Source organism: Massilia oculi (assembly GCF_017582745.1).
In the GTDB taxonomy this organism is placed as follows: domain Bacteria; phylum Pseudomonadota; class Gammaproteobacteria; order Burkholderiales; family Burkholderiaceae_D; genus Telluria; species Telluria oculi_A.
This window is the reverse complement of sequence record NZ_JAFVIM010000028.1, coordinates 1-56,474: the sequence shown is the minus strand read 5'-3', so window position 1 is coordinate 56,474 and position 56,474 is coordinate 1. Positions and strand designations below refer to the sequence as shown.

Here is a 56,474-nt window from a genome sequence, read left to right as displayed (position 1 = left end):
TGATTTGCTCATGGCGCAGGCCTCTCTGGGTTATGTCATAGGACAAAGTCTAGCACGATGACGAAGTCTCGGCGTGCGGTCGCCGGACCAGACCAATGGCAGGGGTGCGCCGCCCGCTCCGATCTGCTATCGTCGTCGGCAACAGAAGGAGTCCGGATGCATTCCAGCGCGACGAACAAGTTCCTTGCCCTTTCCCTTGCACTGGCCCTGGTCCTGCTTGGGTCGGCCACGGCGCGCGCGGCCCCGGCCGATGCGCAGCCGCTGCACATGATCGTGCCACTGGCGCCCGGGACCACCGCCGACCTCGCGGCGCGCCTCATCGGCCGCCATTTTTCGCGGGCGCTGGCGCGGCCGGTGCTGGTCGAGAACCAGCCCGCCGCCTCCGGCGTGCCGGCCACCGCGCAGATCGTGCGTGGGGCGCAGGATGGATCGGTGCTGGGCATGGTCGCCTCGAACCACGTCATCAATCGCGCCATGGGCAAGCCGATGCCGTACGATCCGCTCACCGGCGTGGCGCCGATCACCGTGATCGGCAGCTTCCCGCTGGTGCTGGTGGCGGTTCCGTCCTTGCCGGTGCAGGGCGCGCAAGACCTGATCGCGCTGGCCAGGGCGCAGCCGGACGTCCTCAACTACGGCTCCGGCGGCGCCGGCAGCCTGCTCCACCTGGCGGTCGAGCTGCTGCGCGCTCAGGCGGGCGGCTTCGACGTCCAGCACGTGCCCTATAACGGCACGGCGCAGATGACGGCCGACCTGCTGCGCAAGCAGATCCAGTTCGGCTTCCTGTCGGCGGCGGTGGCGGCGCCCCTGATCCGCAGCGGCAAGCTGCGCGCACTCGGCGTGTCAACCCGGGAGCGCTCGGCCTTCCTGCCGGGCGTGCCGACGCTGGCCGAGCAGGGCTTGCCGGGCTACAGCTTCGACGCCTGGCTGGCCCTGGTGGCGCCGGCCGGCCTGCCGCCACATCTGGTGGCGCGCTACCATGCGCTGGCGCAGGAGGCGCTGGCATCGCCCGAGGTCCGGGACGCCCTGGCGCGGCAGGGGATGACGTTCATCGGCAACAGCCCGGCGCAGGCGGCCGCCTTCCTGGCGTCCGAACTGGACAAGCATACGGCGCTGGTCAGGCAGTCCGGAGCGGTGCTGGAGTAGCAGGACTATCGTGCATCCGGCCGGGACGGCGCAGCGTAACTATCCGGGAACGCTGCACCTCTCCCACTTCCATGGAAAGCACGATGAACAAGCCATCCCGACACCTCGCTCCCGCCGCTCACCCGGTCCTGCTGTATTCCTGCCTGCGCGCCCTCACGACCCTGCTGGCGGCGGCGTTGCTGGCCGCCGCCAGCGCCAGCGCGAAGACCGACGTCACCGCTGATGCGAGCGCCCGCCCACCGCGCTACGAAACCCTGCCCGCGGTGCCGCCGCTGCCGGCGCTGGCCGAGCAGGGCCACGTCGAACACGAAGGCGCACGCATCTGGTACGGCATCGTGGGCCACGGCTCGCCGGTGATCCTGCTGCATGGCGGCCGCGCGAGCAGCCTGACCTGGGGCCACCAGGTGCGCGCGCTGGTGGCGCGCAAGCACCGCGTGATCCTGGTCGACAGCCGCGGCCACGGCCGCAGCACGCTGGGCGAGCAGCCGCTGTCGTATGCCTTGATGGCGCGCGACGTCGCGGCGGTGATGGACCGGCTCAAGCTGCGCCGCGCAGCGGTAGCCGGCTGGAGCGACGGCGCCATCGTGGGCCTGGAGCTGTCGATGCGCCAGCCGCAGCGCGTGAGCCGGCTGTTCGCCTTCGGTCCCAACGTCAACCGGCGCCACATCGAGGCGCCGCTGCCGTCGCCGGTGCTGCCGCTGATCGGCCCGCGCCTGCGCGCCGACTACGAGGCCATCGCCTCGGATCCGCAGGGCTTCATGCGCCTGGGCGACGCGGTGGCGGCGATGCAGGCGAAGGAACCCGACTACACCGACGCCCAGCTGGCGGCGCTGCGCGGCCCGGCGATCGCGATCGCGGCGGCCGACCACGACGAATTCATCACCATGCGTCACTTCAAGTACGCGGCCGCCGCCATCCCCGATGCGCGCCTGCTCGTGCTGCGCAAGGTCAGCCACTTCGCGCCCTGGCAGGACCCGGCGGGCTTCAACGAAGCCATGCTCGACTTCCTCAATCACTGAGCTGGCCGGAGGACCCGATATGGACAAGCCGCAGCTCGACCGCACGCTGGACCCCGCCTTGCGCAGCTGGGTGGCGTCGGCGAACGCCCCGGACACCGACTTCCCGATCCAGAACCTGCCGTTCGGGCGCTTCCGGCGCCAGGGCGAACTGGCCTGGCGCATCGGCGTCGCCATCGGCGACCAGGTGCTCGACCTCGAATGCGCCGGCCTGGTGGCGGACGCCGACATGAACCGCCTGATGGGGCAGGGAAGGACGGCGCGCGAAGCCCTGCGCCTCGCCATCTCGCGCGGCCTGGCCGAGGGCAGCGCCAGGCGCGAAGCCTGGCTGGCGCGCGGCGCCCTGGTGGCCCAGGCCGAGGTCGAGCTGGGGCTGCCGTGCACGATCGGCGACTATACCGATTTTCACACGGGCATCCACCATGCGACCACGGTCGGGCGCATGGTCTTTCCCGACAGTCCGCTGGGCGCCAATTACAAGTGGGTGCCGCTGGCCTACCACGGCCGCGCCTCGTCGATCGGCGTGAGCGGCCAGCGCTTTCACCGCCCGCACGGCCAGGCGCTGGTCCCGGGCGCGACCGCCATCGCGCCGGTGCTGGGCCCTTCGGCCTGCGTCGATTTCGAGCTCGAACTGGGCGCCTTCATCGGCAAGCCGAATGCGCCCGGGACGCCAATCGCGATCGGCGACGCCGAGGAACACCTGTTCGGCTTCACCCTGCTCAATGACTGGAGCGCGCGTGACATCCAGGCCTGGGAATACCATCCGCTCGGGCCCTTCCTGTCGAAAAGCTTCGCCACCACCATCTCGCCCTGGATCGTCACGCCGGAGGCGCTGGCGCCGTTTCGCGCGCCGTCGGCGCGGCCCGGGGGTGACCCCGCGCCGCTTCCCTACCTCGACTCCGCGCGCAACCGCGAGCACGGGGCGATCGACATCACGCTCGAAGCATGGATCCGGAGCGCCGCCATGGCGCGCGCCGGCCTGCCGCCCGAGCGCCTCATGCGGTCGAGCTACCGCGACGCCTACTGGACCGTGGCGCAGATGATCGCTCACCATGCGGTGGGCGGCTGCAATCTGCGCAGCGGCGACCTGCTCGGCAGCGGCACCCTGTCCGGACCGCAGCCGGAGCAGGGCGGTTCGCTGCTCGAGCTGGGCGCCGCCGGACGGCGCTCCCTGGCGCTGTCGAATGGCGAGACACGCCGCTGGCTCGCGGATGGCGACACCGTGATCCTGCGCGGCTTCTGCGAGCGGCCGGGCTACCGGCGCATCGGTTTCGGCGAATGCGCCGGGACGGTGTTGCCGGCCACGCCGATGGCGCGCGCCTGCGCCGTGCCTTGAGCCGTCTCAGCGGCCCGGCTGGCCGCGGGTGCCGGTCCAGACCCGCGCCACCAGATAGGGCGGCTGGCCCTGGTCGGCGGCGCCGGAAAAGATCGGATTGCGGTGCAGCTGGTTAACGGCGACGTACAGCCGGGAGTCGGGACCGAAGTGGGCATTGTCGGGCCACAGGAAGCGCGCATCGCGCACCAGGGGCCGTAGCGCGCCGTTCTTGTCGAGGACGTCGATGCCGTTGGCCGACAGGTTGGTGAAGAAGTGGTATCGGTGGCGGCGCCGTCCGAGATCGGTTTGCCGCCCACGCGCACGATGGCGGCGCCGACCTTGGCGTCCGGGGCGCCGTCGCGCAGCAGGCGCGCCGGCAGCGCATACCAGGCGGTGCCGTTCATCGCGCCGATAGACAGGGTTTCGCCATCGGCCGACAGCGTGATCGAATTGCTGCAATACCGCGACCGTACCCAGCCCCAGGGCAGCGGCAACAGCTTCGCGCCGCCGCAAGCCTTCACCAGCCCGGCCTTCCCGAAGTCGATGCATGTGTGCTTCTACGTGCGCGAGGACGTCGATTTCAACGAGTTCGTGCGCGACCTCGAGGCCGAGGCGGCGCGCCGCGGCATGCACAATGTGAAGGCGAACCGCATCGTCGCCTCGAACAGCGAGCAGGACCGGCGCCAGGCGCCGCTCGATATGCTCACCAACCGCATCACCAGCGGCAAGTCCGACGGCTGGTCGCTGATCTATGCGAAAGGCCCGGAAGGCGAACAGCTGGAATTCGTCCAGGTGCGCGGGCAGGCCAAGCGGGTCTTTGGCGAGGCGCTGCAAGCGCGCGGGCGCGCAGTGGCCGCGACGCGCTTCCAGGAGTAGCAGCGACCAGGCAGGGAATGCGTGGCTTGCTGGAATTATTGAGAATGGGATATCATTATCGAATTCCCGTGATACTCCGACCTCCTCGATAATGAAACTAAAGCTTCTGCCCCTGGCGCTGGGCCTGTCCGGCTTCGCGCCCGCTGTCCATGCCGCCGACCCCGCGATCGTCATGGGCGAGGTGCGCGTCAGCGCGCAGCGCGACGCTGGCGCGCTGCGTTCGTCCACGATCCTGACCTCGGTCGACGTGCTTGGCGCCGACAAGATCGAAGACCAGCAGGTCGCCAGCAGCTGGGAACTGGTCGGGCAGCTGCCCGGCACCCAGATGACCGAATTCCGCATGGGCGCCGAGTCGGGCAAGGCGACCTTCCGCGCCTTCAACGGCGAAGGGTATATCAACGCCATCAAGGTGCTGATCGACGGCATTCCGAGCAATGTCAACAGCGGTAACCAGCGCTTCATCGACATGATCTTTCCGCTCGAAGTCGACTATGTCGAAGTGGTGCGCGGCACCAACGACCCGCGTTACGGTCTGCACAACATCGGCGGCAACATCAACCTCGGGACGCGCCAGGGCGGCAACTACTTCGACGGTCGTTTCACCGTCGGCAGCTTCGACACGCGCGAAGCCCAACTGGTCTATGGGCGCGAGGCCGACGGCTTTTCCCAGAACTATGTCCTGGCAAAACAGGATTCCAGCAGCTACCGCCGCAGCCACGGCGACTCGGAGCGCTACACGGCAGCCGGCAAGTGGTTCCTGACGTCGAAGGACAAGTCGCTCACCGGCGGCATCGTGCTGCGCACCTATAAGCATGACGCCGACGAGCCAGGATTTCTGACCGCCACCGAACTGGCCGCCGACCGGCGCCAGTCGCCGGCCAAGAACGTCAACGACATCACCTACCGCGAGATGAACCACGCCAGTGCCCACCTGGACTGGCAAATCTCGAAAGACGCCTTCCTCAGCAACAAGCTGTACTACAACGATTACCGCGACGACCGCCGCGTCACCTTCACCAGCAACCCGGAAGGCAACGGGCCGCGCCAGCGCCGCGAGTGGGATGAGCACCAGTTCGGCTTCATGAGCACACTGACCTGGCGCGCCAGCGAGCGTGTCACGGTCGACGGCGGCGTGAACACAGAGCGCCAGAACAATTTCTACAAGCGTTCGCGCTACGCGTATGCGATGCCGACCGATTTCAGCAACCCGGCGCGGGTACAAAACGACGACCGCTATTACCTGAACAACGTCGGCGCCTATGCCCAGGCGGTGATCAAGGCCACCGACACGCTGCGCATCGTGCCGGGATACCGGGTCGACCGTTTTACCGGCAGCAATCCGCTGCCCGGCGGCGGATCGGCCGGCCTGCAGGACTACGGCTGGATCAAGCAGCCGAAACTGAGCATGGTGTACTCCCCGGCCGAAGACGTCAGCGTGTACGCCAACTGGGGCCGCACCTTCCAGATTCTGACCGGATCGGTCATGCCGGCCTACCTGCTGCCGGGGCAGGGTCCGTTCGACGCCTCGACCAATACCGGCAAGGAAATTGGCATCAAGCTCAAGCCGAGCGCGCGCTCCGACCTGCGCCTGGCGATCTGGCGCCAGGACGCCTCCGGCGAGGCGGCGAACATGCCGGCCACCGGCACCTCGGTGGCGCTCGGCGAGACCCGGCGCGAGGGCATCGACCTGCAATTGTCTGGCCGCCTGTCGGACCGGCTCCAGGTCTGGGCGTCGCATTCGCTCCAGAAGGCCGAGGCGGTGAGCGCCATGACCGACGCCGGCGTTTCGCTGGCCGGCAAGGAACTGTTTTCGACGCCGCGCTACATCAGCAACGTCGGACTCGACTACCATCCGTCCGAGCGCTGGCACCTCGGCTTGCAGGGCCGGGCACAGGGCGATTACTACATCGACCGTGCGAACCAGCTCGGCAAGTACGGCGGCTTTGTGTTGTTCGATGCTAATGTGTCGTATGCAATCACGTCCCGTGTGAGCATCGACCTGCAGGTCAAGAACCTGGCCGACCGTCGGTACGAATATGCGTGGTACGACGAATACTGGTGGCCGGCCAACCAGGCCCAACCGATGTATTCGTCGGGCAACGGGCGCGCCGCTTATTTGTCGCTGAATTTCAAGCTGTAACGCACGCCGCCCTTGCCAGCAGCATGTGAAAAGCCACCGCGAGGTGGCTTTTTGTCGTATTGCGCGTGCACGAAAACGGCACGCCACATGTCGGCGTGCCGCTCGCGAACGAACGGCGCGTTGGATCAGCCGGCCTGGCTGCTCAAGGCCTCATCGTAACGACGCTCGACTTCGGCCCAGTTGATGATGTTGAAGAAAGCCGCGATGTAGTCGGGACGCTTGTTCTGGTATTGCAGGTAATAGGCGTGCTCCCAGACGTCCAGGCCCAGGATCGGCGTGCCGCCCGACATGCCGGCGAACTCGCCCATCAGCGGGCTGTCCTGGTTGGCGCTGCTTTCGACCAGCAGCTTGCCGTCCTTGCCCAGGGTCAGCCAGGCCCAACCGCTACCGAAGCGGGTTTGCGCGGCTTTGGTGAAGGCATCCTTGAAGCGGTCGAAGCCGCCGAGGTCGTCCTCGATGGCCTTGGCCAGCTTGCCCGAAGGCTGGCCGCCATCCGGGCTCAGCACGGTCCAGAACAGCGCGTGGTTGGCGTGGCCGCCGCCGTTGTTGCGCACCACGTTCTGGATGTTCTGCGGCAGTGCGCCGATATTGCTGATCAGTTCTTCGACCGGCACCTCGGCCACGCTGGCTTCGGCCAGGGCGTTGTTGACGTTGGTGATATAGGTCTGGTGGTGCTTGGTGTGGTGGATTTCCATCGTGCGCGCATCGAAATGCGGCTCGAGGGCATCGTAGGCATAGGGCAGTGGCGGCAGTGCATAAGGCATGATCATTCTCCGTTCAGATGGTTGTAAACACTGTTTCGGCATGAAGCGTTGCACCGGGACCGGACAGGGTCCCGCGATTTGCATGCGTTGGTCGTATTACACAACCTCAAGCGCGCTTGAGGTCAAGTGGAGTGCGCGGCCTGTGCGGTTGCGCCGTTCCAACGACGTATTGCCATGCGGGCGAACCGGGCGAGAAGGCGGGACGCGCGAACGCATCCCGGGGACGACTCACCGGGCGCCTGGTCCTGTCCAGAATACCAGCATCCCGAGGATGCTGGCGCGCCAGGTGAGCGTGAAGGCGATCGTGAGCGTGGCGCCGGCCAGCGCCATGAACCATACCAGCACCGCGATCGACGGCGAATCCACCGTCAGGCAGAGGACCAGCGACAGCAGCAGGCTTGCTGCGCCGCCCAGGCGCAGGGTCCTGGCCAGAGCCGGAGTACGGGGGGCTGCCCCCCTTACCTGGGACCAGTGCACGTCCATCGACAGGGCGAACCAGCCCATGCCGGCCAGAGAGGCCAGCAGGGCCAGCAGCAGGAGCAGCGCGTCAGGCATGGCCGGCCTCCAGGGTCACGTTCTTGACCGCCAGCGGGCGCGCTTCGCGCTGGCGCAGCTTGCGCGCGGCCAGCACCGCCAGCGCGGCGCTGGCCAGCATGAACAGGTCGGCGCCGGCCACCGGCCAGTAGCCGGAGGCGATCGTGCGCAGCAGGTGGTCGCCGGTGGTGATCCAGTTGAGCACCGGCGCCGTCACCGCCAGCACGGCGATGGCCAGGCACTGCTCGCGCCATGCCGGAGCCAGGCGGCCCTCGGCGACCGCTGCGGTGCGCCAGAAGGCGTGCGCGCCGGCCACGACCCAGCTGCCCCAGAACAGGTATTTCTCCATGGCGCCGCGCAGCGGCCAGCCGGCCGGCATGACGTCGGGCAGCAGGCGGTTGGCGATCAGGATGGACAAGGTGGCCACCAGCATGCCGGTGACGACCGTGACGGCCAGCGCATCGACCACGCGCGCGCCGCTCACGCCCTGCTTGGCGTGCTGGCGCTTGCGCTTCTCGACGAAGAAGAACAGGCCGGTGGCGATGCAGGCCGCGCCCGACAGGCCGCCCAGCACGTACAGCCAGCGCAGCAACCAGTGCTTGAAGTGCTGCAGGTGCAGGCCGGTCAGGAATTCATTGATGCGCGCCACCACGGTGGGCGGCGGATCCTCGCGCAGCAGCTCGCCGGTGGAGGCCTTGAAGTGGATGCCTTCGCCGGCCAGCTGGACGCGGTCGGTGCCGGCGCGGTACACGCTGACATAGCCGTTGGCGTCGCCGACGTGGGTGACGTTCAGGAAGCCGACGTCGCCGGCCATGCCTTTCGCCGCCCAGCGGCGCTGGGCCTCGGCCACCATGGCGTCGACCGAGGCGATCGGGGCCGCCACGCCGGCGCGGTCGTGCGGCAGGCCGGTTTCCTTGGACTCGAGCACTTCATGGCGGTCGTGCAGCGGGGCCAGCTGGGTATGCGTGACCGGGAAATAGATGTAGGCGAAGATCACCAGGCCGGTGAAGGCGAAGAAGAAGTGGAAGGGCAGGGCCACGACGCCGGTCAGGTTGTGCAGGTCGAGCATGCTGCGCTGGGTGCTCTTGTTCGGGCGGAAGGTGAACAGTTCGCGGAAGATCTTGCGGTGCATGATGACGCCGGTAACGAGGGCCATCAGCATCATCAGGGCCGAGAAGCCGACGATCCAGTAGCCGACGTTCTTCCAGTCGAGGGTCAGGCTGTAGTGCAGCGGATAGAAGAACTCGCTGCCGATCTTGAGGCGGTCGACCGGCAGGAGATCTCCGGTGCGCGGATCGACCGTGCGCAAGGCCCAGATCGCCGTTTCATGGTCCTTGGCGTTCGGCACTTCATAGCTGGCGAACAGCGCCAGCACCGGATCGCGGTGGGTGGTATAGGCGCCCCAGCTGCGCGGCGTGTCGAAGGTGGCCGGCAGCGGGCCGTCGGCCAGCGGCGCCGTCATGGCGCGGGCGGCGGCGTCGGGCTGCATTTCCTTGAAGATCGGCGCCAGCATCTTGTCGAACGACGGCATCGGCTGCGGTTCGTAGCGGGTGTCGGGAATGGCCCAGCGGTCGATCTCGCGGTCGAACACGGACAGCGAGCCGAAGAAGAACACGACCATCAGCACCAGGCCCAGCGCCAGGCCGAACCAGGTGTGCAGCCAAGCCATCGTGTGGCGGAAGTTGGGGAACATATCAGACCCCCGACGCGATGATCAGGCTCTGCAGCCACCAGGCCACCGCGCTCATCAGCGCGCCGCCGCCCACCAGCACCAGCGCGACCTTGCGCAGCCCCTGGGTGGCGAAGGCCACCAGGAAGGCGGTCAGGAAGACCAGGAAGCCGATGATGTACGACAGGTGCTCGGCATCGTGGAATTCCATGCCGGCGCTGTACAGCAGGGCGATGCCCAGGGCAACGACGCCCCAGGTGAAGGCGTAGCCGCCGAGGATGGCCACCGCGGTGCGCGAGGCGATGTGGCGTGGCGTGAGGGTGAGTGAGGTCATGATCGCGCTGGTTGGGCGTGGCAGGAATGAAAAGCTGTAAATGCGACAGCAAATGATAATCATTCTCATGATAGATGCATCACGCCGCCTTGACAAGCAATCGCGCCGATTTTGAACACGGCCGTGGCCGACAAACATCGGGGCCTCGCCCGCCGGTCCGAGCGATCGGGAGAGGGCGGCCGCTTAGCGCTGTGTCCGGAGGTCGCGCTGGATCGCGAGCGGGCGGATTTCGGTGGTTTGCTGCATGGTGTTGCGCCACCCTTCCGGCCCCAGCACCCACATGCGTACATAACGTCCGCGCAGTTCGCGCGGGCCGTCGGCGCCCTGGGTCAAGGCCCGGAACCTGCCCGTGACCAGGGCCGCCTGGCCATTGTCGAGCATCCGGATTTCGGAATCGTCGATTTCGTAGGAGCGGAACTCGTATTCGCCGCGAGTCAGCAGTTGCAGGAATTCAGTCTTGGTGCGGGCGCGGCCGCGGGTCTCGACGTGGTAATAGTCGCGGCTGATCAGGTCGCGCAGGACGGTCACATCGCGGCTGGACACGGCCTTGGCGCGCCGCTGCTCGGCCGCGCGCAGGGCCGCGACCTCACGCCCGGCGCCGGCCGTACCCGCGGAGGTTCCTGGTCTGGACGTACCGGACAAGGTGACGTCTTCGGCCGTCGCCGCGGCGGATGGCTGAAACACGGCGAGGCAAAGCAGGACGCATGACAGGGAGGGCAGGATTCGCATGGTGGGCAAGTGAATGATCGCACGCGCAAGTATATAAAGTCTCGCGAACAGATATGTAACAAAGTTTTGCAATCTTGCGGTGTGGATAGTACAGGTTCTTGTGTGCGGAGAATCGGGAGCCTGCTCTGCTACAGTGACGTACGGCCATTCGGCGACCGACCGGAGATAATCTTTCTTGACGCCATGATTGCAGCCGCCCTGCCTCCCGATGAAAACGAGCGTCTCGCGCTGCTGCGCGAGCTCGACCTGCTGGACACGCCGGCCGAGCCGGTGTTCGACCGGGTCGTGCGCCTGGCCAGCCGCCTGCTGCAGGTGCCGATGGCGGCGTTCTCGCTGATCGACGCCGAGCGCCAGTGGTGCAAGTCGCGGGTGGGCATCGAGGCCGGCGAGACGCCGCGCGCGGATGCCTTCTGCGCTCACACGATCCTGCAGGACGAGCCGCTGGTGGTGCCGGATGCGCGCCGCGACCCGCGCTTCGCCCGCAATCCGCTGGTCACCGGCGCCCCCGACATCCGCTTCTACGCCGGCGTGCCGGTGCGCTCGAGCGGGGGACTGGCGCTGGGCACCCTGTGCGCGATCGACGTTGTGCCGCGCCAGCTCGACGCCGAGCAGAAGGCGGTGCTGGTCGACCTGGCCGCCATCATCATGCGCGAAGTGCAGTACCGCGAACGGCTGGCGGCGGCGCGCTCGCGGCTGCAGCACAGCGATGCGGTGCTGGACGCGAGCGAAGAGCGCTTTCGCGCGGTGTTCGAGATCGCCAGCGTCGGCATCGCGCTGACGACGCCGGACGGGCGCTGGATCAGCGTCAACCGGGCGCTGTGCGAGCTGCTCGGCCATACGGCCGGCGAGCTGCAGGGACGCGGGTTCGCCGACGTCACCCACGCGGACGACCGTGCCGGGGACGCGGCCCTGATGGACCGGCTGGCGCGGGGCGAGATCGACTTCCTGCGGCGCCAGAAGCGCTACCTGCGCCGTGACGGCTCGCCGGTCTGGGTCGAGGTCGACGTCAAGCGCAAGCTGGATGCCGCCGGGCGCCCCGAATACGACGTGGCGGTGATCAAGGACATCCATGCGCAAAAGCTGGCGGAAGAAGAACTGGCGCGCCTGCACGCCGATCTCGAGCGGCGGGTCGAGGCGCGCACACGCGAGCTGGGCGATCGCGAGGAAGAACTGCGCAGCGTGATCGACAACGCCAACGACGCCTACATCAGCCTGGACCGCAACGGCCGGGTCACCGCCTGGAACCGCCAGGCCGAGCAGACCTTCGGCTGGAGCGCAAAAGAGGCGCTGGGCCGGCCGCTCGAGGCGCTGATCATCCCGGCCGAGCTGGCCGGCGCCCACCGCGGCGGCATGCAGCTCTACCTGCGCACCGGCACCTCGCGCATCCTCGACCGCCGGGTCGAGCTGCCGGCGCTGCGACGCGACGGCAGCCGGCTGACGGTCGAGGTGCGCATCCGCCGCCACGAGGTGCGCGGCGAACCCGTGTTCAGCGCCTTCCTGCACGACGTCACCCTGCGCAAGCAGCGCGACGCCCAGCGCGAATACGAGACCCGGCACGACCTGCTGACCGGCCTGCAGAACCGGCGCGCACTGATGGAGGCGCTGCCGCTGGCGCAGGCGAGGGCAAGCCGCGCCCAGGGCCGGCTTGGCCTGCTGTTCATCGACCTGGATGGTTTCAAGGCGGTCAACGACCAGCTCGGCCATGACGGCGGCGACGCCTTGCTGCGGGCCATCGCGGCGCGCCTGCGCCAGGCGGTGCGGCGCACCGACAGCGTGTTCCGGCTGGCGGGCGACGAGTTCACGGTGCTGCTCGCGGACCTGGCCGATGGCCTGGACGATGCGCACCGGGTCGGCCGCAAGCTGGTCGAGACGGTCTCCATGCCCGTCGAGCTGTGCGGCGCGACGGTGCGGGTCGGGGCCAGCATCGGCATCGCGGTCCAGGCGCCGGGGCAGGCGCCCACGCCGGAAGAATTGATCAAGGAGGCCGACCACTGGATGTACGAGGCCAAGAAATCCGGGCGCGGCTGCGTGCTGCCGCTTCCGTCTTCGCCGTAACAGGATTAGGATGTGAACATCGCAGGCGGCCCGCGCCGCATGCCGGCCGCTCACAATCCAGGAGAACGCCATGCATACCGCAAACTCACCGGACATCCTCCCGCACAAGGGCACGCTGCGCATCGATCTGTTGCGGGTCGGCCTGGCGACCGCGATGATCCTGCTGGTGCCGCAGGTCGCCATGCAGTTCACGCACCATGTGGTGTGGAGCGGCGGCGATTTCGCCGCCGCCGCACTGCTGCTGGCCGGCGCCGGGCTGGCCTGCCTGCGCACCGCGCGCCGCGTGGCGCGTTGGCGGCCGTGGCAGAGGGTCGCCGCCGTCGGCGCGTTGGCACTGTTCTTCGCCGCCCTGTGGGTGGAGCTGGCGGTTGGCGTCTTCTTCGGTCTCGGCAGCTGATGCGTCGCTGGCCCGGTGCAGCCGCCGCACGCGCTTCCCGAGACCTGTCGGGATGCCCTGCTAGCGCAGCCGCAGCTCCTCGAACCGGAAGGGCTGGGCGATGAACACCGTATTGCAGACCTCACTCGGGTAGGCGTAGTCGAAGGCGACCCGGCCGGCGCTGTCGACCGCCACCAGCCGCGCCTGGGTGCGTTGCTCCAGCGCCGAATAGGCCACCAGGTATTGGCCCGGCGCGCCTTCATAGGCTGACGAACAAATGTCTGACAGTAATTCGCGGTCGGCATCCCAGGTCCAGACCTCGCGCGCCGTGCGCGCTGTTTCGTCGATCGCATACCGCGACGGCGTGCTGTAGCTGCGGTTCTGGCCCGCCGGCGCGCCGGGCGGTTGTTCGGCGCTGGCCAGGCCGTTGTTGAACAGCAGCAGTTCGCGGTTGGGCGCGACCGACAGCGAGTGCTGGCCGATCGGCACCTTGCCTTCGGTGACGCGCAGGGCCAGCGCGCGCAGCGACGGATAATTGACATACCAGTGTTTGGTGGTGTCGCCCAGCAGCCAGCGGATGGCGCCCGTCTCGTAGTCGAGCTTGACGACGAAGTTCTCGCGGCTCGAGATCAGCAGCGAATTGTCGTGAGCATCGTAGATGGCCGAGTTCATGTGGAACCAGTCGGCGCCGTCGCGCACGAAGTTGTCGGGATCGTCGCCGCCGGCGCGCATCGCCGCGCGAAAGATCTGGCCCAGGTCCCATTCCTTCAGCACCCGCCCCGAGATGTCGATCTCGGCCAGGATCGACTCCACCAGCTGCACGTTGCCGACCAGGGCGTCAAGTTCGGCCAGGAAGCCGGTCTTGCCGCGCGCCAGGTCGTGGTGGAAGTTGGTGAAGCGCGGATCGTCGAGCCGGCTGCTGCGCACGGTGCCGTCGACGTCGACCTGGTGCAGCAGCGGCGCGTCCGGGTCGCCGACATAGAAGGCGTCGTCGCCGAACAGCGAGGAGATGGAACTGCCCGGCGCGTCGCCGGCCCAGCGCACCTGGCCGTCGCTGTCGAGGATGACCGGCGTCGTGACGCCGTTCTTGATCAGCATGAATTCGACGCCGGGCGAGGCGCCCCCCGCGCGGTGCGCACCTCGGGCGTGGCATAGACGGTGGCGGGACCGGTGTAGGGGCCGGTGGCCACCGCCACCTGCGCCACGTGGGACGAACCGTCGCGGAAGCGCGTCGTGAGCGTGAGCTCGTTGCGGTGGTTGGCGTACAGGCCGAAGACGGGGACGGCGATGCGCTTGCCGGACGCATCCCAGGCCGCGCGCCGTCCGAGCCAGGCGTGATCATAGGTGACCGCGACCGGCAGCGAATGCGAGCCCGGGCGGCCGGCGATCGTGTAGTGCACGCTGTCGAGGTGGGCGAAGTTGTCGAGCGTATAGCTCAGCTGCGCCACGAAAGGCGTGGCGCCGGCGGCCTGGGCGATGGCGCCGATGCCGGCGCGTTCGGCCTGGGTCTTGTCGTCGTCACTGCCGCAGGCGGACAACAGGACGGCCATCAGTATCCAGAGCAAGAGCGTGGTTGGCGACTTCATCAGCGCATTCATCGAACCTCCTGCGGGTCGTTGCCGAATCCTCGAAACGAGGCACAGCTCTTTTGTATTCCCTTTGGCGGACCGGTGCCTGCGACCGGCGCAATCCTGTTGCGCGAACTAAATGAAAAACGCTTGACCTTCCCATCGTGGGAAGGACTATCCTCTCGATATAGATTCGAGGAACGAGCAAATGAACAACACTGTCCTGAACATCGACGGCATGACCTGCGCCTCGTGCGTGGCGCGGGTCGAGAAGGCGCTGCGCGCGGTGCCGGGCGTGAGCGGCGCCAGCGTCAACCTGGCCACCGAAAAGGCCAGCGTGCAGGGCCAGGCCGCGCCGGAGGTGCTGGCGGCCGCCGTGCGCGCGGCCGGCTACGAGGCGGACATCGAACTGCCGGACGCCACCGGCGCGCCCCCGGCGCGGCGCAAGGAAACGAACGCGCTGCCGGCCTGGTGGCCGGTGGCCGCCGCCATGCTGCTGAGCCTGCCGCTGGTGTTGCCGATGCTGGCCGCACCCTTCGGCCATGAGTGGATGCTGCCCGGCTGGCTGCAGCTGGCCCTGGCCACGCCGGTCCAGTTCTGGCTCGGCGCGCGCTTCTATCGCGCCGGCTGGAAGGCGCTGCGCGCCGGCAGCGGCAATATGGACTTGCTGGTGGCGTTCGGCACCAGCGCCGCCTATGGCCTGTCGGTCTTTCTCCTCTTGAGTGCGGGCGCGCATGGTGCCCATGCCGATCCCGAGCAGCATCTGTATTTCGAAACCTCGGCGGTCGTGATCGCGCTGGTCCTGCTGGGCAAGTGGCTGGAAGGCCGCGCCAAGCGCCAGACCCTGGCCGCGCTGGACGCACTGGGCCGCCTGCGGCCCGACGAGGCGCTGGTGCGGCGCGGCGGCAAGGACGTGCGGGTGGCGCTGGCCGAGCTGCGCGTGGGCGAGCTGATGGTGGTCAAGCCCGGCGCGCGGGCGCCGGCCGACGGCGTCGTGGTCGAGGGCAGCAGCCACCTGGACGAGTCGCTGCTGACCGGCGAGAGCCTGCCGGTGGCGAAACAGCCGGGCGACCGGGTGGCCGGCGGCGCCGTCAATGCCGACGGCCTGCTGCTGGTCGAGGCGACGGCAGTCGGCGCGGCGACGATGCTGTCGCAGATCATCCGCATGGTCGAGGATGCGCAGGCGGTCAAGGCGCCGATCCAGCGCCTGGTGGACCGGGTGAGCGCGGTGTTCGTGCCGGTCGTGCTCGCGATCGCGCTGGCGACCCTGCTGGGCTGGGGCCTGGCGGGCGGCGACTGGCAGGCGGCCCTGCTCAATGCGGTGGCGGTGCTGGTGATCGCCTGCCCCTGCGCGCTGGGCCTGGCCACGCCCACCGCGGTGATGGTCGGCACCGGGGCGGCGGCCCGCCACGGCATCCTGATCAAGGACGCCGAGGCGCTGGAGACCGCGCATGCGCTGGACGTCGTCGTGTTCGACAAGACCGGCACCCTGACCGAGGGCAAGCCGCAGCTGGTGGCCCATGAAGGCGTCGACCCGGCGCGGCTGCTGGCGCTGGCCGCCAGCGTGCAGGGGGGCAGCTCCCACCCGCTGGCGGGCGCCGTGCTCGAGGAAGCGGCGCGCCAGGGCCTGGCGCCGCCGGCGGCCAGCGCCGCGCGCGCCTTGCCGGGCCGCGGCGTCGAGGCCGAGGTCGACGGCGCCACCATCGTGCTCGGCAACCGGCGCCTGATGGAAGAGCTTGGCGTGCCGGCCGCGGGTGGCGAGCGGCATGAAGCGGCCGGGCGTACCGTGTCCTGGCTGGCCGAGCGCAGGGACGGCCGGGTGCGGGTGCTGGGCCTGCTCGCCTTCGGCGACCGCATCAAGCCGGGCGCGCCCGATGCCGTCGCGCGCCTCAAGGAGGCCGGCATCGAGCCGGTCCTGCTCAGCGGCGACAGCCCGGGCGCCGCGCGCACGGTGGCGCAGGCGCTCGGCATCGAGCGCGTGCATGCCGAGGTGCTGCCGCTCGATAAGGCGCAGGTGGTCGCCGGCTTGCGCCAGGACGGGCGCAAGGTGGCGATGGTCGGGGACGGCATCAATGACGCGCCGGCCCTGGCGGCGGCCGACGTCGGCATGGCGATGGCGACCGGCACCGACGTCGCCATGCACAGCGCCGGCGTGACGCTGATGCGCGGCGACCCGCGCCTGGTGGCCGACGCCATCGCCGTATCGCGCCGCACCTACCGCAAGATCCGCCAGAACCTGGGCTGGGCCTTCGTCTATAACGTGATCGGCCTGCCGCTGGCCGCCTTCGGGCTGCTCGATCCGGTGCTGGCCGGCGCCGCGATGGCGGCGAGCTCGGTCAGCGTGGTCGCCAACGCGCTGCTGCTGCGGCGCTGGACGCCTGCGATGGCCAACCCGGCGACCAACCCGGCGGTTACCGCGCCTGCACCCGTATCCGAACCGATTTCAACCACCGGGGCTGACAGGCCCCAAACGACAGGAGAGAACACCATGTATGAACTGACCGTGGAAGGCATGAGCTGCAACCATTGCGTGGGCCGCGTCACCAAATCGGTGCAGGCGGTCGACGCCGACGCCAAGGTCGCTATCGATCTCGACAAGGCCAGCGTGCGCATCGACAGCCAGGCCGACCTGGACCGCATCGTGGCCGCCATCGACGGCGCCGGGTATCCGGTCACCGCGCGCGCCTCAGCCTAGGACTTTTTCGTCACAAGGTATCAATTGTGGACGATTAGACATTAAATTCCCTCCCTATGCAGTGGGAATTGCGCTATATTTTATTGAAACGACAATAAAGGCAGGCGCCGCCCGGACAGCCCAACAACCATGCTGCCCCCGTCGGATCCTCCACGGGGAGATACATGCGACAGGGCGTTCTAGCAGAACCGACGGATCTGGTGAAGCATCATCCGAGCGGCGCCCAGTTGCGCCACGTGGTGTGGGTGCTGGCTTGCCTGGCGCTGGTCTTCGCGCTGCTGGCGCCGGCCGCCGGGATACCGCTGGCGCGGGCGCCGGAATTCATCCCGATGTACGGCTCGGTGCTGATCGGCGCCAACCTGCTGACCGGCATCCTGCTGCTCGGGCACGTCCACACCGGACGCTCGCGCGCGCTCGGCTTCCTGGTGCTGGGCTACCTGCTCACGGCGCTGATCGCCAGCGCCCACCTGCTGACCTTTCCCGGCCTGTTCGCCGACCAGGGCGTGCTGGGCGGGAATCACCAGACCACGCCCTGGCTCCACATCGCCTGGCATGCGCTGTTTCCCCTGTTCGTGCTCGGCTATACCCGCAGCACCCATGCGCCGCCGCTGCCGCCGCACTTCATGCGCGTCGGCGCCTTGCTGATCGTGCTGGTCGTGGCGCTGCTGGTGCTGGTGTCGACCTCGGGCGCACGCTGGCTGCCGCCATTGATGGCGGGAACGCGCACGCTGCCGCTGTATCACTGGATCGCGGGCGCCATACTCGCCCTCTCGGTCGGAGTGCTGTGGGCGATCGTGCGCAAGCGCCCGCGCACCGTGCTCGATGTCTGGCTGGCGGTGGCGATGGCGGCCTGGGTGTTCGAGGTTGCGCTGTCCTGCTTGCTCAATGGCGGCATGTTCGACCTCGGTTTCTATGCCGGCCGCCTGTATGGCCTGGCGGCGGCGCTGTTCGTGCTGGGGGCGCTGGCGATCGACAATATCGCCCTGCATGCGCGCCTGCACGCGACCTTCCAGGAAATGATCGAAACCCGCGCCCGCGCCCAGTGGCAAAGCCTGCTGGGTACGGTGCTGCGGCAGTTGCCGGACGGGGTGCTGATCGTCGACGCGGCGGGGCGCTGCGTGATGGCCAACGACCAGGCCGGACGGATGGCGGCCAGCTTCGCGCAGGGCGGCGACGGCGCGCAAGCCGGCATCGCGGCCATGCTCGACCTGATCCGGGCTCCGGTGACGCGCGCGGTGGAGGGAGAGACCTTCCACGACGCCGTGCTGGAAAGTATCCATGCCGGCGTGCGGCGCACCTATACGGTGAGCGGCGCGCCGCTGCGCGACGGCGCCGCCGAACTGGCGGCGGCGGTGATCGTGCTGGACGACGTCACCGAGCGCACCGAGGCCAGCGCGGCCCTGGCGCGCGCCCTGGACCAGACGCGCTACCTGATCGAGAACACGCCGCTGGCTGTGATCGAATGGAACCGCGAACGGGTCGTCACCCTGTGGAACGGCCGCGCCGAAGAGCTGTTCGGCTGGCGCCAGCATGAGGTGGTGGGCGAGCGCATCGATGCGCTGCCGCTGATCCACGAGAGCGACGCCGACCAGGTGGGCCTGATGATCCGGCGCCTGCTCGATTCTCCCACCCGCCACGCCAAGTCGAGCAACCGCAACCTCACCCGCGACGGCCGCGTGCTGTGCTGCGAGTGGTACAACTCGGTGCTGGTCGACGAGGCCGGCCAGATCCTGACCGTGTTCTCTCTGGTGCTGGACGTGACCGAGCGCGAACAGGCGATGGACGGCCTGCGCGAGGCCGACCAGCGCAAGGACGTGTACATCGCCACCCTGGCGCACGAGCTGCGCAACCCGCTGGCGCCGATCGCCAACGCGGCCTCGCTCCTGCGCGGCAAGTCGCTGCCGCCCGAGCGCATCGAATGGATCGCGGCCATGGTCGGACGCCAGGTGGCCCAGATGGCGCGCCTGCTGGATGACCTGCTGGAGGTCTCGCGCATCGGCCGCGGCAAGATCGAGCTGCGCCGCACGCGGGTCGAACTCGGGCGGCTGATCCGCGACGCCCTGCAGGCCAGCATGCCGCTGATCGAGAGCGGGCGCCACCAGGTGGCGCTGCGGCTGGTCGACGAGCCCCTGTGGGTCGATGCCGACGCGCTGCGCCTGACCCAGGTGTTCGCGAACCTGATCAACAATGCGGCCAAGTACACGCCGCCCGGCGGCGCGCTAGAGATCGGACTGCGCTCGGAGAACGGCGAGGCGGTGGCCTGGGTGGCCGACAATGGCGTCGGCCTGGACGCCAGCATGATCGAGCGCGTGTTCGATCCCTTCGTGCAGGTCGGCAGCGCGCGCCACCTGGCGCAGGGCGGGCTGGGGATCGGGCTGTCGCTGGCCAAGGGCTTCGTCGAGCTGCACGGCGGCAGCGTGCGCGCCGACAGCGACGGGGAGGGGCAAGGCGCCACCTTCATCGTGCGCCTGCCGCTGTGCGAGGCGGCCGAGCCGGAGGCCCTCGCCGAGGGCGAGTCGGCCGGCGGCGCCGTCACCGGAAGGCATATCCTGGTGGCCGACGACAACGTCGACGCCGCCGAGTCGCTGGCCTGGCTGCTGCGCTCCGAAGGCGCGACCGTGACGGTGGCGCACGACGGCGCCCAGGCGGTGCGGCTGTACCATGAGCGCTGCGCCGACATCGTGGTGCTCGACCTCGGCATGCCCGAGATGAGCGGACTGGAAGTGGCGGCGATCCTGGCCGACAAGTGTCCGCGCCCTTACCTGGTGGCGGTCACGGGACGCGGCCGCCAGGAAGACCGCGCCGCCTCGCGCGCGGCCGGCTTCGACGAGCACTTGACCAAGCCGGTCGCGCCGCAGCAGCTGATCGAGCTGCTGCGCGGGGTGGGACAGGCTTAGTGCTGGTGGCCGCCGTGGTCCTTGGCGCCAGGCTTGCGCGCGTTGAGGGCCGGGCCGGACGCCGGCTCCGGACTGGCATTCGGCGCGCTGGTGGCGGTCGGCACCTCGCCGGTCCATTCGCGCGCGACGCTGCCTGCCGGGTGACGGTACCAGCCGGGATCGCGGTAGTCGCCGCGCTTGAGGCCTTCGCGCACCTTCAGCACCGTGAACATGCCGCCCATCTCGAGGTTGCCGAAGGGGCCGTCGCCGCTCATCATCGGCAGCGTGTTGTGCGGCAGCGCCATCTTCATGTCGCCCATCGAGCCGCCCTTGTCGCCCATGACCATATAGCCCGGCACCAGCTTGTTGATCTTCTCGGCCACGCCGCGGTGGTCGACCCCAATCAGGGTCGGCACGTCGTGCCCCATCGCATTCATCGTGTGGTGCGATTTATGGCAGTGGAAAGCCCAGTCGCCGGGCGCGTCGGCCACGAACTCGATGGCCCGCATCTGGCCCACGGCGACGTCGGTAGTGACCTCGGGCCAGCGCGCCGACTTGGGCACCCAGCCGCCGTCGGTGCCGGCCACTTCGAAGCGGTGGCCGTGCAGGTGGATCGGGTGGTTCGTCATCGTCAGGTTGCCGACCCGGATGCGCACCTTCTCGTTCAGCCCGGCCACCATCGGATCCAGGCCCGGGAACACGCGGCTGTTGATGGTCCACAGATTGAAGTCGAGCATGGTGTTGGTACGCGGGGTGTAGCTGCCGGGCTCGATGTCGTAGGACGACAGTAGCATGACATAATCTCGAGCAACAGCGTGCTGGCGCGGGTCTTTGGGATGGGTGACCCAGAAGCCCATCATCCCCATCGCCATCTGCTGCATCTCGTCGGCGTGCGGGTGGTACATGAAGGTGCCGGCATGGCGCGCCACGAATTCGTAGACGAAGGTTTTACCCGGCTGGATGCCGGGTTGCGTGAGGCCGGTGACGCCGTCCATCCCGCACGGCAGCAACTGGCCGTGCCAGTGCACGCTGGTGTGCTCGGGCAGCTTGTTGGTCACGAAAATCCGCACCCGGTCGCCTTCGACCACCTCGATGGTGGGACCCGGGCTCTGGCCGTTGTAGCCCCACAGATTGGCCTGCATGCCGGGCGCCAGTTCGCGCACCACGGGTTCGGCCACCAGGTGGAATTCCTTGACGCCGTCCTTCATGCGCCAAGGCAGGGTCCAGCCGTTGAGGGTCACGACCGGGTTGTAGGGACGGCCGCTCGGCGGCGCCAGCGGGGCCGCGGTAGCGGCGGAAGTGTGGACGGGGGCTTCGGGCAGCCCGGCGGCGCCGGCCTTACTCACCAGCGAGGCGCCCAGCATGGTCACGCCGGCGCCGGTCAGAAACGATCTGCGGTTGGTCATTGTGCTTCCTTGTGTTCGTGTACGGGCGGCAGACGGCCTCCCAGGGCGGCTTCGAGGTCGGCCTCGGCCAGCCAGAAATCCTTGAGGGCGTCGATGGTGGCGTGCACCGCCGCCGCCTGTTCGCGCGCATCGGCCAGCAGCTCGAAGGGGCTGGCCAGCATGCCGTTGTAGCGCAGCAGGGTCTCGCCCGCGATCTTCTGGCGCAGCGGGATCACCTGGTCGCGGTAGTGGCGCGCGACGTCGTAGCTGGCGCGGTAGCCCAGGTAGCCGGCGCGCGCTTCGCTGCGCGCATTCACCGCCGTCTCGGCGACCCGCCCTACGGACTGCATGTACACACCTTCAGCGCGCGCGACCCGGGCGCCGCCCCAGTCGAACAGCGGCAGCTCGAGCGAGATTTCATAGCCTTCGCTGCGCGGCTCTCCCGTCTCGCTCTTGCTGGCGTAGCCCAGGTCGAGCACGTTGACCATGCGCGTGGCGCGCGTCAGGCCCAGGTCGGCGGCGGTGCCGGCGGCGGCGGCGCGCGCGGCGCGCACGTCGAGCCGCCGTTCCAGCGCCAGGCGTTCGATGCCCGCCAGTTCCACGGGTTGGGCGGGCAGCTCGGGCAGGCGTTCGGGCAGGGCGTAGCCGGCCTGCGCGCCCCACAGCCCGAGCTGGCGCGTCAGGTGTTCGCGGGCGGCGTCGCGGGCGCGGCCGGCGCGCAGCACGGCGGCGCCGGCTTCGGCATGAAAGGCCGATTCGCGCGCCAGGTCGAGCGCGCTGGCATTGCCGGCCAGGGTCATGCGTTCCATCAGTTCGCTGGAGGCGTCGGCCGCCGCGGCGACCTGGCGCGCATAGTCGAGCGCCTGGCCGGCGGCCACGGCCTCGATCCAGGCGCGCCGGGTGGCGATCGCATGGCGTTCGATGGCGGCGGCGACCCGTAACGTGGCCTCCTGATGGCGCCGCTCGGCCATGCGCTGGCGCAGCGGCATGGTCAAGAGGCCCGCCAGGTCGAGCGACACGCCGCGCTCGATCTCGCGGCTGCCGCCGCCATCCATGCGCGAAAAGCCGAACGCGGGATTGCGCAGGCGCGCGGCCTGGGCCAGGTCGGCCTGGGCGATGCCGGCGTCCCAGTAGCTGGCCTGCAGGCCGGGGTGGTTCAGGACGGCGATGCGCACGGCGGCGTCCAGGCCGAGCGGCTCCTTGAGCAGGGCATCGATTTCGAGAGCCAGCGCGCGCCGGTCGTCGTCGCTCTGCAGCAGGCGCGCCTCGACGCCGGTGCGCTCGCGCGCCTCGTCGGCGCTCAGACGGAATGCGGCATCGGGATCGGTGCTGGCGCAGCCGGCCAGCAGCAGCGCGGCAGCCGCGGCCATGGCGCCGCGCGACATCATCGGGGCGGCCATCAGTGGTGTTCTCCATGCTCGTGGTGGCCATGGTGTTCATGGCCGTCGGCCTTCGGCTTTGCCTTTGGCGCGGGCTTGGCGTGGCCGGCATGCGCGGAGTGGTCGGCATGTGCGGCGTGTGCGCCATGATGGGCATGCGCCGGCTGGCCGGCCACGGTGCGGTTGCTTTCCTGCCAGTTGCGGTCCGGCGTGGTCGCGGCGGCGGCAGGCGGGCGCGGGACGTGGACGCTCTGGTAGCGCGTCTCGGGAACGGCGGCGGCGGGGTCAATGGCGGTGTGCTGGGCGACGGCGGGCATGGCCGCGAGCGATGCGCCGAGCAGGGCGGCCGCGCGCCATGGCGCGGCGGTAAGAATAAACATGGTGTCCTCGTTCGGATGAAATGCGTCGGACCGCGCACGGGCGCGGCGGGCGAAATCAGGCGAGCGGGAAGCGGGGCGGTCGTTCGGGAAGCGCGAGGTCGACCGCGGCGAGGCGGCCGGTGGCGGCGACGAGAAGGGTGGTTGTCAAGGATGGCGCCGGCGGGTTGATGCCTGCCGCGGGCGCCATGGCGGCGCCCATGCAGCATGCGGCGCAGGCGCTGCAGCTGCCGTCGTGATCGTGCGTATCCTGGGCAAGGTCCGGCGTTTTGTCCTGCGTCTCGTGGCAAGGGCTGCTTGCGGCGTCGTGGTGCGCCGGAGCATGCGCGGACTGCTGCGTCCCTTGCGGCGCATCGTGCGCGCACGCGAGCATGGCGGCGGAAGCGATTCCCTGGAACGGGATCGCCAGCAGCATCAGCCATACGAACAGGAGACGGACGGAATATTTCACGCGGCGATTCTAGCATGCCCGGCGCCCCTAAAGGCAAGCCCCGGCTTCGACGCGCCGTCGGGCCGCGGCGTTTGATACGATGTGTCACTACTTGCCGATGAAAAGGGCCCCCATCAATGAGCGTCCGCAACCTGCAATTCCTGTTCGCGCCAAAGTCGGTGGCCCTGATCGGCGCCTCCGAGCGCCCCGGCAGCATGGCCACGACCCTGCTCGACAATTTGCTGGGCGGCGGCTTCAAGGGCAAGCTGTTCGCGGTCAACCCCAAGTACGAGCAGGTCGGCGAGCTGCCCTGCTACGACAGCGTGGCCGACCTGCCCGAGGCGCCCGAGCTGGCCGTGATCTGCACGCCGCCGGCGACCGTACCGCAACTGGTGCGCCAGCTGGGCGAGCGCGGCACGCGCGCGGCCGTGGTGCTCAGCAGCGGCATGGCGAAGGCGCGCGATGGGCGCGGGCGCAGCCTGCGCCAGGCCGCGCTCGATGCAGCCCATCCCTATCTGCTGCGCCTGCTCGGGCCGAACAGCGCCGGCCTGCTGGCGCCCGGCCTCGGCCTGAACGCCAGCGTAGCCCACAGCGGCGCGCTGCCGGGGCGGATCGCCTTCGTCTCGCAATCCGGTTCCCTGATGACCGGTGTGCTGGACTGGGCGCGCACGCGCGGCATCGGCTTTTCGCACTTCATCTCGCTGGGCGACTCGAGCGACGTCGACCTGGGCGACGTGCTGGACTACCTGGCCAGCGACGGCCACGCGGGCGCCATCCTGCTCTATGTCGACCAGCTGCGTTATGCGCGCAAGTTCATGTCGGCGGCGCGCGCCGCGGCGCGCAGCAAGCCGGTGCTGGTGCTCAAGTCGCGCTCCGGCGAGGATGGCGTGCGCGCGGTGGCCAGCGAGAGCGGGGCCCTGGCCAGCGAAGACGACGTGTTCGACGCCGCGGTGCGGCGCGCCGGCATGCTGCGGGTCTACACCACCGAGCAGCTGTTCGCGGCGGTCGAGACCCTGGCCTATGCCCGCCCGCTGCATGGCGAGCGGCTGGCCATCGTCAGCAACGGCGCGGGGCCCGGCGTGCTGGCGCGCGACGCGCTGCGCTACGGCAAAGGCACGGCCGCCACGCTGTCGCCCGAGTCCATCGCCCAACTGGACGCGCTGCTGCCCGGCCGGGCGAACGCGAATCCAGTCAACCTGCTGGGCGGCGCGCCGCCCGAACGCTACGCGGCCGCGCTCGAGATCCTGCTCAAGGACCCACAGGTCGACGCCGTGCTGGTGGTGCATTCGCCGACCGCCACCATCGACAGCCGCGAAGTGGCGAACGCCATCGCGCCGCTGGCGCGCGCCGCCTCGCGCCCGATCCTGTCGTGCTGGCTGGGCGGCGCCTCGGTGCTCGAGGCGCGCACCATCGCCGCCAATGCGCGCATGCCGACCTTCCGCACCCCTGAAGACGGGGTGGCCGGCTTCCTGCAGCTGGTGAACTACCGCCGCAACCAGAACCTCCTGATGGAGGTGCCGCCCTCGATGGTCGGCCACATGGCGCCCGACCGCAGTGCCGCGCGGGCGCTGGTGCGCGAGGCGATCGCCAATAAACGCCTGCTGTTGTCCGATCCCGAGACCAAGGCCATCCTGCGCGCCTACGGTCTGGCCCTGGTCGAGACCCGCGCCGCGCCCGACGTCGAGGCCGCGGTGGCGGCGGCGCGCGCCATCGGCTACCCGGTCGCGGTCAAGATCCTGACCCCCGACGTGATGCACAAGTCGGACTTCGGCGGCGTGACGCTCGACCTCGATTCCGACGACGCGGTGCGCGCCAGCGCCCAGCGCATGAGGAAGCGCCTGGACGAGCTGTTCCCCCAGGCGCGCTTCGACGGCTTTTCGGTGCAGGCCATGTGCCGGCGCGCCAACGGCCATGAACTGATCGTCGGCGCCGCCACCGATCCGGTATTCGGCCCGGTGCTGGTGTTCGGCCAGGGTGGGATCGCGGTGGAGGTCACCGACGACCATTCGGTGGCCCTGCCGCCGCTGAACCTGGTGCTGGCGCGCGACCTGGTCGACCGCACGCGGGTGGCGCGCCTGCTGGCCGGCTACCGCAACCGGCCGCCGGCCAACCTGGACGCGATCCTGGCGGTGCTGATCCAGGTCTCGCGCCTGGTGTCCGACATCCCCGAAATCGTCGAACTCGACATCAACCCGCTGCTGGCCGACAGCAAGGGGGCGACCGTGCTCGATGCGCGGGTGCGCCTGGCGCTGGCCGACCGCTCGGGCAGCACGCTCGACCGCCTGGCGATCCGTCCCTATCCGCGCGAGCTCGAAGAGACGATCGATTGGCATGGCGCGCCGCTGCTGCTGCGCCCGATCCGTCCGGAGGACGGCCCGGCCCACCTGGCCTTCTTCGATGCGCTGACCCCGGACGACATCCGCTACCGCATGTTCGTGCGCATCCGCGAGTTGCAGCCCTCGCAGCTGGCGCGCTTCACCCAGATCGACTATGACCGCGAGATGGCCTTCATCGCGACCCGCAAGAATGCCGAAGGCGTGAACGAGACGCTGGCGGTGGGCAGGGTGGTGGCCGACCCCGACAACACCAGCGCCGAATTTGCCGTCACCGTGCGCTCCGACCTGAAGGGCATGGGGCTGGGGCGGATCATGATGACCAAGTTGATCGAGTATTGCCGGGCGCGCGGCACCGGCGAGATCGTGGGCGAGGCGCTGCCGCAGAACTCGCGCATCGTCGCCATGGTGAAAAAACTGGGTTTCGAGGTGACGATCGACGGCGAGGAGGGCATCCGAAAAATGCGCCTTGCATTACGTTAGGGTTTTGCGACGTTTCGTGACAAAAGGTGAACTTTGCACGCGGTCACGATGGTATCGTAGCGCCCATTCTTGCCGTACTTGTCGCCCTGTCACGTCGTGACGATCCGCCACAGCATTTGCAACTCGAACCTCGTATCGATCACGATGTCCCGACTCGGTCTTTTCTTTTGCGCCCCGTACGCGCTGTTCATCGCGACCTGCCTCGGTTTCGTCTCGCTGGGCAATGTCGACTACCAGTCGCAGTTCACCTACCTCGAGCTGCCGATCGCGGCCCAGCTGGCGCTGGCGCACTGGCTGGGCCTGGACCGCGCGCTGGAACTTATCTCCTGGCCGGATGCCTATGGCCTGTTCATGACGCCGGCCTTCATCCTGCTGTACGCGGCCGGCGCATCGATCGAGCGCAGGCTGGATCGGCGGTAGCAGCGTGATGAAGGAAGTACACGCGATCAGGTGGTTCAAGTACCGCGAAGCCGGCATGGCATCGTGGGTCGTCAGGCGCGGACTGCTCGCCTACGGCATCCCGATGTACTTCTTCTTCGTGATCACCGGATGGTTCCGCAAGCCCGGGCAGTTCGTGCCGTCCCTCGTCTACAACATCCCGTCCTGGCTGATCGCCGGCACCGTGTTCGGCGTCCTGACCTGGTATGCATTCGAATGGCAGTACCGGCGCTATGTCGCGAAGAACGGGGAGCCTACGGCATCCGTCAAATGACGCGGCGTGGGGCGGCGGTCAGCGGGTCGCCGCTGTTCGGCGTCCCGGTCGGTTCGATCAGCAGGATATGCGCCTCTTCGCTCGCACGGGGGCGGTGACGAACGCCTGCGGGGACGACATATACCTGGCTTGCCGTCAGGCTGACGGTTTCCCCATCCTCGATGTCGATCTCCAGCCGGCCGTGCAAGACCAGGAAGAAGTCGTCGGTGGTATCGTGGACATGCCAGTGGTAGTCGCCGCGCAGCTTTGCCACCATCACGTCATGGCCATTGAACAGCGCAACGGTGCGAGGCTGCCAGGCCTCGTTGAAGGTGGCCAGCTTGGCGGCCAGGTCGATCGGAGTGTGCATATCGCGCCCCTTGAATGAAAGCGCCATTCTTGCCGGTCCGCCCGGTGCGGTCTTGTACAATTGTTGCATGAGTAAACAGTCCCGCCGCCCGGTCAACCAGGCCACGTTCGCTGCGCTGCCCCATGGCGTGACGCTGATGCAGGCCGACTTTGCCGATCACGCTTTCGAACGGCATAGCCACGAAGGCTACGTCATCGGCGTCACGACGCACGGCATCCAGCGCTTCCGTTGCAAGGGCCGGCAATACGACAGCCAGGTCGGCGATTTCGTGCTGTTCAATCCGGATGAAGATCACGACGGCCGGCAGGGGACGGAGGACGGCTTTCGCTACACGCTCTGGTACGTTCCCGAGGACTTCGTCGCCAGCTGCACGGGCGCGGATGGCGACCCGGCGCGCAAGCGCTACTTTTCGCGCCCCCAGGTCACCGACCGGAAGATGGCGCGGCAGTTCAGGGCCTTGTCGGCCAGCCTCGCCGAAGCGCTGCCTGAAGCCCACGCCGAATCGCTGCGGGTGGAATCCCTGATGTGCGCATTCCTGGCGACGATGCTGCGCCGGCACGTCGAGCGGCCGCAGTCGGCCGCCGTGCATGCCCACGTTGCGGGCGCCGCCGCGCTGTCACGGGTCAGGGACTACATCCGAACGTATTACGCGCACGATATGACGGTGTCGGACCTGGCCGCCGTGGCAGGCTTGTCGCGCGCCCACCTGACACGCGCGTTCAGCGCGGCGTATCACATGCCGCCGCACGTCTACCTGAACGCCGTGCGCATCAGGCAGGCGCAAGCGCTCATCCGTCGCGGCATGCCGCTCACGGCGGTGGCGCTCGAATGCGGATTCGCCGACCAGAGTCACTTTATTCGCCGCTTCAAGGGCGGCGTCGGCGTTACGCCGTCGGCATGGCGCGGCATGCATCGCGCGCCCCGGCCGCATTTTTAGAATCTCGTAGAATCGCTTTCATTTGCACGCCCGCCATGCCAGACCATTCCATTGACCTCTCGATTTCGCTCGAACCGCAACCGGATTACCGCGACGCGAACGTCGTCATCCAGGGCCTGATCGACTTCAACGCGGCGCACGCCGGCGGGGCCGCGCCGCAAGAGCTCCTGGTAACCTTGCGCGACCGTGACGGGAAGGTGGTCGGTGGCCTGTCCGGCGATACCTGGGTGGGCTGGCTGCAGGTGCATGCGCTGTGGCTCGCCGACGACAGGCGCGCGCGCGGCATGGGTCGCGCCCTGATGCTCGAAGCCGAGCGCGAAGCCGTGCGCCGCGGCTGCACGCAGGCCTTCCTCGAGACGCTCAGTTTCCAGGCGCTCGGTTTCTACGAGAAGCTCGGCTATGCGGTATTCAGCCGCCTCGACGGTTTCCCGCCGGGCGGCGCGCGGTACGCCATGCGCAAGTCACTGGAACCGGGCCGGGCAGACTGAGCTCGCGCGCTCAGCGCCGGAAGCGCACGTCCTCGCTGACCACCGCCGCATCGCCCTTCGGCTTCTTGGGCTTCTTCGGTTTCTTGACGATCTGCCCCTTCGCGTCCGTCAGCGGCACCCGGTGATCGGGCGCGAAGCCCGGTTCTTCGACGCGCTCGAGCGTCTGGCGGGTCAGCACCTCGATCGCCGCCAGCTGCTCGACTTCGTCGGCGCACACCAGCGACACCGCCTCCCCGGTGGCGCCGGCGCGGCCGGTGCGGCCGGTGCGGTGCACGTAGTCTTCTGCCACGATCGGCAGGTCGACGTTGATCACGGCCGGCAGGTCGTCGATGTCGATGCCGCGCGCGGCGACGTCGGTCGCCACCAGCACCCGCACCTCGCCCGCCTTGAAGCGCTCGAGCGCGCGCAGGCGTGCCGGCTGCGGCTTGTCGCCGTGGATCGAGTCGGCCGTGATGCGCTTCGCTTCGAGCAGGGACACCAGCTCGTCCACGCCCTTGCGGGTGCGGGCGAAAGCCAGCACCTGGGTCCAGTCATGGCGCTTGAGCAGATGCACGAACAGCTCCGGTTTGCGCTTCTTGTCGACCGGGACGATCCACTGCTTCACCGCGGCGACGGTGGTGTTGCGTGGCGTCGCCTCGATGCGCACCGGATCGCGCAGCATCTGGTTCGACAGCGCGCGGATCTGGTCCGAGAAGGTGGCCGAGAACAGCAGGGTCTGGCGCTTCTTGGGCAGCAGTTTCATGAGGCCGTCCAGCTCGCGCGCGAAGCCCAGGTCGAGCATGCGGTCGGCTTCGTCCAGCACCAGGGTCTTGACTTCATTGAAGCGCACCGCGTTCTGGCGCTGCAGGTCGAGCAGGCGGCCGGGCGTGGCGACCATCACGTCCACTCCCTTGCGCAGCGCCATCATCTGCGGGTTGATGCTCACGCCGCCGTAGGCGACCATGGTGCGCAGCGGCAGGCCCTCGGCATAGGTGCGCACGCTCTCGTGCACCTGCTCGGCCAGCTCGCGGGTCGGCACCAGGATCAGCGCGCGCACCGCATTGCTGCCCACGGTGCCGCTCTTGGCCAGGCGCTGGAGGATGGGCAGGGTGAAGCCGGCGGTCTTGCCGGTGCCGGTCTGGGCCGCGGCCATCACGTCGCGGCCGGCCAGCACGGCGGGGATCGCCTGTTCCTGGACGGCGGTGGGAGTGTGGTAGGCGAGGGCGTCGAGGGTGCGGACGATCTGGTCGATCAGGCCGAGGGATGCGAACGACATGGGTGGGACAACCTTGGGACGAAAATGAACAGGCCATAGTTTACCCTGCCGGAGGCCGGCATGGCGATATCACGGCGGCCGGCAGCTGGCCGGCGCCGGCCGATCAGGCGCGGGACGGTTGGCTCGAGAAGCCCAGGCTCAGGTCGGCGATCGGCTTGACCGGCTCGTTGTGTTCACGGCAGCCGCCGAGCAGCAGGCAGCTCATGGTCAGTGCAGCGGCGAGAATTCGGCGTGACAGCATGATGGACTCCCATCCCGATGGTGGAAGCCCATCATACGCCGGCCGTGTCGGGCATGGCGCGCGTTCGGTATCGCCGGCTGGAAAGGTGTCGCTCAGAAGCTGTACGACACGCTGGCGCGCAGCACCGGGAAGAATTTGTAGTCCGACAGCTGTTCGGCCAGGCGCGCTTCTTCGCGCGCGACGTCCGCCGCGAGCACCGTGCACGTCACGCGCGAGCTGGTGCAGCCGCGGCTGACCAGGTTCACGTGCGCCTTTCCCTGGTAGAACGCGCCGAGATCGGCGCTGAAGTTCCAGCGCTGGTTCGGGGTGAGGGCATTGCCCCAGCCGATGCCGATGTACGGCGCGGCCTTCTGGAAGTCGATGTTCGCGTCCAGGTTGCCGACGTCGGCCGCCGTGTAGCCACGGCCATTGATCAGGTACTGGCCGTTGGCGTTCGGACGACCGCGGCCCTTGATCTCGTTGCCGTTGTAGAGGATGCCGCCGGTCAGCCGGAACGGGCTGTCGGCGAGCACGTACCAGTCGAACAGCACGTCGAAGGTCTGGAGCTTGCCCTTGGCGTCGTAGTTGATGCCGCCGGTGCGCTTGTCGAAATCGTGCTTGAAGTAATTGATGCCGAAACGGCCGTTGAGATTGCTCTCCATCGGCACGACCAGGTGCACGCCGGCGCCGGTGGTGCCCAGCGTGGCGGTGACGGCGGCGCCGATCTCGGCGTGGGCGGAAGTGGCGGCCAGCGTGGCGGCCAGCGCGACAACGATGCGTTTCAGTACCATCTGTATGTAAAACCTTTTGATCGGAAAGGCGAGATTGTAGCGGGCAGGGGTGGGGTAGGGCATGTCTGAAAATTGTAATGAGAGGTAGAAAGCAACAGTCTTTTCGTCCGACCGTGCACCGGCTCCATGCCGCCCGACCCCGATTTCGTCGGCCCAGTTCCGACTCCGTCGCATAATGCTGTCTTGCAAGGAATGGATAGCCTATGGTGGGCCCATTCCCACCATCCGAAAGCACATCATGTTTGCAAGCCTGTTCCATGTTTTCCGCCTGCTGCTGGCCTGGCTGGCGGTCTACCTCGCCGTCTGCATCACCCTCAACCAGACCTTGCTGGAGCGGGTCGACGTCGACCTGGGCGCCGTCGGCCCGCTGCTCGGCTTCGCCCTGTGCGGCTGGGTGCTGCTGGAAGTGTTCTCGCACATGCGCCGGGTGCGCCTGGTGATCGGCCACCTGGACGCCAGCACGCTGTCGAACCGCCAGCGGCGCCAGATCGAGATCCCGCTCGAAGCGGGCGAGGCATTCGACATGATCGATGCCGCCATCCGCGAGCTGCCCGGCGCCACCGTCGTCGACAGCGCGCGCGACAGCCTGCAGGTGCGGGCCAAGGTCGCGCGCATCGACCCCTATGGCAAGGCGGCATCCCAGTTGTGGGGCCTGGAAGCCTTTGGCAACCGGCGCAACCAGATCCTGGCGACGGTGACGCCCAACGGCGACGTGGCCGGCAGCGTCACGTTGATCTGCGAGCCCGAGGCGCCGGCCTGGCTTGATTGGTTCCTGGTCGACCACGGCACCAACCTCGAGAACGCCGAAGCCGTGGTGCGCGCCATCGCGCGCCGCATCGCCGAGCGGCGCCGCGCAGAAGCGAATCAGGTACGCGAGAGCGTGACCGAGAAGGAACTCACGGTGGCGCGCCTGAACCTGCTGCATGCCCAGGTCGAACCGCACTTCCTGTACAACACCCTGGCCAGCGCCCAGGTGCTCACCCGCAGCGATCCGGCGCGCGCCGACGCCATGCTGGGCAACCTGATCCAGTACCTGCGCCATTCGCTGCCGCGCACCGAGGATGCGCCGTCGACGCTGGGCGAAGAGCTCGAGCGGGCGCGCGCCTACCTCGACATCCTGGCCATCCGCATGGGGCCGCGCCTGTCGCTGCAGGTCGACGTGCCGGACGAGTTGCAGCGGCTGGTGTTCCCGCCGATGATGCTGCAGACCCTGGTCGAGAACGCGATCAAGCACGGGCTGGAACCGAAGCCGGGAGGCGGCACGGTCTGGATCCTGGCCCGCGCGGTGGGCGGCGAACACGCGCAGGCGGTGGCCGTGACCGTGGCCGACGACGGCCGCGGCTTCTCGACCGAAGGCGCTGGCACCGGCATTGGCCTGCGCAATGTGCGCGAACGCCTGCGGCTGGCCTACGGCACTGGGGCCAGCTTCGCCATCGTCGCCAACTTCCCGAGCGGGGTGGCGGCGACCATCACGGTGCCGCTGGCGCTGCAGGGGACGGGAGGCCGCCATGCTGCCTGATACCGTCAAATGCGTGGTCGCCGAAGACGAGGCGCTGCTGCGCGACGAACTGGTCAAGTTGCTGCTCGAGGCCTGGCCCGGGCTGGACATCGTCGCCGTGTGCGAGGACGGCGGCAGCGGGCTGGAAGCCATCGAGACCCACCGGCCCGAGGTCGCCTTCCTCGACATCCGCATGCCGGGGCTGTCGGGCCTGGAGGTCGCGTCGAACCTGCTGGCGGCGGGCCTCGGCACCGAGGTCGTGTTCGTCACTGCCTATGACCAGTACGCGCTCGACGCCTTCGATCGCGGCGCGGTCGACTACCTGCTCAAGCCGGTGGCGCGCGAGCGCCTGAACGCCACCGTGGCGCGGGTGCGCGAGCGCCTGGCGCGCGGCGGCGTCGATGCCGCCAGGCTGGCCGAGCTGCTGGCGCGGCTGCAGGTGGTGGCGCCGCCGGCGCCGCGCGCGCAGCCCCTGGTCTGGCTGACGGCCAGCCGCGGCAACGAGACGCGCCTGATCCTGGTCGACGACGTGGCGTATTTCCAGTCCGACGCCAAGTACACGGTGGTGATGACGGCGGAGGGTGAGTCGCTGCTGCGCAAACCCATCCGCGACCTGCTCGAGGTGCTCGACCCGACCATGTTCAAGCAGGTGCACCGCTCGACCATCGTCAACCTGCGCGCGGTGGCCGGGGTGGCGCGCGACGAGAGCGGGCGCGGCACGATCCGCCTCAGGAACCGGCCCGAGATGCTGACTGTCAGTCAGTCCTTCATGGGTCTCTTCCGTAATATGTAGTCAACAATATTGACACGCGCAACGTTATTCACGCCGCCATAGTAAAATCGACATTGCCCGAGGGCCCGGCGGCGTTGCCGGGCAGGGCATTGTGAAGGAGGCAACTTGCGTAGCGATATCGTGATCGTGGGTGGCGGCGCCGGCGGACTCGAGCTGGCCTGCAAACTGGGCCGCAAACTCGGCCCATCCAAGGTGACGCTGGTCGACAGCCGCCTTTATCATATCTGGAAGCCGTCGCTGCACGAAGTGGCGGCCGGCACCCTGGACATCCACCAGGAAGGACTGTCGTACGCCATGCTGGCCCACGACAATGGATTCAATTTCGTGCTCGGCCCGATGACGGGGCTCGACGCCGCCGGCCAGGCGATCGAGATCGGCGCGGTGCGCGCCGCCACCGACAACGAAGAAGTGCTCCCCGTGAGGCGCCTGGGCTATGGCTCGCTGGTGATGGCGATCGGCAGCACCTCGAATTATTTCGGCGTCCCGGGCGCCGAAGAGCACTCGATCTCGCTGAACGCGACCGAGGACGCCGAGCGCTTCCGCCTGCGCATGCTGCGCCTGATGCTGGCGGTCGAGCAGCAGCGCGAGGAAGGCAAGGAAACCGGCCTGGACGTGGTCATCATCGGCGGCGGCGCCACCGGCGTCGAGCTGGCCGCGGAGCTGCGCGAAGCGTCTGGCGCTTATGCGCGCTATGGCTTCGCGCGCATGGACGTCAAGCGCGACGTGCGCATCACCATCCTCGAAGGCGCGCCGCGCATCCTGGCGCCGCTGCCCGAACGGGTATCGAAGGCGGCGCATGACCTGCTCGGCAAGCGCGGCATCAATGTGGTGGCCGACTGCCGCGTCACCGCGATCGAGGCCGACAAGGTCATCGACGGCAAGGGCAATGTCTACCCGGCCGACCTGTGCGTGTGGGCCGCCGGCATCCGCGCGCCCGAACTGCTGGCCAGCCTGGGCCTGCCGACCGCGCGCGGCGGCGGCCTCGACGTCGACGCCCACCTGCGTGTAAAAGGCGTGCCGAATATCTGGGCGCTGGGCGACTGCGCCGTCTGCATCGACGGCAATGGCGCGCCGGTGCCGCCGCGTGCCCAGGCCGCGCACCAGCAGGCGGATTACCTGGTGACCGCCTTCCTGCGCATGGACAAGGGCCAGGCGCCGCAGGACACGCCGTATGAGTACCGGGACTATGGTTCGCTGGTCTCGGTGGGGCAGAGCACCAGCGTCGGCAGCCTGATGGGTTCGCTGCGCGGGGCCAGCTGGTTCGTGCAGGGCGCGGTGGCGCGCACGATGTACGCCAGCCTGCACCTGATGCACCACCGCGCGGTGATGGGCATTACCCGCACCGCGCTGCTGGCGGTGGCGCGCTTCCTGATCCGGCGTAGTACGCCGCTGGTCAAGCTGCACTGAGTGCAGCCCTTACCAACGACAACGGCGGTTATTGGCCGCCGTTGTCGTTGGTGCACCGACCTGTTTCAGGCCGCCAGCTCGCGCGGCAAGGTCATCTGCAATATCGCGCCGCCGGTATCGCTGCGCGCCAGGGTCAGGTTACCGCCCAGGTAGCGCGCGCGTTCGCGCAGCAGGCGCAGGCCGTGGCAACCCTTCGACGATTTTTCCAGCGCATCCTCGCCCGGGCCCACGCCGTCGTCGCGCACGGTGAGCATGGCCATCTCGCCGTCGTCGTCCAGGATCACGTCCACCCGCGTGGCCTGGGCATGGGCGGCGGCGTTGCGCAGGCCTTCCTCGGCGCAGCGCAGCAACAGCACGCCGTGCTCGCGCGACCAGGCGCCGTCGTCGTCCGGCAGGCTGGCGCGCGCCTTCAGGCCGCGCTCGGCGCCGAAGGCGGGCACCAGCTCGGCGAGTGCGGCGCGCAGGCCGAGGAACTCGAGCTTGTCGTTCCACAGCTCGAGCTGCATCTTGCGATTGGTTTCGATGATGCCGGCCAGCAGGGTCTTCATCTGGGCCGCGCGTTCGCGCGCCTTGCTGTCGGCCGGCAGGTTCTGCGTCAGCAGGGCCAGGTGCATGGTCAGGGCCGTCATCGACGAGCCCAGGCTGTCGTGCAGCTGGCGCGCCAGCTGGCGCCGCTCCTGGTCCCAGCAGTTGGCCAGCCAGGCCAGCATCTCGGTGAGTTCAGCGGTGCGCGCCGCGACCTGGCGCTCGAGCTCCGGGTCGGGGGGCGATGGGGCCGGTTCGGTCATCGTAGGCTCTGTTAAATGTTTCCCAAATCATACAACAGTTGGCAATCCGGCGGCGCGCGCCCGGCGCTGCAAGACTCCAGGACGTTGTTCCCGCACAGCGTGCGCTCCCGTACAGTCTGCACGGCAGCCGCGGCGCATGCTGGAAACGTGGCCAGCGAGCCACCCATACCATACAGAATACGGGGGTAATACCATGAGCAAGAATGAGAAACCGCAGGATGCCATCGAACTCCTGACCAGCCAGCACGACGAGGTCAAGGCGCTGTTCAAGCAATTCGATGAACTGGGCGAGCGCGCCACCACCAGCAAGAAAAAACTGGCGAACGAGATCTGCGAGCAGCTGATCATGCACACGCAGATCGAGGAAGAGATCTTCTATCCGGCGCTGCGTTCGGTGTCGAAGGAAATGGAACACATGCTCGACGAAGCCGTGGTCGAACACGCCTCGGCCAAGGACCTGATCTCACAGATCCAGGAAATGGAGCCGGGCGACGACCTGTACGACGCCAAGGTCACGGTGCTGGGCGAATACATCGAGCACCACGTCGAAGAGGAAGAAGAGGAGATGTTCCCGAAAGTGCGCAAGCTCAAGCTCGACCTGGACGCCCTGGGCGCCGAGATGGCGGCGCGCCGCGACGAGCTGCTCGCCACGGCGTAAAGGCGCCGCCGCTGCGGTAACTGCGGCGGCTTCAGGCGGCGGCAGTGCCGGCCGGGGCCGGAGCCGCAGCCGCCAGCGCTTCGAGCAGGCGCTCGATCTGCACCGGCTTGACCAGGTGCTGGTCGAAGCCGGCTTCCATCACGCGCCGCTGGTCGTCCGGCAGGCCGTAGCCGGTCACGGCGATCAGGCGGATCGCGCGCGTGGCCGGGTCGGCGCGCAGGCGGCGCGCGACCTCGTAGCCATCGATGCCGGGCAGGCCGATGTCGACCAGCGCGGCGTCGGGCCGGCAGGCATGCGCCTGGCTCACGCCCTGCAGGCCGTCGGCGGCCTGGTACACCGGGTAGCCATGGGCGGCCAGCATGGTCGCCATCATCTCGCGCCCGTCTTCATTGTCTTCGATCAGCAGCACCGACGGCTTGCCGGTGTCCAGCGGTGGCGCCACCGCCGGCGCACAAGGTTCGGCCGCGCCGGTCGATTGCGCCAGGTCGGCGCTCGGAAGACGGATCGTGAAGCTGGAGCCGAGCCCGGCGCCGGCGCTGTCGGCGGCCACGCTGCCGCCGTGCAGCTCGACCAGGCGCCGCACCAGCGACAGGCCGATCCCCAGGCCGCCCTGCGAGCGGTCGATCGAGATCGCGCCCTGCACGAACACGTCGAACACCTGCGGCAGCAGTTCGGGCGGGATGCCGACGCCCGAGTCGCGCACGCTGAGCACGACGTCGTCGCCGGCGCGCGCCAGGGCGATGTCGATGGCGCCGCCGCTCGGCGTGTATTTCAGCGCATTGTCCAGCAGGTTCGACACGATCTGTTCCAGGCGCGTCGGGTCGCCGTCGACCCAGCCGGGGGCCAGGTCGACCGCGATGCGGTAACCGGTGGTGCGGCCGGTGGCGCGGAAGGTCTCCAGGCAGCTGGCCACCAGCCTGGACAGGTCGGTGGCCTGGCGCGCCAGAAGGATCTTGCCCGACATCGCACGCGACAGATCGAGCAGGTCGTCGACGATGCGCGACAGGTGCTGGCTCTGGCGCTGGATGATGGCGCGGGCGCGCGCCACCGTGTCGGGCGCGGCGCCGGCCAGGCCGATCAGGCTGGAGGCGCTGGTGATCGCCGACAGCGGATTGCGCAGCTCGTGGCCCAGCATGGCCAGGAACTCGTCCTTGGCGTGGCTTTTTCTCTCGGCGGCGCGCCGCTCTTCCATCTCGCGCACCAGGCGCTGGTTGGTGGCCGTCAGCTCCGAGGCGTGCTGCGACAGCTTCTCGGCCTGGCGCTTGAGTTCCTCGTTCTTCATCGCCAGCGTGACGAAGACCGACACCTTGGCGTGCAGGATCTGCGGGATGACCGGCGTGAACAGGAAGTCGGCGGCGCCGCGCTGGTAAGCCTTGAGACGGTCGATCTCGTCGGCCAGGAAGGCGGTGACGAAGATGATGGGGATGTCGGCCGAGCGCGGGCGCTGGTGGATCGCCTCGGCGGTCTCGAAGCCGTCCATGCCGGGCATGTTCACGTCGAGCAGGATCACGGCGAAGTCGTGCAGCAGCACCTGGCGCAAGGCTTCCTGGCCGGAGCGGGCCGACAGCACGGTGTAGTTGCCCTCGTCGGCGCGCCCGTCGAGCAGGCTCGTTAGCGCCAGCAGGCTGGCAGGGTCGTCGTTGACCACCAGGATCTTGGGTTTATCGCTGTTTGCCACGATGGATTCCGTCAACATTGCCGTGCGTGCCCGACCAAAGGGAGTCTAATCTTGTATTGCGCCTGAGTAAATACCTTGCAAAACAAGCCATCATATCATGTGACATAAGTGCCACTCGGCAAATAAATCAATCGTGCGGCGGGCAACGATGTTCGATGCCGCACATACGTCGGTACAGGGCTATGCCATAGTGGAATCGAACCGGTTCGCTGGCGGACGGGGCGCCTACAAGAAAGGACATAACATGAATATCGACACCATTGTAAATGAACAATTCCACGGCAAAACCTTCCGTGAGCTGAGCGACGCGCCTTTATCGGCGCTGCGCGGCATCGGCGAGCAGCAAGCCGCTGCGCTGGCCGACACGCTGGGCGTGAAGACGATCGGCGACCTGGCGAACCTGGAGGTGATCCGCTACGCGATCGCCATCAAGGCGCTCTCCGGTTGCGAAGGCCTCTCCAACAAGGAGAAGGCCGAGGAAACGCTGCTCGACGACGCGGTCGAGATGACGTTCCCGGCCAGCGACCCGATTTCGGTCGACGCCGGCATCACCCGCATCGAGGTGGCGCCGGACATGGTCGACGCGGGCCATGACCACCAGCATGCGCAGTCGATCGAAGAAAAGAGCAAGATTCGCGAGTGCCCGGTGGAAGAAAAGCGCTGATTCTTCCCTGACCTGGTAGGTCGAACCGGCCGCGCGGCGTCAGCCGCGTGGCCGGTTTGCTTTGCAGGTTTGTTGTGCTGCAGGATGGTGGAGGCTGGCGTGGTGCTCGTGGGGGAGCCTAAGTGAGCACGCGGAGTGAAGAAAGAGACAGCACCGCTCAGCGATGCTGCGCCGCCAGCTCCACCGGAGGATTCGACGCCGCCGCCTGGCTCGGCGCCGCCGAGGTCTTGGCCGCCGCCTGGCGGTTCGCCGCCGGCGAGCAGAAACGGTTCTTGCCGGCGCGCTTGGCCTCGTACAGCGCGTAGTCGGCAATATTGATCAGCGCATCGACCGACTCGGCGTCGTCCGGATAGATGCTGATGCCGATCGAGGTCGACAGCCGCAGGGTAAGGTCGTTGATGAAGAAGGGCTCGGACAGCGCCTCGACCAGTTTCGAGGCCGGGCCCTGGGCGTCGGCCAGGCTGTGGATGTCGCCCAGCACCACCATGAATTCGTCGCCGCCGAGGCGCGCCACGGTGTCTTCCTTGCGCGAGCTCGACAGCAGGCGCTGGGACACCATCTTGAGGATGTCGTCGCCGTAGGCGTGGCCATAGGTGTCGTTGATCGCCTTGAAGCCATCGAGGTCGAGGTACATGACGGCGGCCTTGGCGTGGCTGCGGTTGGCGTGCTGCAGGGCCGTCTCGATGCGGTCTTCCAGCAGGCGCCGGTTGGGCAGGCCGGTGAGGGCGTCGTGCAGCGCCAGTTCCTGCTGCGCCTTGGAGTATTGCGCCAGTTCCTTGTACAGCAGCCGCACCTCGAGCATATTGTGGATGCGCTTGTGCACTTCGAGCAGGTCGAAGGGCTTGCTGATGAAGTCGCGGGCGCCGGCTTCGAGCGCGGCGATCTTGAAGCTCGGCTGGGCGGTCAGGGCCAGCACCGGCAGGTAGCCGCCTTGCTCGATCTCCTTGAGGCCCTTCATTACCTGGAAACCATTCAGGCCCGGCATCTGCAGGTCGAGCAGGATCAGGTCGTAATTGTGCTCGCGGTGGAGCGGGCAGACCTGTTCCGGCAGCATGGTCGAGCTGACGCAGGTGTAGCCTTCTTCGCGCAATATCTCTTCCATCAGTTCGATATTGTCGGGCGAATCGTCCACTACCAGGATCTTCGCGTTCAAAATGTCTTGTCTGCTCGGCATGCTTTTCTCTTCTCTTCGTATGGAGCGGATTCCCTTCTGGGTGGAATCGGGCTTGAACCCATCACTACTTAGTCTAGCAAACAGCTCAAAATTTCTTGTAGGACAGCGCCGCGTGCGAGGGTAGGAACATGAACGACCGGCCGACAACGGCTGCGCTTCATTGGCCCAGCTTCACTGGATATCTATCATTGGCCCTCGCTCAACGGTTACCGGTGCGCGTTCCTCCACTGAGCAGCGACGCCACCGGCGGCGTGGTCACCATGCCGATCGCGGCCATCAGCTCGGTCTGCTCGACCGGCTTCGAAACATGGGCCGAAAAGCCCGCTTCCAGCGCCTTGAGGCGGTCTTCGGAACGGGCGAAGGCGGTCAGGGCAATGGCGGCGACCTGCCCGCCAGCCTCGCGCGGCAGGGCGCGCACCCAGGACAGCAGTTCCAGGCCGTCGACCTCGGGCATGCCGAGGTCGCTGATCAGGAGGTCGGGCGGCGCCGCCTGCAGCATCTCGAAGGCCTCGCGCGCGCTGGCGGCCAGGCGCACGCTGGCCTGGCAATCGGCCAGGATGCGGGCGATCAGCTCGCGCGCATCGCGGTCGTCGTCGACCACCAGCACCGAGGTGCCGCGCATATCGCGGATCGCGCCGTCGGCCGCCTGGGCGGCGTGGTCGGCGTCGGCGCGCTGCGCCGGCGTCTCGCGGATCATCCGGGCACGGGCCGAGTCGATGGCGCGCGGCGGCGTCTTGGCCACCGGCAGTTCGATGGTGAAGCTGGCGCCCAGGCCGACCCCGGCGCTTTCGGCGCGCACCGTGCCGCCGTGCTGCTCGACCAGGTGCTTGACGATCGACAAGCCCAGCCCGAGGCCGCCATGGCTGCGCGTCATCGAGGCGTCGGCCTGGCGGAAGCGTTCGAACACGTGGGTGATGAATTCGGGACCGATGCCGGCGCCATTGTCGCGGATCGTGATCGCCACGTGCTCCTCCTGCTGGGCGACCTCGATCGTGACCAGGCCGTCGCGCGGGGTGAACTTGATCGCGTTCGACAGCAGGTTCCAGATCACCTGCTGCAGCCGGCCCGGGTCGCCCGCCACCGCCGGCACCCGGTCTCCGTACTGGCGCTCGATGCGGATGCCCTTGGCGTCGGCCGCCGGGCGCACGGTCTCGATGGCGGCGTCGATGAAGCCGGCCGGCACCACGGTCTGCATGTCGAGCAGCACCTTGCCCGAGGTGATGCGGCTCATGTCGAGCAGGTCTTCGATCAACTGGGCCTGGGCGCGCGCGTTGCGCTCGATGGTCGACAGGCCGCGCTGCAGGTCGGCGCCGTCGCGGCTGCCGCGGCGCAGCACCTGCGACCAGCCGAGGATGGCCGACAGGGGTGTGCGCAGCTCGTGCGACAGGGTGGCCAGGAATTCGTCCTTCATCTGGCTGGTGCGCTCGGCCTCGGCGCGCGCCTCGCGCTCGTTCTCGAGCAGCACCTTGCGCTCCTCGGCGGCGCGGCTGGCGGCGTCCACCAGGCGGATATTGTCGACGGCGATCGCGGCCTGGGCCGCGATGCCGCTGACGATGCGCTCGCTGCGTTCGGTGAACACGCCGGGCTCGGGATGGCCGAAGAACATCGTGCCCAGCAACTCGCCCGAGCGCGCCGTGACCGGCACCGACAGGTAGCTGCGCACCGGCGGATGGCCGGCCGGGAGGCCGAACTGGGGCGCCTTGTCCGCATGCAGCGGGTCGTGACCGAGGTCGCCTATCCGTACCATACCGTCGGCGCGCAGCCCCGGGCCGAACAGGGCGCTGGCGCCCGGCGCCGCGAAATCCTGGAACTCGGCCGAGGTGGCGCCCGACAAGGTGTACAGCGAGAACAGCGTGCCCGCGCCTTGTTCGCCGTAGTGGAAGAAGGCGCCGAAACGGGCCCCGCAGACGCCGGCGGCGGCGTCGGTGGCGGCCTGCATCAGCGAGCGCAGGTCGCGCGTCGAAGCGAGGATGGTGCCGGTGCTGTTGAGCAGTTCGAGCACGTGCGATTCTTCGCGCAGCGCCTGCTCGGCGCGTTTGACCTGGTCGACGTCGGTATTGGTGCCGAACCAGCGCACCACGCGGCCGTCGCGGTCGTGCACCGCCTCGACCCGGGTGAGGAACCAGCGGAAGTTGCCGTCGGCGCCACGGATCGGGAATTCCATCTCGAACGGCGCGCCGGTGCGCACCGATTCGTCCCAGTGCTCGAGCACGGCCGGCAGCACCGCCGGGTCGTACACCGCTTTCCAGCCCCAGCCGGTGGATTCGCTCGGCGTAATGCCGGTGTATTCGTACCAGCGCTGGTTGAACCAGACGATGGCGCCGCTGGGGTCGGCCATCCAGGCCAGCTGCGGGATGGTGTTGGCCAGCGCGCGCAGTTCTTCCTCGCTCTGGCGCAGGTGGTCGTCGGCCTCGCGCCGGGCGCTGATGTCCTGGGCCATGCCGGTCATGCCCAGCACGCCGCCGCCCTGGGACGGGCTGGCGTAGTCGGGGCGGCCGACCAGGGCCACGCAGCGCGCGGCGGACTGGCCGCTTGGCGCGCCGCCGGCGTGGCCGTCGCGCGGCAGCAGGCGGCATTCGAGGTCGAGGTCCTTGCCCTGCGAGAAGGCTTCGAGCACGGCGCGCCGCACCCGCGGCCGGTCGTCCTGGGCCAGGCGGGCTCGCAGCAGCGGCCACTCGAGCGCCACGCCTTCGGGCAGGCCGAGGATCTCGGCCGCGCGCGCGCCGAAGGTGACGCGGTCGCTGGCCGCGTCCCAGCGCCAGTCGCCCAGGCGGCCGGCCGCGATCGCGAGCTGCAGCCGGTTGTTGTAGGCGATCAGGGCTTGCTGGTCGAGCTTGCGCGCCGTGATGTCCTGGAAGTACAGGGTCAGGCCGTCGGGCGACGGGTAGACCCGCATGTCGAGCCAGCATTGCAGGCGGCGGTAGAAGAACTCCTTGTTGACGGTGATCCGCTGCTCCATCGCGCGCCGGCAGTCGGCGGCGACCGAGGTGCCGTGCAGGTCCTCGAATTCATCCCACAGCCGGCGCCCGACCAGGCTGTCGCGGCTCTTGTTGAGCGGCGCCACCATCTGCAGTGCGCGGCCGTTGATATAGGTGATGTTCCAGTCGCGGTCGACCGCGCAAAAGCCGTCGGTGAGGCTTTCGAGCATGTTTTCCATGCGCTCGTTGGCGCGCTGCAGCTCTTGCCGGGTGGCTGCCAGGTCTTGCTCGGAGACGTGGCAGGGGGTGCTGCTGGAAAGGTCGGAGGGAGTGTTCATGCTGGGGTTGCACAGCGCCCGAGACCGGGCAGGATGTGTTTCATTGTAGACCAGACAAGCCGGTCTGACACACACGCTTGATGCGCGGCTGGCGCCGGTCTGCGTTTCAAACGCTTCAGGCATTTCCTGCAGGTTCGTTCAGCCGGACTTGCCCGGCCGGCGCGCGACCTTGGACAGGGCGTCCTGCAGCTGGTCGATCTCGTAAGGCTTCTGCAGCGACTGATAGGGGAAGGACAGGTGGCGCAGCAGGGTGTCGCCGTAGCCGGAAGCGAAGATCACGCGCAGCGACGGATCGTCCGCGATGGCGCGGGTGGCCAGGTCGACGCCCGACATGCCCGGCAGGCTGACGTCCGAGAACAGCACGTCGTAGCGCTGGCGCGCGAGCAGGGCCAGGGCATCGTCGGGATGGGCCACGCCGTCGGCCTCGTGGCCGAATGCCTTGAGCATCTCGCACACCAGGTACTGGGAGTCGACGTTGTCCTCGACCACCAGGATGCGCATCGCGCCGCCGCCGGCTTCTTCTTCCTGCGCCGCGGCCGGCGCTGCGGTGGCCGGGGCCAGCGCCACCTGCACGCCGCGCACCGCGCCGGTCTCGTCGCGCAGCGGGGTCAGGCGCAGGTCGAAGCGCGACTCCTGGCTGCCGTCGAGACGGCGGAAGGTGAGGGGGGCGTCCTGCACCACGCCGGCTTCGCCGCGCCACGCGGCCTCCAGCATCTTGCCGGCCGCCGCCAGCGGGGGCGGCAATACCGGCGGCACCGAACCGCCAGGCACACGGCCATAGCCGGGACCGGCCAGCAGCGCGTATGCCTCGTTGAACACCGTGATCGTCCCGGTGCCCCAGACCAGCAGGGTAGGAAGCGAAGAATTGAGCAGCAGGTCGCTGCTCAGCCGCAGTGGCAAGGGCCAGTTGGCGGCGTCGCCCAGCGCGGTCGCCGACCAGTCGTAGGATGCGGTGCTCCGGGCGGAGGTGTCGAGGTCGGGCATGGGCAAGCTTGTTGTAAAAACGAAAATATGGCGGGCATCCTACACCAAAAGGCCGCGGCCTGCTTTGACAAGCGTGCGCAGCCGCACGAATCGAATTTTGTAACTAACCAACGCGTGAGCAGTTCGTTGTCTTGATGAGGCCGCTGTTGCGGCCAGTCGCTGCCAGTAGGAGAGGGCGGAGCAAAAAAAAAGCCCGCATCGTGAGAGGCGGGCTGAATCTATTTCCTGAGAGGAGAATAGAGGAGACAGGTGAATGATGCTGCATTGCGTCAAATCAGTCCAATTTATATTTCCAATACCAGTCATAGCCTTAATAAATATCCCACTGGGATTGTCAAGTGCGCACTGTAGCGTGTGCGCACTTGGTGCGTGCGAGAAAATGTTCTAGGATGGCAACTATGTCATCTTCTTCGTTGCTCGCTCGCGCCGGTGTCGCGCTGTTGTCCTGCGCCTGTGCGGTGCAGGCGCACGCGCGGCCGCCCGACCCGCCGGCGGAACCGGCCATACCGCTCGCCGACTATTCCCTTGAACAGCTCTCCGACATCGTGGTGACCTCGGTCTCGCGCCAGTACGAAGCTCTGGCGCGCGCGCCGGCCTCGGTCTACGTGATCCAGGGCGCCGAGATCGTCCGTTCCGGCGCCACCACCTTGCCCGAGGCGCTGCGCCTGGCGCCGAACCTGCAGGTGGCGCGCATCGGCGCCGGCTCGTATGCGGTCAGCGCGCGCGGCTTCCTCTCGCCGCTGGCCAACAAGCTGCTGGTGATGGTCGATGGCCGCAGCGTGTATTCGCCGCTGTTTTCCGGCGTGTTCTGGGAAATGCAGGACGTGGCGCTCGAAGACGTGGAGCGCATCGAAGTGATCAGCGGCCCTGGCGGCACGGCCTGGGGCACGAATGCCGTCAACGGCGTCATCAACGTCATCACCCGCAGTGCCGCCCAGACCCATGGCGGCCTGGCGAGCGCGCATGCCGGCGCCGGCGAAAAGGGGGCGAGCGTGCGCTATGGCGGGCAGCTCGAGGGCGGGCCTCACTGGCGCGCCTATGCGTGGGGCATGGACGTCGACGGGTTCGCGCTCGATGGGGACGGACCGGATGCGGGCGGCATGCGGCGCCAGCAGGCGGGTTTCCGCCTCGACTGGGAGGCCGACGCCCTTGATGCCACCTTCAGCGGCGACGTTCACGATGGTCGCCTGCGCGCCAGCGGCGACCAGCCGCGCATCGAGACTTCCGGCGCCAACCTGCTGGGACGGGTCGAGCATCGGCTGGACGGAAACGGGAGCGTGCGCCTGCAGGCCTGGCTCGACCATTCGCGGCGCGACCAGCAGGGCGTCGGCGCCCAGCGCCTGGACGCGTTCGACGTCGAGGCCCAGCACCTGCTGCGCCTGGATGGCCACAACCTGGCCTGGGGCGGCGGCTATCGCTACAGCCGCGACCGGATCGACAACGGCCCCTTGCTGCGCTTCACGCCGGCGCGCCGCAGCCTGCGCTGGTCGCACCTGTTCGTGCAAGATGAAGTCAAGCTGGCCCGGGACGTGCGCGCGAGCGCCGGCGTGCGCATCGAACACAATGTGTATACCGGCAGCGAGGTGCTGCCCAGCCTGCGCCTGGCCTGGGACGTCGATGCGCGCTCGATGCTGTGGGCGGCGCTGTCGCGCACGGTGCGCGCGCCGTCGCGCATCGACCGCGATTTCTACGTCATCGACCCGCGCGATCCTGACGCCTATCTGGTCGGGGGCGGCGCGGACGTGGTGGCGGAGACGGCGCGCGTGGCCGAGCTGGGCTACCGTGCCCAGCCCCTGCCTTCGCTGTCGTGGTCGGCCACCGCCTTCTATACCGATTTCGAACGTCTGCGCACGCTGGAACGCGCGCCGGCGGGAGGCAACCCACCGGCAGCCTCGCCGGTCGCCTATGTCCTGCAAAGCCTGGGCAAGGGCGCGCTGCGCGGCGTCGAGCTGTGGGCCAGTTGGCAGGCCGCGCGCGGCTGGCGCCTGCATGCGGGCGCGGTGTTGCAGGACGTGGACGTCGGGCGCGAGCCGACCAGCCGCGACACCACCGGCCTGAGTTTTCTTGCTGGCAACGACCCGCGCCTGACCTGGACCGTGCGCAGCGCGCACGACCTGGGCGCGCGCCTGCGGGCCGATCTGGCGCTCCGTTACGTCGACGGTATGCCACAGGCGGCCCTGCCAAGCTATCATGAGCTCGACGCGCGGTTGGCGTGGCAGGTCCGCCCCGATCTCGAGATCGCCCTCGTCGGGCGTAACCTGCTGCATCGACGCCACGCCGAATTCGGCGCGGCCGGCAGCCGCCAGCTGATCGAGCGATCGGTGTTCGCCAGCGCGGCGCTGCGTTTTTGACTGGCCAATGGATTCCATGACAATCACTCAACCTGAACGCCCGCAGCGCCGCCTGGCTTGCCGGGCCCTGGCGCTGCCCCTGCTGCTGGCCGGCGTCGGCGCGCCCCTGCTGCCGGTGGCCGCCCAGGCCGCGGCGCCGGCGCTCGAGCGGCGCGTGAAGGCGGCTTTCCTGTATAAATTCCTCGGTTACGCCGATTTTCCGCCGCAGGCCTTCGCCGATGCCACCACGCCCTTCACCCTGGGCGTGTTCGGCGCCGACGACATGGCGGCCGAACTGACGCGGATCGCCACCGGGCGCATGGTGGCGGGGCGCACGATCGTCGTGCGCGCGCTGCGCGAGCAGGACCTGGCCCAGCCGGTGCACCTGCTGTTCGTGGCCGGCCAGGACGAGGCGCGCACGGCGCGCCTGCTGCGCGCCTCGCCGGCCTGGCTCACCGTGACCGAATGCGAAGGCTGCCTGCAGCACGGCAGCGTGATCAATTTTACGATCGTCGATGAGCGCGTCCGTTTCGACGTCTCGCTCGATGCGGCGGAAAAGAAGAATGTGAAGCTCAGTTCGCGCCTGCTGACGGTCGCGAACCGCGTGCAGAAAGGAGCCTCTTGATGCCGATGCACGATACCGGTTCCGTTCGGAGCAAACTGATCCTGATGGCGGTGGCGACCACCGTCGTGGCCCTGCTCACCGCGGGCGTGGCGATGCTGCTGCTCGACCTGCGCACCTTCCAGCGCTACTGGATCGACGACCTCACCACCCAGGCCGACATCGTTGCCAGCGTGACCGCACCCGCGGTCTCGTTCAACGATACTGCCGACGTCACCCAGAGCCTGACCTTGCTGCGCGTGCGTCCGCAGATCGTGGCGGCCGCGGTCTACACCGCCAACGGCACTCGCTTCGCCACCTATGTGCGGCCCGACGTGCGCGCCCAGTTGCCCGAGCGCCCGGAGCCGGCCGGCTACCGCATCGAACGCGGCGAAGTCGTGCTGTACCGCGACATCGTCGAGAACGGCGAACGCATCGGCACCGTCTATCTGCGCTCGCGCTACGGCGTGCTGGACCGGGCCCTGAGCTATGGCGCCATCCTGGGCGGCGTGTTGCTGGGCGCCCTGGTGATCGCAGCCCTGGTGGCGTCGCGCCTGCAAGCCTCGATCACGCGTCCGCTGGAGGCGGTGACCATTGTGGCGCGCCAGGTGATGCTGCGCCGCGATTTTTCACTCCGCGTGCCGGGCAAGGAAAAGGGCGAGATCGGCGTGCTGGTCGAAGCCTTCAACGACATGCTGGCCGAGATCGGCCGCCGCTCGGACGCGCTGCAAGCCGCCAACCGCACGCTCGAACACGAGATGGAAGTGCGCCAGCGCGCCGAAGGCGCCCTGATCGTGGCCGACCGCCGCAAGGACGAATTCCTGGCCACCCTGGCGCACGAGCTGCGCAACCCGCTGGCGCCGATCCGCACCGGCCTGGACATCCTGCGCATCCGCAGCGGCGACGCCCAGGCCACGCAGCGCGCCACCGACATCATGGAACGCCAGCTGCGCCAGATGGTGCGCCTGGTGGACGACCTGCTGGACGTCTCGCGCATCAATACCGGCAAGTTCACCATCAAGATGGGGCGCGTCGAACTCAAGGCCGTCGTCAACGACGCGCTGGAAGTGGTGCGTTCGTACATCGAGCTGCATGGGCACGAGCTGGTGCTGGAGCTGCCGGACCGTCCGGTGTTCCTGCATGGCGACGCCACGCGCCTGGCCCAGATTCTCTCGAACCTGCTGAACAACGCCGCCAAGTACACCAACCGCGGCGGCAAGGTGATGCTCAGGGGCGCGGTGGAGGACAAGACCCTGGTGCTCGAAGTGGCCGACACCGGCATTGGTCTGGCGCCGGACATGCTCGATTCGGTATTCGAGATGTTCGTGCAGGTCGACTCGACCCTGGAGCGCAGCAATGCCGGCCTGGGCGTGGGCCTGTCGCTGGCGCGCAAGCTGGTCGAGCTGCACGGTGGCACCATCACCGCCCACAGCGAAGGCCTGGGCCTGGGCAGCCGCTTCCTGGTGCGCCTGCCGATCGTGGTCGAGCCCGAGCCGCCGACCAAGCCGACTCCGGCCGCCTTCATCAGCACCGAGAGCTATCGCATCCTGCTGGCCGACGACAACGTCGACTTCGTCAACAGCATCGGCGCCTTGCTCACCGCGATGGGTCACAGCGTGGTGATCACCCACAACGGTCCGGACGCGCTGGCCGCGGCGGCGCGCTTCTGCCCCGACTACGCCTTCCTCGACATCGGCCTGCCGCATATGTCGGGCTACGACCTGGCGCGCGGCATCCGCAAGCTGCCGACCGGCGCCCTGACGGTGCTGATCGCGGTGACCGGCTGGGGCCAGGAAAAAGACCGCCAGCTGGCCTTCGAGGCTGGCTTCGACCACCACATGGTCAAGCCGGTGCGCTTCGAGCAGATCGAGGAAATCCTGGGCACGCGCAGCGTCGTCAAGAAGCTGCGGACATAAGCAGGGCAGTGCACATAAAAAACGGAAGCGCTGAACGCGCTTCCGTTTTTTTTTACGTGGGGCAGGCTGGCGGAGGCGTCAGTCCTGCTTCGCGCGGCGGCGGTGGGCCAGGAAACCCAGTACGCCCAGACCGCCCAGCATCATCCCGTAGGTGCCCGGCTCGGGCACCGGCGCCAGCGCCACCGCGCCGCCAAAGCTGGCGCCCTCGGCCGACAGCAGTTCGCCGCTCACCTGCAGGTAATAGTCGCCGACACCCAGGTTGTCGCTGGCGAGGGTCCACAGGTCAGTGGCTCCGGCTTGCACTTCCTCGCCCGCGGTGATGAGTACGTCATCGGCGCCGTACAGGGCCAGGCCGGTGATATCCAGGCCGACGTCGCCGCTGCGGCTGCTCGACGCGACCACGGCGTCCAGGTTGTGGCCGATCGTGCTCGCGATCGTGAAGGTGAACTGGTCGGCGAAGGTGTTGCCCTGGTTATCGGCGGGGAAGGAGTCGCCGAAATAGGCGGTGAGATCGACCAGGTCCAGGGCTTGTGGCGAGTCACCGATGACGTCCTGGGCCATCACGGCGGAAGAACCGAACGACGACGCGCCAGCCAGCACCATTGCAGCAATGAGAGATCGTTTCATGTCTTTCCTCGCTAAGAATCAGCCGCGACCTGCAGCCTTGGTTGAGAGACCGGAACTTCATGCTAACAAAAGAGTAAATAAATGCATCCCCGGCGATAGTGTGCTTATGGAACAAGAAATTTGTTCTCATGGCTAACTATTTGCTGGCGCGATAGCTATCGGATGCGCCTTCATAGGAGAGCGCCTCTATCCTGCGTTGTAGAGCAGAAAATGCGACCCGTTTGCTCGACATGTGTAAGTGAAGTCCTACGAAAACTATTGATGCTCTCCGGCGCAGAGGCCGTTGACAGGGTGTGCGCGCGGTTGAACAGCGCGAAAGGGATGAGCGCCAATAGCTCTGGCGCATTGCGGTGAGCGGAAAAGAAAAATGGCTCAGAATTTCTTCTGAGCCATTCTCTTTGAAACAGTTGGTGCGGCTGGCAGGAATCGAACCCACGACCCCTTGGTTCGTAGCCAAGTACTCTATCCAGCTGAGCTACAGCCGCCCGAGGCACGCATTATAGCAGCATGTGGCGAGTTGGCAAAGTCACCCGATGGCAGGCGGCAAACAGGCTACGTGACGCGCTGATTAGGCGAATGACGAATCTCGTGGCCGGAAAAGAAAAATGGCTCAGAATTTCTTCTGAGCCATTCTCTTTGAAACAGTTGGTGCGGCTGGCAGGAATCGAACCCACGACCCCTTGGTTCGTAGCCAAGTACTCTATCCAGCTGAGCTACAGCCGCCCGAGGCACGCATTATAGCGGCATGTGGCGAGTTGGCAAAGTGCCTGGCAGGCGATCTTGCTTGCTCGGCAGTCCTGTCCGCCCTACACTGGACTTTTTGGCGCTCGTGGTAGCACGCCGGGTCTACACCTCGAGCTACGACATTCGCAGGAACTTCAGATGGATATCGTCTTCATAAAAGGCGCCGGAAAGTTCGACCAGATGTAGACCATTCGTCCCGGGCATGCGCCCGAGGTGATCGATTGTCCGAAGCAGGGCATCATTCCACGCGATATGGCGCATTACGCCGTCGAGCACACGCTCGATGTGCGCGGCTTCCTCACGCGGGTGAGGGAAGGCGAGGTCGCCGATTTCCAGATGCAGGGCGAGCCATTAAGCGATGCGGTCGAGCGGCTCGTCGAAGTCGTCCAGGGCGACGGGTGGTCCGGTGGCCAGTCGCCCGCGGCGGATCTGATCGATATGTATCGCGTCACCTGCGATGCGAGGTCGTGCCCCATGCTGGAGATCGATGAGGCAGACATCGCCGCGGTGCGCACCGCGATCGCCGAACTGAGCGCAAGATGGGAGGCGCTGCCGGTCGGCGGCCGTCTCGAGCTCGGCTTCTCGCATGAGTCCGGATAGCCGAAAAGAAAAATGGCTCAGAATTTCTTCTGAGCCATTCTCTTTGAAACAGTTGGTGCGGCTGGCAGGAATCGAACCCACGACCCCTTGGTTCGTAGCCAAGTACTCTATCCAGCTGAGCTACAGCCGCCCGAGGCACGCATTATAGCGATGCTTGTTCTTCTTGGCAAATGGTTATCGAGAAAATTTGTTCGCAAGTGACTGCCTCAGTGCGTCGATGACCGTCCGGTCGTTAGGATTGCACAACACCACCGGCAAATCCGTCTTCGGGATCAGGTGCACGGCCTGGCTTTCCCATCCCATCAACGCCGGATTGCCGCCGATCCGGCGCGCCAGGTAGTAGCGGGTATAGGTCAGCGTACGCGCGCTGTCGACCAGGTGGGCGAGGATCTCGACCCGCAGGCCGGACTCCTCGAACGCTTCGCGGATCGCCGTGGCTTGCAGGCTGACCCCGGGATCGACCCGGCCCTTGGGGAAGGTCGCGTCATACCCGCCAAAACGGTTAGATGGCGACACTGCCCACACGCGGCCATCGTCTTCCACGATCACGACACCGGCGGCTGGGGATCTCGATGGCGGCAGGTCGAAGGCCGGTTCGGCGATATCGGCCTGGCCGGCGACCTCGCTCCATGCGGCATTGGTGGCGGGCGCGTCGATCCACGGCGCGAACGGCACGCCGTTCAGCATCGGGGGCAGGGCGCTGAGCGGGATGACGGTTGCGACCCGTGTCGGATCGCGCCAGGTGTCGGCCGCAGTGGGCAGCGACGGCCGTGCAATCAGCACGGGCTTGCCGTGTTCGTCTGGCTGGGGATGATGGACGGCGGCGTCGGTCATGGGAGGGATGGCGGAAGCAAAAGTGCAGGCCGAAAGCAATAAGGGCACTTCTTGCGAAGTGCCCTTATCTGAAGAAGGTTGGTGCGGCTGGCAGGAATCGAACCCACGACCCCTTGGTTCGTAGCCAAGTACTCTATCCAGCTGAGCTACAGCCGCCCAATGCAGGCATTATAGCGGGAGGCGGGCGTCTTGGCAAAGGTTCATTGCCGAAGAGCGTAACGGCCTGGAAAAGCCATCCCCGATAAATCCCCAGCGGATAAAGGAAAAGGGCCAGATCTTGCGATCTGGCCCTTCGTATTTTCTGGTGCGGCTGGCAGGAATCGAACCCACGACCCCTTGGTTCGTAGCCAAGTACTCTATCCAGCTGAGCTACAGCCGCCCGAGGCACGCATTATAGCAGCGGGCTGTCGGTTCTGGAAGACTCAAAATATTTCACCTAAGCAAACTCCTCTGGTAGATTTGATGGCAGCTTAATTAATTGGATCGTCATGCCGGGTTTCGCCACTGTCCGCGCCACGTCGCGTCGCTGCCTGTTCCTGTTGTTGCTGGGCGTCTTGAGCGTGCTTGCCGCGAGCCTGTCGAAGGACGCGGGCGCCGCCCAGCGCAGCCTGCGCTTCGAACGGTTGTCGGTCGACGACGGCCTGTCCCAGCATTCGGTGATCAATATTTTGCAGGACCGTCAGGGCTTCATCTGGTTCGGCACCCAGGCCGGGCTGCACCGCTTCGACGGCTATCGGATGACCGTGTACCGCAACGACACCAACGATCCGGGCAGCATCCCCGACAACTACGTGTCCGCCTCCTACGAGGATCCCCAGGGCCATCTGTGGTTCGGCACCAAGGGCGGGCTCGCGCGCCACGACCCGGCCACCGGCCGCTTCCAGCGCCATACACTGACCGATGAAGGGCGCAGCGTGCTGCGTTCGGTGGTGGCCATCGTGCCGGGAGCGGATGGCGCGCTGTGGCTGGCGACCACCGACGGCGTGGTGCGCTTCGATCCGGCCACCGGCCGGCACCGGAGCTATGTGCACGACCCCGAGGATCGCGCCAGCCTGCGCGACGATCGCGTCAATGCGCTCGCCTTCGACAATGCGGGCGCGCTGTGGGTGGGCACGGCGGCCGGCCTGGACCGGATGGAGCCGGGCGGCGGCCGATTTACGCACTTCGCGCTCGCGCCGCCGGCCGACGCCAGCCGCAATACCGTGCTCGCGCTGTCGATGGGGCCGCGCGACACGCTGTGGGTCGGCACCGCGTCCGGGCTCGAAGCCTGGCGCCTGGACGAAGGAGAGCCGCGGCGCCGACGCATGGGCGCGGCCGAGGGCCTGGGCGACGTGCACATCAGGACCCTGTACCATGACAGCGGGGCCCAGCTGTGGGTCGGCACCGAGACCGACGGCCTCAAATGGCTCGACCCCTCCAGCGGCCGCTTCATCAGCTACCGCAACGCGGCCCAGGACCCGCACAGCCTGTCCGACAACCAGGTGCCGGCGGTGCTGGTCGACCGCACCGGCACGCTGTGGGTCGGCACTTATTTCGGCGGCATCAACCGCACCGACCTGGCCAGCGGCGGCTTCGCGCGCTACGGCGACACCGAGGGCATCGGCCGCGCGCGGGTGCGCGCCATCGCCGGCGACGGCGCCGGCCGCCTGTGGGTCGGCACCGTCAGCGATGGCCTGATGCTGCTCGACCCCGTCACCCGCCAGGCCAGCCGGGTGCGAGGCGCGCTGCTGGGCGACAGGGTGACCGCGCTCGCCAGCGCCCGCGGCAGGCTGTGGGTCGGCACCCCGACCGGCCTGCTGTGGCGCACGCCGGATGGGCGCATGGGCCGGGTGGCGCTGGGGCCCGGACCGAACGCCAGCCATGTGCAGGCGATCCGCGCCGGCCGCGACGGCACTTTGTGGGTGACGACGCGCGACGGCCTGTCGGCGCTGGCGCCGGGGGCCGAGACCACGCGCAGCTGGCGCAACGATCCGCTCGACCCCACCAGCCTGGGCGACAACTATGGCCGTGCGCTGCTGGAAGACCGCCACGGCATCCTGTGGATCGGCACCGAATCGGGTCTGGAGCGGTTCGATCGGGCCACCGACACCTTCACCCGCTTTCGCAGCGACCCGGCCGATCCGGGCACCTTGCGCCACAGCCGGGTCAACTACCTGCACGAGTCGCGCTCGGGCGAGCTGTGGGTCGGCACCGCCGGCGGACTGCACCGCATGATGCGCGACGGCGAGCGCACCTGGTTCCGCTTCTATCCTTTCGATAATGCCCGGGAGGGGACATCGGTCGGCGCCATCCTCGAGGACGACGACGGCACCCTGTGGGTCAGCACCACGGCCGGGATCACGCGGGTCGATCCGGTGGGCGGCCAGACCAAGAGCTACACGGCCAAGGACGGCCTGATCGACGGTTCCTATTTCGTCGGCTCCGCCTGGCGCGGCGTCAACGGCCAGCTGCATTTCGGCGGCATCAACGGCATGACCTCGTTCCAGCCCGCCGAAGTGCGCGACAACCCGTTCCCGCCGGCGGTCGCGATCACCGACCTGCTGGTATTGAACAAGAGCCGGTCCATCCCCGACCTGCCCACGCGGCGCGAGATCACGCTGTCGCACCGCGACACGGTGTTCACGGTCGAATTCGCGGCGCTGCACTACGCCGACCCGGACGGCAACCGCTATGCCTACCGGCTCGAAGGTTTCGACCAGGGCTGGGTCGACACCAACGCCAGCCGACGCTTCGCGACCTATACCAACCTCGATCCGGGGCGCTACGTGTTCCGGGTCCGGGCCAGCAACAAGGACGGCCTGTGGAGCCAGGACGCCGCCACGCTGGCGATCACGATCACGCCGCCGTACTGGAAGACCTGGTGGTTCCGCACGCTGGTGGCAGCCGTGGCGCTGGCGTTTTCCTACCTGGCCTACCGGCTGCGGGTGCACGCGCTGGTGGAGCAGAAAGGGCTGCTGGCGCGCGAGGTCCATGCCCGCACCGCCGAACTGCTGCTGCAGAAGGAAGCGGCCGAACGCGACAAGCGCGAGGTCGAGCGCCAGAAGGAATCGGTCGAGCGCGCGCACCGCAATATCGCGCTGCTGTCCGACATGGGCCGGGTGCTGACCGCGAATCTGGACAACGAGGCCATCATGAGCACGCTCTACCAGCACGTGGTGGCGCTGATGGACGCGCCGGTGTTCGCGGTCGCGCTGTGGCGCCCCGAGCGCGAGACGCTCGAGCTGCCGTATGCGATGGTGGTCGGCCGGCGCATGGCGCCGCGCGAGCTGCGCTTCGATCCGGCGCGCCACCTGCTGTCGTGCTGCGTGGCCGAGGGCCGCGAGTACCTGCTGGTCGACGTGCAGGCCGAGCTGCCTACTTGCCTGGCGCAGGCGGGCGACCCGCTGGACGCGGTGGCGGTGTCGGAGTCCGCCGTCCAGGCGCCGCGCTCACTGCTGTGCGTGCCGGTGACGGTGGGCGAGCGGGTGCTGGGCGCGGTGACGGTCCAGAGCCGCCAGCCCGGCGCCTACGGCCAGGTCCATCTCGACATGCTCGGCACCCTGGCCGCCTACGTCGGCGTGGCGATGGACAATGCCGAAGCCTATCACCGCCTCAAGGAAACCCAGGCCCAGCTGGCGGCGCAAGAGAAACTGGCCTCGCTCGGTTCGCTGGTGGCGGGCGTGGCGCACGAGCTCAATACCCCGATCGGCAACAGCCTGCTGATGGCCAGCACGCTGCAGGAGCGCACCAATGCGGTGGCGGCGCGCTTTACGCAGGCCACGTTGAAGCGCTCCGACCTGGAGGACTACATGGCGGCGTCGAGAGAGGCGTCGGAGCTGATCGTCCGCAGCCTGCACAATGCGGCCGAACTGGTGAGCAGCTTCCGCCAGGTGTCGGTCGACCAGGCCAGCGCCCAGCGCCGCCGCTTCGACCTGGCCCAGGCCTGCCACGAAATCGTGGCGACCTTGATGAACACGGTGCGCCTGGCCGAACACCGCCTGCTGCTCGACGTGCCGGCCGGGATCGTGATGGATGGATTCCCCGGCCCGCTGGGCCAAGTCCTGATCAACTTCGTCAACAACGCCATGCTGCACGCTTTCGAGGGGCCGGGCGGCACCATGACGATCGGCGCCGCACTGCACGACGGACGGGTGACCATCACCTTCCGCGACGATGGCCGTGGCATCGAGGCGGCCCATCTCGGCCGCATCTTCGATCCCTTCTTCACCACCCGCATGGGGCAGGGCGGCACCGGGCTGGGCCTGAACATCGTCTACAACATCGTCACCAGCCTGCTGGGCGGGACGATTCGGGTCGAAAGCACGCCCGGCGCCGGGACGCTGTTCGTGCTCGACTTGCCGCTGCGGGCGCCGGATGCGCCTGCGTAGGGAAAAAGAAAGCCTAATTACGCTTGATAATTTTCCGAGTACAGTATCTGAGTACACTGAGCCGCGCCGCCCGTCAGCTAGCGGCCAGAAGCGGTTTTACATCGAACTCTTCTCCATCGGGCATTCAATGTCATTCGTCAAAATCTACGATGTGGTCAAAGTTAAAAGATTAAATAGACCCGTTGATTTTCAGTCAGATGGAGCGGTAATCCCCCCATTTTTAGAGCACGCTAAAAGTAGAGGTTAAGCGGCGAGCGCCAATTTCTGTTTTGGCGTAATACCGCCGAGCGCCATGTTAGGCCGGTCGTGATTGTAGGTCCACAACC

At 67.9% G+C, this 56,474-nt stretch carries 48 protein-coding genes and 5 tRNA genes (1 of these 53 running past the window's edge); 24 read left to right on the top strand and 29 right to left on the bottom strand.

Going from position 1 to position 56,474, the window contains the following annotated elements; all coding sequences use genetic code 11:
- A protein-coding gene (locus J3U95_RS24345; protein WP_208281223.1) for a glutamine amidotransferase crosses the window boundary here: on the bottom strand, positions 1–12 show its 5' end (the start). Its footprint begins 708 nt before the window's first position; the window shows 12 of its 720 coding nt (coding positions 1–12); it begins with the start codon at positions 10–12; its stop codon lies beyond the left edge, outside the window.
- Positions 13–156: 144 nt separating this feature from the next.
- Between J3U95_RS24345 and J3U95_RS24340 the strand changes: the two genes are divergently transcribed.
- The 3 genes from J3U95_RS24340 to fahA all read left to right on the top strand — a co-directional run bounded on the left by J3U95_RS24340 (position 157) and on the right by fahA (position 3,495).
- Complete coding sequence (locus J3U95_RS24340; RefSeq protein ID WP_208281222.1) at positions 157–1,143, top strand: tripartite tricarboxylate transporter substrate-binding protein; 987 nt, start codon at positions 157–159, stop codon at positions 1,141–1,143.
- An 83-nt stretch (positions 1,144–1,226) separates the two neighbouring features.
- Entirely contained in the window at positions 1,227–2,162 is a 936-nt protein-coding gene (locus J3U95_RS24335) for an alpha/beta fold hydrolase (protein ID WP_208281221.1), read from the top strand.
- Between the two features lie 19 nt (positions 2,163–2,181).
- Positions 2,182–3,495, top strand: a complete 1,314-nt coding sequence (fahA, locus tag J3U95_RS24330; protein ID WP_208281220.1) for a fumarylacetoacetase — start codon at positions 2,182–2,184, stop codon at positions 3,493–3,495.
- A gap of 6 nt (positions 3,496–3,501) precedes the next feature.
- Here fahA and J3U95_RS24325 read toward each other — a convergent pair whose 3' ends face one another.
- Positions 3,502–3,681 (bottom strand): hypothetical protein, encoded by a 180-nt coding sequence (locus J3U95_RS24325; protein ID WP_208281219.1) that lies wholly within the window; start codon positions 3,679–3,681, stop codon positions 3,502–3,504.
- 66 nt (positions 3,682–3,747) lie between these two features.
- Here J3U95_RS24325 and J3U95_RS24320 point away from each other — a divergent pair, with 66 nt between their 5' ends.
- A complete protein-coding gene (locus J3U95_RS24320; RefSeq protein WP_208281218.1) occupies positions 3,748–4,350 on the top strand; it encodes a hypothetical protein in 603 nt (200 codons plus the stop codon).
- Positions 4,351–4,441: 91 nt separating this feature from the next.
- Complete coding sequence (locus J3U95_RS24315) at positions 4,442–6,490, top strand: TonB-dependent receptor (RefSeq protein ID WP_208281217.1); 2,049 nt, start codon at positions 4,442–4,444, stop codon at positions 6,488–6,490.
- Between the two features lie 125 nt (positions 6,491–6,615).
- On the opposite strand, the gene J3U95_RS24310 is transcribed toward J3U95_RS24315, so the two are convergent.
- The 5 genes from J3U95_RS24310 to J3U95_RS24290 form a co-directional block, all read right to left on the bottom strand.
- Positions 6,616–7,254 carry a superoxide dismutase gene (locus J3U95_RS24310; RefSeq protein ID WP_208281216.1) on the bottom strand — a complete coding sequence of 213 codons (639 nt, stop codon included), beginning with the start codon at positions 7,252–7,254 and terminating at the stop codon, positions 6,616–6,618.
- 228 nt (positions 7,255–7,482) lie between these two features.
- On the bottom strand, positions 7,483–7,809 hold the full coding sequence (locus tag J3U95_RS24305; protein ID WP_208281215.1) for a DUF3325 family protein: 327 nt from the start codon (positions 7,807–7,809) through the stop codon (positions 7,483–7,485).
- Positions 7,802–9,481 (bottom strand): PepSY-associated TM helix domain-containing protein, encoded by a 1,680-nt coding sequence (locus tag J3U95_RS24300; RefSeq protein WP_208281214.1) that lies wholly within the window; start codon positions 9,479–9,481, stop codon positions 7,802–7,804. Before J3U95_RS24300 ends, J3U95_RS24305 begins: the two co-directional genes overlap by 8 nt.
- 1 nt (position 9,482) lies before the next feature.
- Positions 9,483–9,791: a hypothetical protein gene (locus J3U95_RS24295; RefSeq protein WP_005669920.1), complete on the bottom strand. Its 309-nt coding sequence runs from the start codon at positions 9,789–9,791 to the stop codon at positions 9,483–9,485.
- Positions 9,792–9,974: 183 nt separating this feature from the next.
- Entirely contained in the window at positions 9,975–10,475 is a 501-nt protein-coding gene (locus tag J3U95_RS24290) for a nuclear transport factor 2 family protein (protein ID WP_208281213.1), read from the bottom strand.
- Positions 10,476–10,703: 228 nt separating this feature from the next.
- Between J3U95_RS24290 and J3U95_RS24285 the strand changes: the two genes are divergently transcribed.
- Entirely contained in the window at positions 10,704–12,575 is a 1,872-nt protein-coding gene (locus J3U95_RS24285) for a PAS domain S-box protein (RefSeq protein ID WP_208281212.1), read from the top strand.
- Between the two features lie 70 nt (positions 12,576–12,645).
- Entirely contained in the window at positions 12,646–12,972 is a 327-nt protein-coding gene (locus J3U95_RS24280) for a hypothetical protein (protein ID WP_208281211.1), read from the top strand.
- A 60-nt stretch (positions 12,973–13,032) separates the two neighbouring features.
- On the opposite strand, the gene J3U95_RS24275 is transcribed toward J3U95_RS24280, so the two are convergent.
- Entirely contained in the window at positions 13,033–14,049 is a 1,017-nt protein-coding gene (locus J3U95_RS24275; RefSeq protein WP_208281210.1) for an aryl-sulfate sulfotransferase, read from the bottom strand.
- Entirely contained in the window at positions 14,043–14,549 is a 507-nt protein-coding gene (locus J3U95_RS24270; RefSeq protein ID WP_208281209.1) for an aryl-sulfate sulfotransferase N-terminal domain-containing protein, read from the bottom strand. The genes J3U95_RS24275 and J3U95_RS24270 overlap by 7 nt, the downstream gene beginning before the upstream one ends.
- Before the next feature lie 178 nt (positions 14,550–14,727).
- On the opposite strand from J3U95_RS24270, the gene J3U95_RS24265 reads away from it, so the two are divergent.
- Positions 14,728–17,214: a heavy metal translocating P-type ATPase gene (locus J3U95_RS24265; RefSeq protein WP_208281208.1), complete on the top strand. Its 2,487-nt coding sequence runs from the start codon at positions 14,728–14,730 to the stop codon at positions 17,212–17,214.
- Positions 17,215–17,414: 200 nt separating this feature from the next.
- Positions 17,415–20,111 (top strand): ATP-binding protein, encoded by a 2,697-nt coding sequence (locus tag J3U95_RS24260; RefSeq protein ID WP_208281207.1) that lies wholly within the window; start codon positions 17,415–17,417, stop codon positions 20,109–20,111.
- Here J3U95_RS24260 and J3U95_RS24255 read toward each other — a convergent pair.
- From J3U95_RS24255 to J3U95_RS24240, 4 genes are read right to left on the bottom strand one after another with little or no spacing between them, the layout of a single operon-like run.
- Entirely contained in the window at positions 20,108–21,496 is a 1,389-nt protein-coding gene (locus J3U95_RS24255; protein WP_208281206.1) for a multicopper oxidase family protein, read from the bottom strand. The two genes, J3U95_RS24260 and J3U95_RS24255, sit on opposite strands and share 4 nt — an antisense overlap.
- The gene (locus tag J3U95_RS24250; RefSeq protein WP_208281205.1) at positions 21,493–22,875 is read right to left on the bottom strand and encodes a TolC family protein; all 1,383 of its coding nucleotides are present in this window, start codon (positions 22,873–22,875) and stop codon (positions 21,493–21,495) included. Before J3U95_RS24250 ends, J3U95_RS24255 begins: the two co-directional genes overlap by 4 nt.
- Positions 22,875–23,234, bottom strand: a complete 360-nt coding sequence (locus J3U95_RS24245) for a hypothetical protein (RefSeq protein ID WP_208281204.1) — start codon at positions 23,232–23,234, stop codon at positions 22,875–22,877. Before J3U95_RS24245 ends, J3U95_RS24250 begins: the two co-directional genes overlap by 1 nt.
- A 55-nt stretch (positions 23,235–23,289) precedes the next feature.
- Positions 23,290–23,682 (bottom strand): hypothetical protein, encoded by a 393-nt coding sequence (locus J3U95_RS24240; RefSeq protein ID WP_208281203.1) that lies wholly within the window; start codon positions 23,680–23,682, stop codon positions 23,290–23,292.
- A gap of 116 nt (positions 23,683–23,798) precedes the next feature.
- Between J3U95_RS24240 and J3U95_RS24235 the strand changes: the two genes are divergently transcribed.
- From J3U95_RS24235 to J3U95_RS24225, 3 genes are all read left to right on the top strand, one after another.
- Positions 23,799–26,477 (top strand): bifunctional acetate--CoA ligase family protein/GNAT family N-acetyltransferase, encoded by a 2,679-nt coding sequence (locus J3U95_RS24235; protein ID WP_208281202.1) that lies wholly within the window; start codon positions 23,799–23,801, stop codon positions 26,475–26,477.
- A gap of 144 nt (positions 26,478–26,621) precedes the next feature.
- Positions 26,622–26,897, top strand: a complete 276-nt coding sequence (locus J3U95_RS24230) for a hypothetical protein (RefSeq protein WP_208281201.1) — start codon at positions 26,622–26,624, stop codon at positions 26,895–26,897.
- Between the two features lie 7 nt (positions 26,898–26,904).
- Positions 26,905–27,189 carry a hypothetical protein gene (locus tag J3U95_RS24225; RefSeq protein WP_208281200.1) on the top strand — a complete coding sequence of 95 codons (285 nt, stop codon included), beginning with the start codon at positions 26,905–26,907 and terminating at the stop codon, positions 27,187–27,189.
- Here the strand turns inward: J3U95_RS24225 and J3U95_RS24220 are convergent.
- On the bottom strand, positions 27,182–27,538 hold the full coding sequence (locus tag J3U95_RS24220; RefSeq protein WP_208281199.1) for a cupin domain-containing protein: 357 nt from the start codon (positions 27,536–27,538) through the stop codon (positions 27,182–27,184). The genes J3U95_RS24225 and J3U95_RS24220 overlap by 8 nt on opposite strands.
- Before the next feature lie 67 nt (positions 27,539–27,605).
- Between J3U95_RS24220 and J3U95_RS24215 the strand changes: the two genes are divergently transcribed.
- Together J3U95_RS24215 and J3U95_RS24210 are read left to right on the top strand one after the other, a co-directional pair.
- The gene (locus J3U95_RS24215; RefSeq protein WP_208281198.1) at positions 27,606–28,475 is read left to right on the top strand and encodes an AraC family transcriptional regulator; all 870 of its coding nucleotides are present in this window, start codon (positions 27,606–27,608) and stop codon (positions 28,473–28,475) included.
- A 35-nt stretch (positions 28,476–28,510) separates the two neighbouring features.
- A complete protein-coding gene (locus J3U95_RS24210; RefSeq protein ID WP_208281197.1) occupies positions 28,511–28,963 on the top strand; it encodes a GNAT family N-acetyltransferase in 453 nt (150 codons plus the stop codon).
- 10 nt (positions 28,964–28,973) lie between these two features.
- Here J3U95_RS24210 and J3U95_RS24205 read toward each other — a convergent pair whose 3' ends face one another.
- From J3U95_RS24205 to J3U95_RS24195, 3 genes are all read right to left on the bottom strand, one after another.
- Positions 28,974–30,218 carry a DEAD/DEAH box helicase gene (locus J3U95_RS24205; RefSeq protein ID WP_208281196.1) on the bottom strand — a complete coding sequence of 415 codons (1,245 nt, stop codon included), beginning with the start codon at positions 30,216–30,218 and terminating at the stop codon, positions 28,974–28,976.
- A gap of 103 nt (positions 30,219–30,321) precedes the next feature.
- Complete coding sequence (locus J3U95_RS24200) at positions 30,322–30,459, bottom strand: hypothetical protein (RefSeq protein ID WP_208281195.1); 138 nt, start codon at positions 30,457–30,459, stop codon at positions 30,322–30,324.
- A gap of 92 nt (positions 30,460–30,551) precedes the next feature.
- Positions 30,552–31,229, bottom strand: coding sequence for a hypothetical protein (locus J3U95_RS24195; protein ID WP_208281194.1), 678 nt, complete (start codon positions 31,227–31,229; stop codon positions 30,552–30,554).
- A 238-nt stretch (positions 31,230–31,467) separates the two neighbouring features.
- On the opposite strand from J3U95_RS24195, the gene J3U95_RS24190 reads away from it, so the two are divergent.
- The 3 genes from J3U95_RS24190 to J3U95_RS24180 all read left to right on the top strand — a co-directional run bounded on the left by J3U95_RS24190 (position 31,468) and on the right by J3U95_RS24180 (position 34,927).
- Positions 31,468–32,748, top strand: a complete 1,281-nt coding sequence (locus J3U95_RS24190) for a sensor histidine kinase (RefSeq protein ID WP_208281193.1) — start codon at positions 31,468–31,470, stop codon at positions 32,746–32,748.
- Complete coding sequence (locus J3U95_RS24185; protein WP_208281192.1) at positions 32,738–33,520, top strand: LytR/AlgR family response regulator transcription factor; 783 nt, start codon at positions 32,738–32,740, stop codon at positions 33,518–33,520. The genes J3U95_RS24190 and J3U95_RS24185 overlap by 11 nt, the downstream gene beginning before the upstream one ends.
- Before the next feature lie 105 nt (positions 33,521–33,625).
- Complete coding sequence (locus tag J3U95_RS24180; protein WP_208281191.1) at positions 33,626–34,927, top strand: NAD(P)/FAD-dependent oxidoreductase; 1,302 nt, start codon at positions 33,626–33,628, stop codon at positions 34,925–34,927.
- Positions 34,928–34,992: 65 nt separating this feature from the next.
- Here the strand turns inward: J3U95_RS24180 and J3U95_RS24175 are convergent, their stop codons facing one another.
- Positions 34,993–35,715, bottom strand: coding sequence for a sensor histidine kinase (locus J3U95_RS24175; protein WP_208281190.1), 723 nt, complete (start codon positions 35,713–35,715; stop codon positions 34,993–34,995).
- Positions 35,716–35,908: 193 nt separating this feature from the next.
- On the opposite strand from J3U95_RS24175, the gene J3U95_RS24170 reads away from it, so the two are divergent.
- Positions 35,909–36,373, top strand: coding sequence for a hemerythrin domain-containing protein (locus tag J3U95_RS24170; protein ID WP_208281189.1), 465 nt, complete (start codon positions 35,909–35,911; stop codon positions 36,371–36,373).
- 31 nt (positions 36,374–36,404) lie between these two features.
- Here the strand turns inward: J3U95_RS24170 and J3U95_RS24165 are convergent, their stop codons facing one another.
- Positions 36,405–38,051, bottom strand: coding sequence for a response regulator (locus J3U95_RS24165; RefSeq protein ID WP_370662107.1), 1,647 nt, complete (start codon positions 38,049–38,051; stop codon positions 36,405–36,407).
- 244 nt (positions 38,052–38,295) lie between these two features.
- Between J3U95_RS24165 and J3U95_RS24160 the strand changes: the two genes are divergently transcribed.
- Positions 38,296–38,715, top strand: coding sequence for a hypothetical protein (locus J3U95_RS24160; RefSeq protein ID WP_208281187.1), 420 nt, complete (start codon positions 38,296–38,298; stop codon positions 38,713–38,715).
- A 157-nt stretch (positions 38,716–38,872) separates the two neighbouring features.
- Here the strand turns inward: J3U95_RS24160 and J3U95_RS24155 are convergent, their stop codons facing one another.
- From J3U95_RS24155 to J3U95_RS24145, 3 genes are all read right to left on the bottom strand, one after another.
- Complete coding sequence (locus J3U95_RS24155) at positions 38,873–39,889, bottom strand: GGDEF domain-containing response regulator (protein WP_208281186.1); 1,017 nt, start codon at positions 39,887–39,889, stop codon at positions 38,873–38,875.
- A gap of 199 nt (positions 39,890–40,088) precedes the next feature.
- Positions 40,089–43,145 carry an ATP-binding protein gene (locus J3U95_RS24150; protein WP_208281185.1) on the bottom strand — a complete coding sequence of 1,019 codons (3,057 nt, stop codon included), beginning with the start codon at positions 43,143–43,145 and terminating at the stop codon, positions 40,089–40,091.
- 138 nt (positions 43,146–43,283) lie between these two features.
- Positions 43,284–44,129, bottom strand: a complete 846-nt coding sequence (locus J3U95_RS24145; RefSeq protein ID WP_208281184.1) for a response regulator — start codon at positions 44,127–44,129, stop codon at positions 43,284–43,286.
- A 398-nt stretch (positions 44,130–44,527) separates the two neighbouring features.
- Between J3U95_RS24145 and J3U95_RS24140 the strand changes: the two genes are divergently transcribed.
- From J3U95_RS24140 to J3U95_RS24130, 3 genes are read left to right on the top strand one after another with little or no spacing between them, the layout of a single operon-like run.
- The gene (locus tag J3U95_RS24140; protein WP_208281183.1) at positions 44,528–46,480 is read left to right on the top strand and encodes a TOL_0244 family TonB-dependent receptor; all 1,953 of its coding nucleotides are present in this window, start codon (positions 44,528–44,530) and stop codon (positions 46,478–46,480) included.
- Positions 46,481–46,496: 16 nt separating this feature from the next.
- Positions 46,497–47,084, top strand: coding sequence for a TOL_0243 family YfiR-like periplasmic protein (locus J3U95_RS24135; protein ID WP_208281182.1), 588 nt, complete (start codon positions 46,497–46,499; stop codon positions 47,082–47,084).
- Entirely contained in the window at positions 47,084–48,976 is a 1,893-nt protein-coding gene (locus tag J3U95_RS24130) for a sensor histidine kinase, YfiR-like protein-associated (protein ID WP_208281181.1), read from the top strand. Before J3U95_RS24135 ends, J3U95_RS24130 begins: the two co-directional genes overlap by 1 nt.
- 78 nt (positions 48,977–49,054) lie before the next feature.
- Here the strand turns inward: J3U95_RS24130 and J3U95_RS24125 are convergent, their stop codons facing one another.
- The 3 genes from J3U95_RS24125 to J3U95_RS24115 all read right to left on the bottom strand — a co-directional run bounded on the left by J3U95_RS24125 (position 49,055) and on the right by J3U95_RS24115 (position 50,326).
- Complete coding sequence (locus tag J3U95_RS24125; RefSeq protein WP_208281180.1) at positions 49,055–49,603, bottom strand: FxDxF family PEP-CTERM protein; 549 nt, start codon at positions 49,601–49,603, stop codon at positions 49,055–49,057.
- Positions 49,604–50,011: 408 nt separating this feature from the next.
- Positions 50,012–50,088: transfer RNA gene (locus J3U95_RS24120), tRNA-Arg, on the bottom strand.
- A 161-nt stretch (positions 50,089–50,249) separates the two neighbouring features.
- Positions 50,250–50,326: transfer RNA gene (locus J3U95_RS24115), tRNA-Arg, on the bottom strand.
- A 234-nt stretch (positions 50,327–50,560) separates the two neighbouring features.
- Here J3U95_RS24115 and J3U95_RS24110 point away from each other — a divergent pair.
- Entirely contained in the window at positions 50,561–50,947 is a 387-nt protein-coding gene (locus J3U95_RS24110; RefSeq protein ID WP_208281179.1) for a hypothetical protein, read from the top strand.
- 53 nt (positions 50,948–51,000) lie between these two features.
- On the opposite strand, the gene J3U95_RS24105 is transcribed toward J3U95_RS24110, so the two are convergent.
- The 4 genes from J3U95_RS24105 to J3U95_RS24090 form a co-directional block, all read right to left on the bottom strand.
- A tRNA-Arg gene (locus J3U95_RS24105) sits at positions 51,001–51,077 on the bottom strand.
- A gap of 44 nt (positions 51,078–51,121) precedes the next feature.
- Positions 51,122–51,730 (bottom strand): NUDIX hydrolase, encoded by a 609-nt coding sequence (locus J3U95_RS24100; protein ID WP_208281178.1) that lies wholly within the window; start codon positions 51,728–51,730, stop codon positions 51,122–51,124.
- Between the two features lie 130 nt (positions 51,731–51,860).
- A tRNA-Arg gene (locus tag J3U95_RS24095) sits at positions 51,861–51,937 on the bottom strand.
- A 146-nt stretch (positions 51,938–52,083) separates the two neighbouring features.
- Positions 52,084–52,160 (bottom strand) — tRNA-Arg (locus J3U95_RS24090).
- A 109-nt stretch (positions 52,161–52,269) separates the two neighbouring features.
- On the opposite strand from J3U95_RS24090, the gene J3U95_RS24085 reads away from it, so the two are divergent.
- Positions 52,270–56,148, top strand: coding sequence for a two-component regulator propeller domain-containing protein (locus J3U95_RS24085; RefSeq protein ID WP_208281177.1), 3,879 nt, complete (start codon positions 52,270–52,272; stop codon positions 56,146–56,148).
- Positions 56,149–56,474: the final 326 nt, after the last annotated feature.

Excerpts from the sequence above, each read along its gene's own strand:
- J3U95_RS24340 (WP_208281222.1), top strand. The coding sequence starts at position 157 with ATGCATTCCAGCGCGACGAACAAGTTCCTTGCCCTTTCCCTTGCACTG.
- J3U95_RS24335 (WP_208281221.1), top strand. The coding sequence starts at position 1,227 with ATGAACAAGCCATCCCGACACCTCGCTCCCGCCGCTCACCCGGTCCTG.
- fahA (WP_208281220.1), top strand. The coding sequence starts at position 2,182 with ATGGACAAGCCGCAGCTCGACCGCACGCTGGACCCCGCCTTGCGCAGC.
- J3U95_RS24315 (WP_208281217.1), top strand. The coding sequence starts at position 4,442 with ATGAAACTAAAGCTTCTGCCCCTGGCGCTGGGCCTGTCCGGCTTCGCG.
- J3U95_RS24310 (WP_208281216.1), bottom strand. The coding sequence starts at position 7,254 with ATGCCTTATGCACTGCCGCCACTGCCCTATGCCTACGATGCCCTCGAG.
- J3U95_RS24305 (WP_208281215.1), bottom strand. The coding sequence starts at position 7,809 with ATGCCTGACGCGCTGCTCCTGCTGCTGGCCCTGCTGGCCTCTCTGGCC.
- J3U95_RS24300 (WP_208281214.1), bottom strand. The coding sequence starts at position 9,481 with ATGTTCCCCAACTTCCGCCACACGATGGCTTGGCTGCACACCTGGTTC.
- J3U95_RS24295 (WP_005669920.1), bottom strand. The coding sequence starts at position 9,791 with ATGACCTCACTCACCCTCACGCCACGCCACATCGCCTCGCGCACCGCG.
- J3U95_RS24285 (WP_208281212.1), top strand. The coding sequence starts at position 10,704 with ATGATTGCAGCCGCCCTGCCTCCCGATGAAAACGAGCGTCTCGCGCTG.
- J3U95_RS24280 (WP_208281211.1), top strand. The coding sequence starts at position 12,646 with ATGCATACCGCAAACTCACCGGACATCCTCCCGCACAAGGGCACGCTG.
- J3U95_RS24275 (WP_208281210.1), bottom strand. The coding sequence starts at position 14,049 with ATGCTGATCAAGAACGGCGTCACGACGCCGGTCATCCTCGACAGCGAC.
- J3U95_RS24270 (WP_208281209.1), bottom strand. The coding sequence starts at position 14,549 with ATGAATGCGCTGATGAAGTCGCCAACCACGCTCTTGCTCTGGATACTG.
- J3U95_RS24265 (WP_208281208.1), top strand. The coding sequence starts at position 14,728 with ATGAACAACACTGTCCTGAACATCGACGGCATGACCTGCGCCTCGTGC.
- J3U95_RS24255 (WP_208281206.1), bottom strand. The coding sequence starts at position 21,496 with ATGACCAACCGCAGATCGTTTCTGACCGGCGCCGGCGTGACCATGCTG.
- J3U95_RS24250 (WP_208281205.1), bottom strand. The coding sequence starts at position 22,875 with ATGGCCGCCCCGATGATGTCGCGCGGCGCCATGGCCGCGGCTGCCGCG.
- J3U95_RS24245 (WP_208281204.1), bottom strand. The coding sequence starts at position 23,234 with ATGTTTATTCTTACCGCCGCGCCATGGCGCGCGGCCGCCCTGCTCGGC.
- J3U95_RS24235 (WP_208281202.1), top strand. The coding sequence starts at position 23,799 with ATGAGCGTCCGCAACCTGCAATTCCTGTTCGCGCCAAAGTCGGTGGCC.
- J3U95_RS24230 (WP_208281201.1), top strand. The coding sequence starts at position 26,622 with ATGTCCCGACTCGGTCTTTTCTTTTGCGCCCCGTACGCGCTGTTCATC.
- J3U95_RS24225 (WP_208281200.1), top strand. The coding sequence starts at position 26,905 with ATGAAGGAAGTACACGCGATCAGGTGGTTCAAGTACCGCGAAGCCGGC.
- J3U95_RS24220 (WP_208281199.1), bottom strand. The coding sequence starts at position 27,538 with ATGCACACTCCGATCGACCTGGCCGCCAAGCTGGCCACCTTCAACGAG.
- J3U95_RS24215 (WP_208281198.1), top strand. The coding sequence starts at position 27,606 with ATGAGTAAACAGTCCCGCCGCCCGGTCAACCAGGCCACGTTCGCTGCG.
- J3U95_RS24210 (WP_208281197.1), top strand. The coding sequence starts at position 28,511 with ATGCCAGACCATTCCATTGACCTCTCGATTTCGCTCGAACCGCAACCG.
- J3U95_RS24205 (WP_208281196.1), bottom strand. The coding sequence starts at position 30,218 with ATGTCGTTCGCATCCCTCGGCCTGATCGACCAGATCGTCCGCACCCTC.
- J3U95_RS24200 (WP_208281195.1), bottom strand. The coding sequence starts at position 30,459 with ATGCTGTCACGCCGAATTCTCGCCGCTGCACTGACCATGAGCTGCCTG.
- J3U95_RS24195 (WP_208281194.1), bottom strand. The coding sequence starts at position 31,229 with ATGGTACTGAAACGCATCGTTGTCGCGCTGGCCGCCACGCTGGCCGCC.
- J3U95_RS24190 (WP_208281193.1), top strand. The coding sequence starts at position 31,468 with ATGTTTGCAAGCCTGTTCCATGTTTTCCGCCTGCTGCTGGCCTGGCTG.
- J3U95_RS24185 (WP_208281192.1), top strand. The coding sequence starts at position 32,738 with ATGCTGCCTGATACCGTCAAATGCGTGGTCGCCGAAGACGAGGCGCTG.
- J3U95_RS24175 (WP_208281190.1), bottom strand. The coding sequence starts at position 35,715 with ATGACCGAACCGGCCCCATCGCCCCCCGACCCGGAGCTCGAGCGCCAG.
- J3U95_RS24170 (WP_208281189.1), top strand. The coding sequence starts at position 35,909 with ATGAGCAAGAATGAGAAACCGCAGGATGCCATCGAACTCCTGACCAGC.
- J3U95_RS24160 (WP_208281187.1), top strand. The coding sequence starts at position 38,296 with ATGAATATCGACACCATTGTAAATGAACAATTCCACGGCAAAACCTTC.
- J3U95_RS24155 (WP_208281186.1), bottom strand. The coding sequence starts at position 39,889 with ATGCCGAGCAGACAAGACATTTTGAACGCGAAGATCCTGGTAGTGGAC.
- J3U95_RS24150 (WP_208281185.1), bottom strand. The coding sequence starts at position 43,145 with ATGAACACTCCCTCCGACCTTTCCAGCAGCACCCCCTGCCACGTCTCC.
- J3U95_RS24145 (WP_208281184.1), bottom strand. The coding sequence starts at position 44,129 with ATGCCCGACCTCGACACCTCCGCCCGGAGCACCGCATCCTACGACTGG.
- J3U95_RS24140 (WP_208281183.1), top strand. The coding sequence starts at position 44,528 with ATGTCATCTTCTTCGTTGCTCGCTCGCGCCGGTGTCGCGCTGTTGTCC.
- J3U95_RS24135 (WP_208281182.1), top strand. The coding sequence starts at position 46,497 with ATGACAATCACTCAACCTGAACGCCCGCAGCGCCGCCTGGCTTGCCGG.
- J3U95_RS24130 (WP_208281181.1), top strand. The coding sequence starts at position 47,084 with ATGCCGATGCACGATACCGGTTCCGTTCGGAGCAAACTGATCCTGATG.
- J3U95_RS24125 (WP_208281180.1), bottom strand. The coding sequence starts at position 49,603 with ATGAAACGATCTCTCATTGCTGCAATGGTGCTGGCTGGCGCGTCGTCG.
- J3U95_RS24085 (WP_208281177.1), top strand. The coding sequence starts at position 52,270 with ATGCCGGGTTTCGCCACTGTCCGCGCCACGTCGCGTCGCTGCCTGTTC.